Source organism: Leptospira mayottensis 200901116 (assembly GCF_000306675.2).
GTDB lineage: Bacteria > Spirochaetota > Leptospiria > Leptospirales > Leptospiraceae > Leptospira > Leptospira mayottensis.
Genome location: NZ_CP024871.1, coordinates 1,120,172 through 1,177,842, shown reverse-complemented (window position 1 = coordinate 1,177,842; position 57,671 = coordinate 1,120,172). Strand labels below are relative to the sequence as shown.

The 57,671-nt window shown below is 42.0% G+C and carries 40 protein-coding genes and 4 pseudogenes (2 of these 44 running past the window's edge); 36 read left to right on the top strand and 8 right to left on the bottom strand.

The window, feature by feature from the left end; all coding sequences use genetic code 11:
• The 10 genes from LEP1GSC190_RS05245 to LEP1GSC190_RS05195 form a co-directional block, all read left to right on the top strand.
• Positions 1 to 627: the 3' portion of a tyrosine-type recombinase/integrase gene (locus LEP1GSC190_RS05245; RefSeq protein WP_002747642.1), read on the top strand. It extends 438 nt beyond the left edge of the window; the window shows 627 of its 1,065 coding nt (coding positions 439-1,065); its start codon lies beyond the left edge, outside the window; the stop codon is at positions 625 to 627.
• Positions 628 to 826: 199 nt separating this feature from the next.
• Positions 827 to 1,648, top strand: a complete 822-nt coding sequence (locus LEP1GSC190_RS05240) for a ParA family protein (protein ID WP_002747637.1) — start codon at positions 827 to 829, stop codon at positions 1,646 to 1,648.
• Positions 1,645 to 2,955, top strand: coding sequence for a ParB N-terminal domain-containing protein (locus LEP1GSC190_RS05235; protein ID WP_002764351.1), 1,311 nt, complete (start codon positions 1,645 to 1,647; stop codon positions 2,953 to 2,955). Before LEP1GSC190_RS05240 ends, LEP1GSC190_RS05235 begins: the two co-directional genes overlap by 4 nt.
• On the top strand, positions 2,952 to 3,290 hold the full coding sequence (locus LEP1GSC190_RS05230; protein ID WP_051019821.1) for a hypothetical protein: 339 nt from the start codon (positions 2,952 to 2,954) through the stop codon (positions 3,288 to 3,290). Before LEP1GSC190_RS05235 ends, LEP1GSC190_RS05230 begins: the two co-directional genes overlap by 4 nt.
• Entirely contained in the window at positions 3,287 to 3,565 is a 279-nt protein-coding gene (locus LEP1GSC190_RS05225) for a hypothetical protein (RefSeq protein WP_173380624.1), read from the top strand. Before LEP1GSC190_RS05230 ends, LEP1GSC190_RS05225 begins: the two co-directional genes overlap by 4 nt.
• A gap of 300 nt (positions 3,566 to 3,865) precedes the next feature.
• Positions 3,866 to 4,099 (top strand): UPF0175 family protein, encoded by a 234-nt coding sequence (locus tag LEP1GSC190_RS05215; RefSeq protein WP_002747688.1) that lies wholly within the window; start codon positions 3,866 to 3,868, stop codon positions 4,097 to 4,099.
• A gap of 32 nt (positions 4,100 to 4,131) precedes the next feature.
• Positions 4,132 to 4,440, top strand: a complete 309-nt coding sequence (locus tag LEP1GSC190_RS05210) for a hypothetical protein (RefSeq protein WP_002747634.1) — start codon at positions 4,132 to 4,134, stop codon at positions 4,438 to 4,440.
• Complete coding sequence (locus tag LEP1GSC190_RS05205) at positions 4,433 to 4,645, top strand: DUF2283 domain-containing protein (protein WP_002747675.1); 213 nt, start codon at positions 4,433 to 4,435, stop codon at positions 4,643 to 4,645. The genes LEP1GSC190_RS05210 and LEP1GSC190_RS05205 overlap by 8 nt, the downstream gene beginning before the upstream one ends.
• A gap of 94 nt (positions 4,646 to 4,739) precedes the next feature.
• Positions 4,740 to 4,997: a DUF433 domain-containing protein gene (locus LEP1GSC190_RS05200; protein WP_002747662.1), complete on the top strand. Its 258-nt coding sequence runs from the start codon at positions 4,740 to 4,742 to the stop codon at positions 4,995 to 4,997.
• Positions 4,994 to 5,347 (top strand): DUF5615 family PIN-like protein, encoded by a 354-nt coding sequence (locus LEP1GSC190_RS05195; RefSeq protein WP_081586350.1) that lies wholly within the window; start codon positions 4,994 to 4,996, stop codon positions 5,345 to 5,347. Before LEP1GSC190_RS05200 ends, LEP1GSC190_RS05195 begins: the two co-directional genes overlap by 4 nt.
• 261 nt (positions 5,348 to 5,608) lie before the next feature.
• Here LEP1GSC190_RS05195 and LEP1GSC190_RS19720 read toward each other — a convergent pair whose 3' ends face one another.
• The gene (locus tag LEP1GSC190_RS19720; protein WP_126160274.1) at positions 5,609 to 5,821 is read right to left on the bottom strand and encodes a hypothetical protein; all 213 of its coding nucleotides are present in this window, start codon (positions 5,819 to 5,821) and stop codon (positions 5,609 to 5,611) included.
• Between the two features lie 1,183 nt (positions 5,822 to 7,004).
• Between LEP1GSC190_RS19720 and LEP1GSC190_RS05180 the strand changes: the two genes are divergently transcribed.
• The 4 genes from LEP1GSC190_RS05180 to LEP1GSC190_RS05165 all read left to right on the top strand — a co-directional run bounded on the left by LEP1GSC190_RS05180 (position 7,005) and on the right by LEP1GSC190_RS05165 (position 9,931).
• Positions 7,005 to 8,660, top strand: a complete 1,656-nt coding sequence (locus LEP1GSC190_RS05180; protein ID WP_237578341.1) for a hypothetical protein — start codon at positions 7,005 to 7,007, stop codon at positions 8,658 to 8,660.
• 24 nt (positions 8,661 to 8,684) lie between these two features.
• Complete coding sequence (locus tag LEP1GSC190_RS05175) at positions 8,685 to 9,257, top strand: leucine-rich repeat domain-containing protein (RefSeq protein ID WP_002747673.1); 573 nt, start codon at positions 8,685 to 8,687, stop codon at positions 9,255 to 9,257.
• Positions 9,258 to 9,431: 174 nt separating this feature from the next.
• On the top strand, positions 9,432 to 9,641 hold the full coding sequence (locus LEP1GSC190_RS05170) for a hypothetical protein (RefSeq protein ID WP_002747635.1): 210 nt from the start codon (positions 9,432 to 9,434) through the stop codon (positions 9,639 to 9,641).
• Between the two features lie 8 nt (positions 9,642 to 9,649).
• Entirely contained in the window at positions 9,650 to 9,931 is a 282-nt protein-coding gene (locus LEP1GSC190_RS05165; RefSeq protein ID WP_237578340.1) for a hypothetical protein, read from the top strand.
• Between the two features lie 401 nt (positions 9,932 to 10,332).
• Here LEP1GSC190_RS05165 and LEP1GSC190_RS20150 read toward each other — a convergent pair.
• A pseudogene (locus LEP1GSC190_RS20150) lies at positions 10,333 to 10,443 on the bottom strand (helix-turn-helix domain-containing protein); the annotation flags it as partial.
• Positions 10,444 to 10,467: 24 nt separating this feature from the next.
• Positions 10,468 to 10,848: a helix-turn-helix domain-containing protein gene (locus tag LEP1GSC190_RS05155; protein ID WP_002747681.1), complete on the bottom strand. Its 381-nt coding sequence runs from the start codon at positions 10,846 to 10,848 to the stop codon at positions 10,468 to 10,470.
• Positions 10,849 to 11,005: 157 nt separating this feature from the next.
• On the opposite strand from LEP1GSC190_RS05155, the pseudogene LEP1GSC190_RS05150 reads away from it, so the two are divergent.
• From LEP1GSC190_RS05150 to LEP1GSC190_RS05090, 12 genes and pseudogenes are all read left to right on the top strand, one after another.
• Positions 11,006 to 13,965: pseudogene (locus LEP1GSC190_RS05150) on the top strand (CHC2 zinc finger domain-containing protein).
• Positions 13,962 to 14,318, top strand: a complete 357-nt coding sequence (locus LEP1GSC190_RS05145; protein ID WP_036036974.1) for a hypothetical protein — start codon at positions 13,962 to 13,964, stop codon at positions 14,316 to 14,318. Before LEP1GSC190_RS05150 ends, LEP1GSC190_RS05145 begins: the two are co-directional and overlap by 4 nt.
• Before the next feature lie 9 nt (positions 14,319 to 14,327).
• Positions 14,328 to 15,392: a tyrosine-type recombinase/integrase gene (locus tag LEP1GSC190_RS05140; RefSeq protein WP_002747642.1), complete on the top strand. Its 1,065-nt coding sequence runs from the start codon at positions 14,328 to 14,330 to the stop codon at positions 15,390 to 15,392.
• A 199-nt stretch (positions 15,393 to 15,591) separates the two neighbouring features.
• A complete protein-coding gene (locus LEP1GSC190_RS05135; RefSeq protein ID WP_002747637.1) occupies positions 15,592 to 16,413 on the top strand; it encodes a ParA family protein in 822 nt (273 codons plus the stop codon).
• Positions 16,410 to 17,719 (top strand): annotated as a pseudogene (locus LEP1GSC190_RS05130) (ParB N-terminal domain-containing protein). Before LEP1GSC190_RS05135 ends, LEP1GSC190_RS05130 begins: the two are co-directional and overlap by 4 nt.
• Positions 17,716 to 18,054, top strand: coding sequence for a hypothetical protein (locus tag LEP1GSC190_RS05125; protein ID WP_051019821.1), 339 nt, complete (start codon positions 17,716 to 17,718; stop codon positions 18,052 to 18,054). Before LEP1GSC190_RS05130 ends, LEP1GSC190_RS05125 begins: the two are co-directional and overlap by 4 nt.
• A complete protein-coding gene (locus LEP1GSC190_RS05120; RefSeq protein WP_173380624.1) occupies positions 18,051 to 18,329 on the top strand; it encodes a hypothetical protein in 279 nt (92 codons plus the stop codon). Before LEP1GSC190_RS05125 ends, LEP1GSC190_RS05120 begins: the two co-directional genes overlap by 4 nt.
• 300 nt (positions 18,330 to 18,629) lie before the next feature.
• Positions 18,630 to 18,863, top strand: coding sequence for a UPF0175 family protein (locus LEP1GSC190_RS05110; protein ID WP_002747688.1), 234 nt, complete (start codon positions 18,630 to 18,632; stop codon positions 18,861 to 18,863).
• A gap of 32 nt (positions 18,864 to 18,895) precedes the next feature.
• Positions 18,896 to 19,204: a hypothetical protein gene (locus LEP1GSC190_RS05105; protein WP_002747634.1), complete on the top strand. Its 309-nt coding sequence runs from the start codon at positions 18,896 to 18,898 to the stop codon at positions 19,202 to 19,204.
• A complete protein-coding gene (locus LEP1GSC190_RS05100; RefSeq protein ID WP_002747675.1) occupies positions 19,197 to 19,409 on the top strand; it encodes a DUF2283 domain-containing protein in 213 nt (70 codons plus the stop codon). The genes LEP1GSC190_RS05105 and LEP1GSC190_RS05100 overlap by 8 nt, the downstream gene beginning before the upstream one ends.
• A gap of 94 nt (positions 19,410 to 19,503) precedes the next feature.
• Positions 19,504 to 19,761, top strand: coding sequence for a DUF433 domain-containing protein (locus tag LEP1GSC190_RS05095; protein ID WP_002747662.1), 258 nt, complete (start codon positions 19,504 to 19,506; stop codon positions 19,759 to 19,761).
• Entirely contained in the window at positions 19,758 to 20,111 is a 354-nt protein-coding gene (locus LEP1GSC190_RS05090) for a DUF5615 family PIN-like protein (protein WP_081586350.1), read from the top strand. Before LEP1GSC190_RS05095 ends, LEP1GSC190_RS05090 begins: the two co-directional genes overlap by 4 nt.
• 261 nt (positions 20,112 to 20,372) lie before the next feature.
• On the opposite strand, the gene LEP1GSC190_RS19715 is transcribed toward LEP1GSC190_RS05090, so the two are convergent.
• Positions 20,373 to 20,585 carry a hypothetical protein gene (locus LEP1GSC190_RS19715; RefSeq protein WP_126160274.1) on the bottom strand — a complete coding sequence of 71 codons (213 nt, stop codon included), beginning with the start codon at positions 20,583 to 20,585 and terminating at the stop codon, positions 20,373 to 20,375.
• Positions 20,586 to 21,775: 1,190 nt separating this feature from the next.
• On the opposite strand from LEP1GSC190_RS19715, the gene LEP1GSC190_RS05075 reads away from it, so the two are divergent.
• Both LEP1GSC190_RS05075 and LEP1GSC190_RS05070 read left to right on the top strand, forming a co-directional pair.
• Positions 21,776 to 23,212, top strand: a complete 1,437-nt coding sequence (locus LEP1GSC190_RS05075; protein WP_420844288.1) for a M23 family metallopeptidase — start codon at positions 21,776 to 21,778, stop codon at positions 23,210 to 23,212.
• Positions 23,213 to 23,222: 10 nt separating this feature from the next.
• On the top strand, positions 23,223 to 23,801 hold the full coding sequence (locus LEP1GSC190_RS05070; RefSeq protein ID WP_002749068.1) for a hypothetical protein: 579 nt from the start codon (positions 23,223 to 23,225) through the stop codon (positions 23,799 to 23,801).
• Between the two features lie 211 nt (positions 23,802 to 24,012).
• Here the strand turns inward: LEP1GSC190_RS05070 and LEP1GSC190_RS05065 are convergent, their stop codons facing one another.
• On the bottom strand, positions 24,013 to 25,398 hold the full coding sequence (locus LEP1GSC190_RS05065; protein ID WP_117344680.1) for a DDE-type integrase/transposase/recombinase: 1,386 nt from the start codon (positions 25,396 to 25,398) through the stop codon (positions 24,013 to 24,015).
• 1,318 nt (positions 25,399 to 26,716) lie between these two features.
• Here LEP1GSC190_RS05065 and LEP1GSC190_RS05060 point away from each other — a divergent pair.
• On the top strand, positions 26,717 to 32,305 hold the full coding sequence (locus LEP1GSC190_RS05060) for a peptidoglycan DD-metalloendopeptidase family protein (RefSeq protein ID WP_237578365.1): 5,589 nt from the start codon (positions 26,717 to 26,719) through the stop codon (positions 32,303 to 32,305).
• Positions 32,283 to 32,948 (top strand): hypothetical protein, encoded by a 666-nt coding sequence (locus LEP1GSC190_RS05055; RefSeq protein WP_002746187.1) that lies wholly within the window; start codon positions 32,283 to 32,285, stop codon positions 32,946 to 32,948. Before LEP1GSC190_RS05060 ends, LEP1GSC190_RS05055 begins: the two co-directional genes overlap by 23 nt.
• Before the next feature lie 217 nt (positions 32,949 to 33,165).
• Here the strand turns inward: LEP1GSC190_RS05055 and LEP1GSC190_RS05050 are convergent, their stop codons facing one another.
• A complete protein-coding gene (locus LEP1GSC190_RS05050; RefSeq protein WP_117344681.1) occupies positions 33,166 to 34,551 on the bottom strand; it encodes a DDE-type integrase/transposase/recombinase in 1,386 nt (461 codons plus the stop codon).
• Positions 34,552 to 34,816: 265 nt separating this feature from the next.
• Here LEP1GSC190_RS05050 and LEP1GSC190_RS05045 point away from each other — a divergent pair, with 265 nt between their 5' ends.
• The gene (locus LEP1GSC190_RS05045) at positions 34,817 to 41,905 is read left to right on the top strand and encodes a TIGR04388 family protein (protein ID WP_237578339.1); all 7,089 of its coding nucleotides are present in this window, start codon (positions 34,817 to 34,819) and stop codon (positions 41,903 to 41,905) included.
• A 3-nt stretch (positions 41,906 to 41,908) separates the two neighbouring features.
• Positions 41,909 to 42,466: a hypothetical protein gene (locus LEP1GSC190_RS05040; RefSeq protein WP_036048490.1), complete on the top strand. Its 558-nt coding sequence runs from the start codon at positions 41,909 to 41,911 to the stop codon at positions 42,464 to 42,466.
• A gap of 214 nt (positions 42,467 to 42,680) precedes the next feature.
• On the opposite strand, the gene LEP1GSC190_RS05035 is transcribed toward LEP1GSC190_RS05040, so the two are convergent.
• Entirely contained in the window at positions 42,681 to 44,066 is a 1,386-nt protein-coding gene (locus LEP1GSC190_RS05035) for a DDE-type integrase/transposase/recombinase (protein ID WP_117344680.1), read from the bottom strand.
• Positions 44,067 to 44,331: 265 nt separating this feature from the next.
• Between LEP1GSC190_RS05035 and LEP1GSC190_RS05030 the strand changes: the two genes are divergently transcribed.
• From LEP1GSC190_RS05030 to LEP1GSC190_RS20990, 3 genes and pseudogenes are all read left to right on the top strand, one after another.
• The gene (locus tag LEP1GSC190_RS05030) at positions 44,332 to 51,021 is read left to right on the top strand and encodes a hypothetical protein (protein ID WP_420844287.1); all 6,690 of its coding nucleotides are present in this window, start codon (positions 44,332 to 44,334) and stop codon (positions 51,019 to 51,021) included.
• Positions 51,021 to 51,554, top strand: a complete 534-nt coding sequence (locus tag LEP1GSC190_RS05025) for a leucine-rich repeat domain-containing protein (RefSeq protein WP_117344682.1) — start codon at positions 51,021 to 51,023, stop codon at positions 51,552 to 51,554. The genes LEP1GSC190_RS05030 and LEP1GSC190_RS05025 overlap by 1 nt, the downstream gene beginning before the upstream one ends.
• Positions 51,538 to 51,881: pseudogene (locus LEP1GSC190_RS20990) on the top strand (hypothetical protein); the annotation flags it as partial. The gene LEP1GSC190_RS05025 and the pseudogene LEP1GSC190_RS20990, both read left to right, overlap by 17 nt.
• 143 nt (positions 51,882 to 52,024) lie before the next feature.
• On the opposite strand, the gene LEP1GSC190_RS05010 reads toward LEP1GSC190_RS20990, so the two are convergent.
• Positions 52,025 to 53,410, bottom strand: a complete 1,386-nt coding sequence (locus tag LEP1GSC190_RS05010) for a DDE-type integrase/transposase/recombinase (protein WP_117344681.1) — start codon at positions 53,408 to 53,410, stop codon at positions 52,025 to 52,027.
• A 265-nt stretch (positions 53,411 to 53,675) separates the two neighbouring features.
• Here LEP1GSC190_RS05010 and LEP1GSC190_RS05005 point away from each other — a divergent pair, with 265 nt between their 5' ends.
• On the top strand, positions 53,676 to 57,671 hold the 5' portion of the coding sequence (locus LEP1GSC190_RS05005) for a TIGR04388 family protein (protein WP_237578338.1). It continues 3,180 nt past the right edge of the window; only the first 3,996 of its 7,176 coding nucleotides appear in the window; it begins with the start codon at positions 53,676 to 53,678; the stop codon falls past the right edge of the window.

Genomic DNA, 57,671 nt, shown 5'->3' with positions numbered 1-57,671 from the left:
ATGCCGGACGTGACGACGGTGTATGGATTTCGTGACAGGGTGATGCTTGAGGTAATCTATTCGACGGGGATACGGAGGATGGAACTCGGGAATTTGTATGTAAGCGATATTGACTTTGTAACAAAGACATTACTGGTTCGAGAAGGTAAAGGTAAAAAAGACAGATTGATTCCGATCAGTGAGAGGGCTCTTCATTGGATTGGGGATTATTTGGAAAGGGTGCGACCGTTACTGGTAAGGAAAGAAAAAGAGTTACATCTATTTTTAGGTAGAAGGGGCTGTAAAGTAAGCGTCAACAGCATTACAAAGAATTTTACAAGATTTAGAGACACAGCGGGAGTTAAAAAACGACAAGCGGTGCATATATTCCGGCATACGACAGCGACGGGGATGCTCGACAACGGAGCGGACATACGACACGTACAAGAAATGCTTGGACACGCGAATTTGAGCACGACCCAAATCTACACACACGTAGCGATTCGAAAGCTCAAGGAAGTGTATAACAAGACACATCCATCACTCCATACACCGGATTCAAGTTCTCTCGTGGGAGGAGCTTCCCCTAAAAAAGAGACCGGATCGAAAGACAAAGATTCAAACCAAGAAGAGTCCGACACGAGTTAGATGTCAGGGTGTTAGGGATCAGTGATTAGGTTCTTGTAACATTCCAAATCTCTAAACAACAAAACGAAAAGGACCGGTTACAGAGAGGACTTCCCTCTTTAGCGGTTTCTTTCAAAAACAAAACCAAAAACAAGATTTAAAAAAACCTGCGGAGCGATCCATGGAGAGCGACGCGCTGAGTTATTAGGAGGCCAAAGGCATGCAAATCATCACGATGGCGTCGTTAAAAGGTGGAGTAGCCAAGACAACAACAGCGATCAATCTTTCGATCCAGTTATGGAAGAAGAGAAAGAGAGTGCTGTGTATGGACTTGGATTTGAACAACAATCTAACAGACTTTTTTCTCCGGGGAGTGAAAGAAGAGGAGTTGGATACAAGGAACGTATATCATGCGCTACTCGAACAAAAAGAGATCGAGGCTTGTGTGTATGAGACCGGATTTTCCGGGATTCATATCTTACCGGCCACGATACGATTGGGAGAGATGACGAATGAATTAGGAAACGACCCGGAAGTGTTCGGATCGTTTGCGGAGAATTTAAGAAAACTCAATTATGATTATATAATCATTGATACGCCGGTGTATCTTTCTTTGGAGCTACGGTTTGCATTGTCGATAGCGGATTTAGTATTGTTTCCCGTGAGGCCGTCCAGATGGAACTATCAGGGGATGAAAACTCTACTGGGAGAAGTGGAAAATATATTCGAAGAGCATCCGGAGGCGGACGGGTTCGGAGCAAGCGTCGGCGGAGGTTCCAAACTTGCAGAGAAGAAAACCAAGACGTTACTTGTTCCTTCAATCGTCGGAAAGGGAAAGAAGGAATCGGAACGAATCGACAGACTTAAAAAGAAATACAAAGTATCGAAGACGGTCATATCTAAGTTATCGGCGATTGAGACGGCGGGAGAACTTGGAAAGCCATTGAAGGAGAACACGAAGGGATACGAGTTATTCGAGGAACTGACTCGGGAAGTCTTGGAACTTACCTGTGGCGGGAAGAAGCGCAAGGTAATCCAATGAAGAAGAGTCAGGAAGAAAAAGCCAAAGAGTGGATGGAAGAACAAGAGTCCACTCCCCGGCCCGGATCAACATTTGGGAAACAGTATATACCGAAGGGAATCACACTGAACCCGATTGTGAAGATGGTTTCACCTTCGAGTTTGAAGCCGAATCCGAGAAACGACTTTGATCCGTTAACCGAAGAAGAATATACAAATCTCAAAGAGAACATAGCACTAAACGGAATCTTGGACGCACTCACGGCCAAGAAAGACGGGACACTTGTGACGGGAGAGAATCGGTACCGAATCGCCTTGGAGTTGAAAGACCACGAAGATGAGAACGTGCGTCGTCGTGTTGAGAGTATTCCTGTCCGTTACTATATGAACGAACTTAACGCAGAAGAGGAATACGACATACTCGAAGGAGACAATTTATTTCGAAGACATCTAACAGCGGAGCAAAAAAAAGAGCGGCTAAAGAGAAGAATCCTTCGGAAATACAAAGACGATCTCTTACAAGACAATCGAGGTGGGGACCGAAAGAGCGAGTCGTCTCATTCATTAGTTGAGAATACAGAAGAAGAAACAAACGGGGAAGGATCTTCGGATTCGGAAATGTTAAGCGAAGAGGAATCAAACAATGGCCCTCATCGTTTGATCGAGGATGAAGAACAAAAGAGAAACACATCTTCTTCTCCTGAAGGACAAACGGAGCTTGGGCTATTCTTCGGTGAGGTTGGCACCTTAGAAGAGCAAGCACAGGGAACAAGACAAAAGAGTGAATCTTTGAAGACCGGACCGGACGAAAAATCAAACGATCAGGGTGATAGTTTGATCGGTCATTCCGGTAAAGATTTAGTAAATAATGAATCTTCTCTTGTTGGAAACGGTTTTGAAAAATCAAAAGATGAGGGTCATCTTTTGATCAGTAATTCTAGTAAAGATTTAGCAAAGAAAATTTCTAAGAATGAAAATATTCCATTTGGGACAGCTAAAAACTATATCACTGAAATCCGCAAAGAATTAAAAACGAAGGAGCCTAAGTCATCCAAGAGGGAAGAGAAATCTATCAAGAAAGCGGAGAAGAAGACGCCGAAACAAATCTTGCAAGCGAAGGTAAAAGAGTTTCAAAAGAAATACGGGAAGATGAGTTACGACCAGAAGGAAGCGGCTTTGGAAAGACTCTTGAATTCTCTAAGGAAAGTGAGGAAGCAACAAGCAGATCTACACAAGAAAACAATGGAGTTAGGTTCTAAGGACTCAGAGCTTGTAGAACTGATTTCAGCAGTGGGTCAAGAGAAGAGAATATGGAAGTTGAAGGTATGAAAAGCAAAAACGAGACAAAACGAGCCTTTTACCGAATTGACCCGAAAATGACGAAAGAAGAATCCCCTACTATCCCAAAGAAAACGAAATCATATCGGAGGGGATATGAAAAGACAAGTTCCGTAAAGAGGAGAGAAGAAGCCGAAACAACATTACAGAAGCTGCAAGTGTATCGAAAGAAGAACCGGACGATGATTCTTCGATTCAAAAAAGGAGAAGAAAAGGAAATCGAGATTGAAAGAAAATTTCAAGAGATCGGTCGTAAATTCTTGGAAACGGAGATCGTAGAGAAACAGGCTTTCGAAAAAAAACGGATTCGGGGGTTAATCAAATGAAGGATACCGAATGCAAAGAAGGTCGTGTGATATTGCGGTTAGTATCCAAGAATGAAAGGTTGAGGGAATTGGAACTGAGATTAGAAACGTTTTGGAATCGATTTCAAGGAATGAATATTCGGGAAAAAAGGAAGGCAGTGAAGGAACTGTTTTTGAATCTTTACAAAAGTCAGAAACAAACGAAGAAGCTGATTCAGACCTTGCTGTCACATTGTCAAAACGAGGTGGAGATTGAAAAGACACTGCGTATGATCGGTAAGAGGATGAGGGGTTAACCTTCATCCTTTTCATTTTTGAAATGGAAACCCGGATGGAGCCATTCAATTTCCTGACTTAAACTACCCTTAAATTTCCTTAAAAATCCTGAACCGGTTTCGAAAGAAGAAAGTCCCTATCCCACCCAAATTGCGGTTTAATAGAATCATTGAAAGGGAAAGAGTGATTAAGGTTTCAAGATTCGATATTCTTTCGTTAGCAAGATGAGAAAGGAAGCTTCCCTCTTTAGTAGTTACGAAAGAGGGAAAAAATGGTTGGACAATAGACTGAATTGAAGTTGAAATCAAAGAGGTAAAGAAATGGTAAAAACTTTAAGATTAGAATTACCGGACGGACTCAATTTGAACGAGCAGACGTTACAGATGCCACTTGCAGTAAAACTTTATGAAGCCGGTCAGTGTTCGTCGGGGCAGGCAGCGAAAGTAGCTGGTGTGACAAAACGTAGTTTTATTGAAACGATGGGTGCCTTTGGTGGTTCCATCTTTTCGGGTTATACAACACAAGATTATTTAAACGACATTCAGAATGCGTGATTGATTCAAGAGACAAGATGTAAGCGTAAAGAATGAAACAACTGGAAGACGTATTCAAAAGAAAGATCCGATTTACCGAAGAAAGAAGGAAACATATAGAAGAGGATCACCCTGAGATGTTAGGACAAGAAGAGAGTATTGTAGAGTGTTTATCTTCTCCTGAACAAGTGAGACAATCCCGAACGGATGTCGGTGTGGAATTATTTTACAAGTATTTTTACCAAACGTTGGTAGGTGACAAATATCTTTGTGTAGTAATCAAGAATGGAAAGGATGATTTATTTTTAATCACGGCTTATTTCACTGACAAGATAAAAGAAGGAAAGGTATTATATGGATAGGGAGATTAAGATATATTTCGACAAAGAGTCTGACTACTTAGAAGTCCTCTTTGAAAAGAAAGAAGGTTTTTTTAAAGAAACGGAAAACGATGCAGTAATGGAAAAAGTGGATGTATTGGGGAATGTAATCGGGTTTTCGATTCTTGAGGTAAGTTCCTTCCAGAAAGAACCCGTATCTGTTTTCCTTCGTAGTGGTGCCGCTTAACGTGTATTCACTGTAAAGCTTCCCTCTTTAGTAGTTACGAAAGAGGGAAAAAATGGTTGGACGAATGGATCGAATCAAGTAAGAATACAAAGAAATGAATCAAGACAAACTACTAGAAAGAATAACATTCAATCCGGAAATATTCGGAGGTAAACCCATCGTTCGAGGCCGTCGTTTGGCAGTGGAACACATACTTGGAATGCTTGCGGCAGGAGATACGGCGGAAACGATATTGCAAGGTTATCCTTGGTTGGAATCGGACGACATTCAAGCGTGTCTGGTCTATGCGTATCGAATGATCGGAAACGAGAGAATAGAGAACATCCCGCAAGAAACAAGCCAGGTTGCGTGAAAGTATTTTTGGATACTTGTGTATGGGGAGGCGTGTCAAAGGAGCTTAAAGCTTTGGGAATAGATACGGTTTGGTCGGGAGACTTTACTAAAGATCCTGGAGATGAGGAAATTCTGAAAATGGCATATGAAGAAAAGAGAATATTAATAACCTTAGACAAGGATTTTGGAGAACTTGCAGTATTTCGAAAACTTCCTCATTGTGGAATTATTCGTTTAGTCAATTTATCCAGTAAGGAACAGACGAGAGTAAGCCACTATGTATTAAAATTACACGAAAAGGAACTGTTGTCTGGAGCGATCATTACGGCGTCTGCGAACAAACTAAGACTTCGTTTACCGGGCGAATGAGAGAAGGAATGTGATACAAAATTTATATTAAAGGATGAAGAAGAAAGCTTCCCTCTTTAGCTGTGATTGTTTGGAATTCCAAAACACGAAGATCTTTCGGGTTCAAGTTAAAGAGACAAGAAGAGCCGTTCATTAGAAATCTCGGCTGAAGTAATGCACAATCTTAGAATCGATTTCACGGCACAATAATCCACAATAATGGTTGGAAGGACTTCGGTTTAACGGGAAGTAAGAGTGGAACCGGGAAAAAAACCGGGTGATTTAGAACTCTTGCCAGTAAGACAAAAAAAATACGGAAAATGGAACTTGTGCGAGTCCTAAAACGGATTCTTTGAAAAAAACGAGTTGCCTAGTATTGTAATCGGAAAGAAACTTTCCAAGCAATCGCTTTCTTGAATTCAAAGAGGAAAGCATCTCACACCCCTGCCCTAATTCATTGCGCTCCAAACGTGGAGCCTCTAAACTTAAAATCAAACGATCTTTGGACGATTCCCTCTAAAGACGACTCCGATGGAAACATCGGGGCGGAGGGGGGAGAGTAATACCCCCCGCTACCGGAATTTCAAGTATTCGAAATCAAGAATTGAAGATATTTAATTTTTTAGGATTTTTAATTATGAAAAACCTCTATTTTGTTTAACTTTCTAAAGGAATCTTTTGAAAATGAGTTTTTACGAATTTTTCCAGAGATTCAAGGTTTAAAATCTGTTATCCGGAAAGAGTTCCAAAGTAGAAAAAACACTAGCATTGACTAACATGGTTTTTAGTTTCATCGAAAACGAAAGACAAGCAATCGAAGTGGCCGCCCGAATCGAATTCGGGTAGAACTTTGATTTCACGACTAAAAGAGAAAGCGGCCGCTTGTTTGGGAAACATTTCTCTGAATTCGGGTTTTCCGAATCCCGTTTTTGCCTTCTAAGGCCTTGAGGCAATTGCCCTATCGTTAACCTAAGATTCACTTATGATCAACCTATCATTAACCTATGGTTGCCTATGATTCACTTATCATTCACCTAAGATTCACCTATCGTTAACCTGTGGCCTTCTAAAGAAAAGAAAAAGGGACTGGGAATAGTCTGGATTTGCGTTTTACTGCATTTCAAACAGGACTTGTTCGGGTCCTGTATGGGACTTGTTCGAGTCCTGTGATTTTCAAAGTGGTCCTGTTCGGGACTTGTGTGAGACCTGTTCAGGTCTTGTTCGAGTTCTAAGAGAGATTTTGAAGCAGTAGAAAGTGAGAATACAAGCTCGGATTGGAGAGTTCTTGCAGAATACGAATTGGAACCAAGAAACGAGTAAGAGTCTTGCTTGTATGTTGAAATATCTGAAGAAATCCGAAGTTTTCCGCAATTTCAAAGTTTGTTAAATTGAGATGTAGAACTTGGAAATTGAATCACCATATTTTCCGGAAAATGTGAGAGAAAACGAAAAAATCTTTCGGTTTTTTCCATTTTCTTCGGAAATCGCATGAAGAAAGCTGAATATTCAAGAAAGTGTTCTTAGGGAAATTTTCTTGTGTATTTTCAAAAACGCTTGTACCGGATTTTTTTTCGGTGTGTGAGTTTGCTAAGGGCTAAAACGCTTCGGATTGGCGAACGCTATGGAAAAATTGCAACTCCAGCAGCTTCAGGGTTAGGGCACTACACTTGGCCTCGGAGTGGGAATGGGTAAAAACGCAACAACAGGATCCTATGCCAGCACTCTCAACTTGGGAATGAGCTACAATCGCCAGGACGGATTCGGAACTAGTGCGGGACTGTCGTCTAACAACAATCATGTTCTACCCGGAATGGGAGCTACCATTAGCAGAAGTGAATATGCTGGTTGGGGCGCAGACATTTCAACTGACCAATACGGCAAAGTAGAGGGAGGCGGAGGCAGGCCGAGCTTTGGAGGTGTCAGCGGAGGACTTGCATGGAGTGAAAGAGACGGTTTTACCGCAAGCTTTAACGTAGCCGGCACAAACGCTCTCAGTTACAATTCTCAAACTGGTCTTTCGTCTAATGCCGATTTTATAGCTCAGTATTCTATGAACAATATTCTTGCTCAAGGTGTCGCTGAGACGGATGAAGAGAAGGCGTATGCGGCGGCAAAAGCAGAAGCAGATTCAAGAGCTGCGCAAAATAGGAACAATTCTGAAAATGGAGCGGCGGCTGTTAGTGCGTCAGGATATGCTACAGCAAGGAGAGAAGGAGAAGATGGTGCAACACCTCATTCCAATGGGGAACCGGCCGATCCGGTAGACCAGAGAATTGCTCAGCTCCGGAAAGAACTGAGTGAAGGGATTTCGCTGGCCCATGATAACGGAACGATGAGTGACGCGGGTAATCCGGCGTTGGCAAGTGCAGCGAGAGAACTTTCGAGTAAGACGGCGGAGTTGAATCGATTGGTGGCTTCGAAGGAAGCCGGAGGAACGACGAAACCAGCGTCTTCAGGAAGTGAATCCGGAGGTCTTCTTGATGGTATCAAGGGTTTATACACCAAAACGAAAGAATTGATATATGGCCCGGAGGCAAAACCGCGAAGTGCATATGCGGATGATCGTTCGGCGGCACAAGGAACTCGGATCGGAAACGAAACAGCGGCTTATCTCGATTACAAAGAAGGAAAGATTAGTAAGGCCGATTACGAAGGACAAGTAGCGGCAGAGAGAAAAGCATATTACGAAGCGACCCAAGGAGACAGGAACAAGATTCCAATGGGATCGGGATATACGGATGTATCAAAAGACAATTTAGGAAAGTTGACTCACTTAGAAGGTATCAAGGGAGTAACCGGTCGAATCGTAGAAGATGCAAATGGAAACGTATATTTCAGAACGAAAGCGGATGGAATGGGTTCTGCTTCGATCCCGATGGAACCGACAAAGATTACGGAAAAGCCTTGGACGGCAATTGATCCGCACAATCAGAGTAAAGATCCAGGTGCAGTTGACTTGCATGCTCCGTATGGAAGTCCGATGACTGTTATGCGATCCGATGATGGGAAGTTTAAAGTAACAGGATTAACTAATATGTCCGAAGGCGGAAATTCTCTCAGGCTTGAATACAAACTCAACGGTGTTAAAAGACAAGTAGACCTTCGTCACGGCCAAAATCAATTTCCAAGCTACGTGATTGATGCGCTGAAAGCCAACGAAAAGCCGATTTTTGATAACGGAACCGTAGTCGGTTGGACCGGGGTTACAGGACAACATGGAATTGGAAATGATGGAAAAGTAAAATATGATCCAACCGATCATTCTCATTTAAAATTTCAAAATTCGAATGGTAGTGATTGGAAAGATTGGGGACTTCCTGCGATGGGGTATTAACAATGGAGAGGAAAGGAGTAAAGTATGAAGGTTCGAAGAATAACATCTATTTTGATATTTCTAATATTGGTGGGTTGTGTGGGAAAAGCAAAAGTAAATGATCCGACGGAAGAAGCTTTGGCGTATTTGAGTACTTTGGCTCCAAAGCATAGTCAACTGACTAAAGGAAAATTGAATGAGTTAGAAGGAATTAGTTTTGCTGGGACCCCAATAACGGACGACAAGTTGAAATATCTTTTGATATTTCCAAACTTAGATAATCTTACATTAACTAAGACAAGGATTACAGATGCAGGTCTTGCTACTTTGAAAGACAGCAAGATTTGGTCATTAGACATTGATGGAACGTTAGTTACAAACAAAGCGATTCAGGTTTTGAAAGATTGGAAACATTTGAAAATTCTAAATATCTCATATACGAATATCGACGACGGAGCCGTAGAAGATATTTTAAAGTTGAATATTGGAAGTCTCACTGCTGCGGGAACGAAACTTTCTGAAAAATCAAAAGAAAGAATTAGAAAGAAAATGCAATTTGAAGATGATGAATATACAATACAATGTCCCGGTGAAACAAGTAAATGTCCGGAGTTTTGAATTACTCGCAAAACAGGGCTCCAGTGCAGAACCCACTGTCCCAGGTAGCAAACGGACTCCGGAAAACCGGAGTTTCGTATGAAACCCACTGACACCCGAAAGAACATTAGAGAAACTGCAATCGATGGAAAAACCTAAAAAACAAAAGAGTGTAAGAGTGAGTCGGGAAAGGGAATGGAAGCAAACCAAAGAAAAGAGGGATATGCAATCGGCGAAGCGGTTCGAAACAAAACGACGGGCCAAAGGATGTATGTAGAAATAGCTTGGAATCCGGAAGTGAGTTGCATTTACTTTGACTCAGAGAAGGAAAGCCTTGTGAAGGTTCAGGTGTTTCCGGAGGATTTGGAGCGGATTAAGGACATTCTTCCGTATCTTCCCAAGTAAAACAATATATGGAAAACCCGACTCAAGAGAACTCCCTACCCCGCCGCACGAGCTTTGCCTTGGGCGAAGCGGTCCGAAACAAGCGGAGTGGCCGCCGGATGTATGTGGATACAACCTGGGACGGAAAGGTCCCTTGTGTTTACTTTGACGCAGAGAATGAAAGCCTTGTGAAAGAAGAAGTTCCGTTTGAAGACTTGGAGAAAGTGAAGGAAACGGTAAGACAGATTCACGCTTCTAAATACATGAGAATTATTGAATATTACTTGGCAGATTTGCCGAACGACTTCTGATATTGAATGTTTTTAAAATCGAAAGTGCACCTGTACCAAACTTGGCCGATGGAAACGTCGGTTTTTTGTATATCGTGATGGTGTAATTGAATCTACTTTTTTCGTTTTGTGTATTTGATTGTGAGAAAGAAAATGAGTAAGACTATATTGTCAATAACGAAAGCCCAGAACCAATACGAATCCAAAGAGATACTGAAATCCATTATTTTCCTAAAACCTGTTCCATGCGTCCTTTTTTGATGAAAGCATCGATGAGGGATTTAATTACTTCCCTGTCTTTGTCGTTCATCTGATCAACAATTTCAAATTCTCTGAGTAAGGTTTGTGGAAGCAGGATTTTCGTTTACTTCTTCTAAAAGTAGATAATCGGTTGAGATTTCAAATGCTTTAGCCATCTTGATTACGGTTTCTGAATTTGGGATGGTAGATCCGTTTTCATACTTTCCGATTTTTTTACGAAAGAGAAACCTTTTAGAATTTCGAAAAGCGCGTCTGCTTTTCGTCTTTGACATCGACTAGAATTTTCATGGCCTTAATTATTTCCCGACTAACTCTTGCAGTTTCTTTTTAGTAAGGAAAGCATCGATAATTTTTTTGATTAAAGTTTTTTCCTCTTCAGGAAATTGTTCAACAGCCTGGAACATCTGTAATAAATCTTTATCAGAGAATTTTGCTTTGGCAAATTCTTCTTTAGATCCGTTTAACAGATAATCGCTAGATACTCCGAGGACTTCAGCTAGTTTGTTTACGGCTTCGGCGGAAGGCATAGAGAGACCGCGTTCATACCTACCGATATTAGTGTAATGAAGTCCGACAAGCTCCCCAATTTCCCCCTGAGAAAGATTTTTTTGAAGCCTTAACTGTCGAAATCGTTCACCGAACCCGTTTTCAGGCTCTTTTTTTCTTCCTTTGCTCATAATCAATCATAGTTGCATTTAAAAAGTAAGCTGTCGAGAAGAACTTAAAGCAGATGTGCAGGTAATAAAAAGTTAGGGCTTGACAAATGAAGCATTATTGCACATTGTAAGGCATATTTGCATTACAAAAAATTCCCCCAAAAAGGAGCCCTTCCCCATGCCATTCATCCCGAAAGAAGAGATCACGCGGTTAAAACAGGAAACGGACCTGCTTTCGTTGGTCCGCAGCTACGGAATCGAACTGAAGAACCACGGGACGAACTGGATGGGCCGCTGCCCGTTCCACGAGGACAGAACACCTTCGTTCATCGTAACACCTGCAAAGAATCTGTGGCACTGTATGGGAGCTTGCAAGACAGGAGGGAGCGCGATCGACTTCGTAATGAAGCGTGAGGGCTTGGGATTCAACGAAGCGGTAGAGAGATTACAAAGAAGAAAACCGGAAGAAGGGTTCGTGAAAGAAGGCCTAACTCGAAACGAGCGCCGACAACTCCTGGAAGGAACGACCCGCAAGATCCCGAGTACGGAAGGATTGACTGGAGAAGAGAAGGACCTGATTTTTCAAGTGATATCCTACTATCAAACGACACTACGCCAAACACCGCACGCGCTCGAATATTTGAAAGAGAGGGGCCTTGGAAGCGAGGAAGCGATCACAAAATTCAAAATCGGCTACAGCGATGGAAGCTTGAGCCTTACGTTGCCGTCGCGAGGAACACAAGTCGGATTCCGGATACGTGATTTGTATCGGGATTTCGGATATTTTGGAATCAGTAGCAACGGAACTGAACATTTCAGATCCAGAGTAGTGATCCCGATATATACCCGAACTGGAGAATTGTGCGGGATGTATGGAAGAAAGATAGAGGAAAGTAAAACGCTCAAGACACCGAATCACAAGTATTTAGCGGGAAGACATATTGGAATCTGGAATGAAGAGGATGCGTTTAGAAAGAAGGAACTTGTGCTATGCGAATCGATACTCGACGCGCTTACCTATTGGGAAAATGGAATCAGGAACGTGACATGTAGTTACGGAGTGGAAGGATATACGGAAGAACTACATCAAAGGATCTTAGAGAAGCGTATCTCAAAGATATATATCGCATATGACGGGGACACGGCGGGAGACAAGGGAGCGATGTCATTGTATGAGAGATTCAAAAAGGAAGAGGTAGAGCTGTATCGAGTCAGATTTCCCTTGAACGTGGACGCAAACGAATACGCGTTACAAAGTGAACAAAGACAAGACGCACTCTTGCAACTCCTGGAAAGAAGCGTGAAATTGACCCAAGAAAATACCACTCAAGAGCCAAAACGAAGAACCGTTGCCAAAGAAGAACCGACAGAAAGAAGCGAAGAAGAACTCACGCCCCAATACAAAGAACTGTTTCCCATTGAGATAACTCCCCGACCCCAAGAAGAACTTTTGACCGCGGAAGGACTGACCGCCTTAAACGAAAACGGAGAAGAAAACTCCCCGCCATCACAAATCCAAATCCAACCGGAAGTAAAATCTTTAAAGAAGAAGTGGAAGTAAAATTTCCAGAAAGGACGTATTTAGCAAAGGGCCTGTATCGAAACAATGCAAGCCTTGAGACGTTGAAAGTGACGCTCAAGGTGAGCCAAGAAGAAAGATATCACGTAGATAACGTGGATCTACTCAGTTACAAAGCCAGGACTTCGTATTTAGGGACGGCCACGCATGAACTCAGAGAAAAAGAGGAAACGATCAAGAAGGAACTCGGGAGACTCATCAATGTCTTGGAAGAGGTATTGAACGAAAGAGAGAAGGAAAGAAACGTAAAGACGGAAGTGGAGCTCACCCCCGAGGAAAGAGCAGAAGCGATTCAATATTTAGAGGCTCCGGAATTACTTACCAATATCCTAATAGACTTTGAAAGATGCGGCCTTGTGGGAGAGAGAGTGAATTCTCTTGTGGGGTATTTGGCGAGTATCACGAGAAGAACGGAAAACCCACTTGCAATCATCATACAGAGTTCATCGAGTGCGGGCAAATCGACACTCATGGATGCGATCCTTGACTTCGTACCGGAAGAAGAGAAAGAGAAGTATTCCGCGATGACCGGCCAATCCCTCTTCTATATGTCCTCGAAGAATTTAAAGAACAAGGTTCTAGCAATCTCGGAAGAAGAAGGAGTGGAAAGAGCGAAGTATGCTTTGAAGATACTCCAGAGTGAAAAGAAAATCAGCATCGCGAGTGCGATGAAAGACCCGACGACTGGAAGGACGGTAACGGAAGAATACAGCGTAGAAGGCCCGGTGGTCATCTTCCTCACGACAACAAACTTGGAGATTGATGAGGAGCTCGAAAACAGATGCCTCATCCTAACAGTGAACGAAGGAAGAGAACAGACAAGAACGATCCTTGAGATACAAAGAGAACTGGAGACGTTGGACGGAATCGTAAAGAGACGGGACAAAGAAAAGATTCTAACACTCCACAAGAACATACAAAGGGTCCTTCGGCCTTTAGTTGTCGTGAATCCGTATGCAAAGGAAATGAAGTTTCCGGATACAAAACTGAGAATGAGACGGGATCAAAAGAAATACCTGACCCTCATCAAGTCGATCGCCCTCCTTAATCAATACCAAAGAGAGAAAAAAATCGGACAAGGCGAGAACGGGGAGAGATTCGAATACATCGAGGTGACTAGGGAGGACATGGAGTTAGGCGGCCTGCTTGCATCTAAGATATTAGGAAGAACTCTCGAAGAACTCACCCCACAGACAAAGGAAGTATTGTATTCATTATACGCAATGGTTACAAAAGAAAGCGAGGAACAAAAGCTTACCAAGAGTGAGGTTCGTTTTACAAGACGGCAAGCGAGAGAGAGGCTTGGAATGAGTGACACAAGACTTCGGGTCCATTTGAGAAGACTGGAAGAATTGGAATACTTGATCGTACGCAGTGGAAAACAGGGGCAGATAGCGGAGTATGAGCTATTGTATGACGGAGAGGGACAAGAGGGAGAAGAGTTTACATTAGGACTTACTTTTTTAGGAGTAAGAGAGACAGGAGTAGACGACGGACTTTTCTCTTGGAGAGAACTATTAGGGCTTGCCAGAAAAGAAGAAGAGAAGGAAAGTGCATGAGCGAAGTAGAATATACAAAAGATCTGTTTTTAGAATTATATGTTTTGCAGTTTACAACTGTAGAGCAGTTAAACGTCTCAATCGGCAAGGAGACGGGAAGCCAGTATTTTGTCGCACAATTGCCACAAACTTCGCCCCCCAAAAAACCAACTTCGCCTAGCAAAAAGGCCACTTCGCTCCCCCTTCGCCTAGGCAAAACCGGGGGGTCGCCTGGGGGTAGCCGCCCCCCCATTCTCGCATTCTGTAAGGGTTTAGGTGGGGTTTGGGTTCAAAATACGAATTTAACACTTAAACAATGTATTCTAGAGAGAAAAAAAGAAAACCGCCCAGTTGCAGCTGTCGGTTGCTTGTGAAGGAATGCTATGTATTGGAGCGAGAAGTTAGAATATTTAAAGAACTCACCACCCGAAACGATATTAAACTACGGATATGAATATATCGAGTGGAAACGAACGGCGCAAGGAAATGCGATCGCGACTTTGGGAAATGTATATTTGACTATTACAAAGTTTTCAAATTGGTGCGAATTGCGAGAAGTTCGTAATGTGAAAGAAGTAACGTTATCTCTATTAGAAAGATATCGAACGTATATAACGACAATGCGTAAAGCGAATGGCAAGGAACTATCGAACAATCAGAAATACAAATACCTAAATATTGTGAAGGATTATTTCGCGTGGCTTACGAAAAAGCGTGTGTTGCTTTTGAATCCTGCGTTGGACTTAGAGATTCCTAAGTTTGTGAAACAAATCATCCCTCACAATGTATTAAGTGTGGACGAAGCAGAAAGGATCTTGTCGATGCCGGACGTGACGACGGTGTATGGATTTCGTGACAGGGTGATGCTTGAGGTAATCTATTCGACGGGGATACGGAGGATGGAACTCGGGAATTTGTATGTAAGCGATATTGACTTTGTAACAAAGACATTACTGGTTCGAGAAGGTAAAGGTAAAAAAGACAGATTGATTCCGATCAGTGAGAGGGCTCTTCATTGGATTGGGGATTATTTGGAAAGGGTGCGACCGTTACTGGTAAGGAAAGAAAAAGAGTTACATCTATTTTTAGGTAGAAGGGGCTGTAAAGTAAGCGTCAACAGCATTACAAAGAATTTTACAAGATTTAGAGACACAGCGGGAGTTAAAAAACGACAAGCGGTGCATATATTCCGGCATACGACAGCGACGGGGATGCTCGACAACGGAGCGGACATACGACACGTACAAGAAATGCTTGGACACGCGAATTTGAGCACGACCCAAATCTACACACACGTAGCGATTCGAAAGCTCAAGGAAGTGTATAACAAGACACATCCATCACTCCATACACCGGATTCAAGTTCTCTCGTGGGAGGAGCTTCCCCTAAAAAAGAGACCGGATCGAAAGACAAAGATTCAAACCAAGAAGAGTCCGACACGAGTTAGATGTCAGGGTGTTAGGGATCAGTGATTAGGTTCTTGTAACATTCCAAATCTCTAAACAACAAAACGAAAAGGACCGGTTACAGAGAGGACTTCCCTCTTTAGCGGTTTCTTTCAAAAACAAAACCAAAAACAAGATTTAAAAAAACCTGCGGAGCGATCCATGGAGAGCGACGCGCTGAGTTATTAGGAGGCCAAAGGCATGCAAATCATCACGATGGCGTCGTTAAAAGGTGGAGTAGCCAAGACAACAACAGCGATCAATCTTTCGATCCAGTTATGGAAGAAGAGAAAGAGAGTGCTGTGTATGGACTTGGATTTGAACAACAATCTAACAGACTTTTTTCTCCGGGGAGTGAAAGAAGAGGAGTTGGATACAAGGAACGTATATCATGCGCTACTCGAACAAAAAGAGATCGAGGCTTGTGTGTATGAGACCGGATTTTCCGGGATTCATATCTTACCGGCCACGATACGATTGGGAGAGATGACGAATGAATTAGGAAACGACCCGGAAGTGTTCGGATCGTTTGCGGAGAATTTAAGAAAACTCAATTATGATTATATAATCATTGATACGCCGGTGTATCTTTCTTTGGAGCTACGGTTTGCATTGTCGATAGCGGATTTAGTATTGTTTCCCGTGAGGCCGTCCAGATGGAACTATCAGGGGATGAAAACTCTACTGGGAGAAGTGGAAAATATATTCGAAGAGCATCCGGAGGCGGACGGGTTCGGAGCAAGCGTCGGCGGAGGTTCCAAACTTGCAGAGAAGAAAACCAAGACGTTACTTGTTCCTTCAATCGTCGGAAAGGGAAAGAAGGAATCGGAACGAATCGACAGACTTAAAAAGAAATACAAAGTATCGAAGACGGTCATATCTAAGTTATCGGCGATTGAGACGGCGGGAGAACTTGGAAAGCCATTGAAGGAGAACACGAAGGGATACGAGTTATTCGAGGAACTGACTCGGGAAGTCTTGGAACTTACCTGTGGCGGGAAGAAGCGCAAGGTAATCCAATGAAGAAGAGTCAGGAAGAAAAAGCCAAAGAGTGGATGGAAGAACAAGAGTCCACTCCCCGGCCCGGATCAACATTTGGGAAACAGTATATACCGAAGGGAATCACACTGAACCCGATTGTGAAGATGGTTTCACCTTCGAGTTTGAAGCCGAATCCGAGAAACGACTTTGATCCGTTAACCGAAGAAGAATATACAAATCTCAAAGAGAACATAGCACTAAACGGAATCTTGGACGCACTCACGGCCAAGAAAGACGGGACACTTGTGACGGGAGAGAATCGGTACCGAATCGCCTTGGAGTTGAAAGACCACGAAGATGAGAACGTGCGTCGTCGTGTTGAGAGTATTCCTGTCCGTTACTATATGAACGAACTTAACGCAGAAGAGGAATACGACATACTCGAAGGAGACAATTTATTTCGAAGACATCTAACAGCGGAGCAAAAAAAGAGCGGCTAAAGAGAAGAATCCTTCGGAAATACAAAGACGATCTCTTACAAGACAATCGAGGTGGGGACCGAAAGAGCGAGTCGTCTCATTCATTAGTTGAGAATACAGAAGAAGAAACAAACGGGGAAGGATCTTCGGATTCGGAAATGTTAAGCGAAGAGGAATCAAACAATGGCCCTCATCGTTTGATCGAGGATGAAGAACAAAAGAGAAACACATCTTCTTCTCCTGAAGGACAAACGGAGCTTGGGCTATTCTTCGGTGAGGTTGGCACCTTAGAAGAGCAAGCACAGGGAACAAGACAAAAGAGTGAATCTTTGAAGACCGGACCGGACGAAAAATCAAACGATCAGGGTGATAGTTTGATCGGTCATTCCGGTAAAGATTTAGTAAATAATGAATCTTCTCTTGTTGGAAACGGTTTTGAAAAATCAAAAGATGAGGGTCATCTTTTGATCAGTAATTCTAGTAAAGATTTAGCAAAGAAAATTTCTAAGAATGAAAATATTCCATTTGGGACAGCTAAAAACTATATCACTGAAATCCGCAAAGAATTAAAAACGAAGGAGCCTAAGTCATCCAAGAGGGAAGAGAAATCTATCAAGAAAGCGGAGAAGAAGACGCCGAAACAAATCTTGCAAGCGAAGGTAAAAGAGTTTCAAAAGAAATACGGGAAGATGAGTTACGACCAGAAGGAAGCGGCTTTGGAAAGACTCTTGAATTCTCTAAGGAAAGTGAGGAAGCAACAAGCAGATCTACACAAGAAAACAATGGAGTTAGGTTCTAAGGACTCAGAGCTTGTAGAACTGATTTCAGCAGTGGGTCAAGAGAAGAGAATATGGAAGTTGAAGGTATGAAAAGCAAAAACGAGACAAAACGAGCCTTTTACCGAATTGACCCGAAAATGACGAAAGAAGAATCCCCTACTATCCCAAAGAAAACGAAATCATATCGGAGGGGATATGAAAAGACAAGTTCCGTAAAGAGGAGAGAAGAAGCCGAAACAACATTACAGAAGCTGCAAGTGTATCGAAAGAAGAACCGGACGATGATTCTTCGATTCAAAAAAGGAGAAGAAAAGGAAATCGAGATTGAAAGAAAATTTCAAGAGATCGGTCGTAAATTCTTGGAAACGGAGATCGTAGAGAAACAGGCTTTCGAAAAAAAACGGATTCGGGGGTTAATCAAATGAAGGATACCGAATGCAAAGAAGGTCGTGTGATATTGCGGTTAGTATCCAAGAATGAAAGGTTGAGGGAATTGGAACTGAGATTAGAAACGTTTTGGAATCGATTTCAAGGAATGAATATTCGGGAAAAAAGGAAGGCAGTGAAGGAACTGTTTTTGAATCTTTACAAAAGTCAGAAACAAACGAAGAAGCTGATTCAGACCTTGCTGTCACATTGTCAAAACGAGGTGGAGATTGAAAAGACACTGCGTATGATCGGTAAGAGGATGAGGGGTTAACCTTCATCCTTTTCATTTTTGAAATGGAAACCCGGATGGAGCCATTCAATTTCCTGACTTAAACTACCCTTAAATTTCCTTAAAAATCCTGAACCGGTTTCGAAAGAAGAAAGTCCCTATCCCACCCAAATTGCGGTTTAATAGAATCATTGAAAGGGAAAGAGTGATTAAGGTTTCAAGATTCGATATTCTTTCGTTAGCAAGATGAGAAAGGAAGCTTCCCTCTTTAGTAGTTACGAAAGAGGGAAAAAATGGTTGGACAATAGACTGAATTGAAGTTGAAATCAAAGAGGTAAAGAAATGGTAAAAACTTTAAGATTAGAATTACCGGACGGACTCAATTTGAACGAGCAGACGTTACAGATGCCACTTGCAGTAAAACTTTATGAAGCCGGTCAGTGTTCGTCGGGGCAGGCAGCGAAAGTAGCTGGTGTGACAAAACGTAGTTTTATTGAAACGATGGGTGCCTTTGGTGGTTCCATCTTTTCGGGTTATACAACACAAGATTATTTAAACGACATTCAGAATGCGTGATTGATTCAAGAGACAAGATGTAAGCGTAAAGAATGAAACAACTGGAAGACGTATTCAAAAGAAAGATCCGATTTACCGAAGAAAGAAGGAAACATATAGAAGAGGATCACCCTGAGATGTTAGGACAAGAAGAGAGTATTGTAGAGTGTTTATCTTCTCCTGAACAAGTGAGACAATCCCGAACGGATGTCGGTGTGGAATTATTTTACAAGTATTTTTACCAAACGTTGGTAGGTGACAAATATCTTTGTGTAGTAATCAAGAATGGAAAGGATGATTTATTTTTAATCACGGCTTATTTCACTGACAAGATAAAAGAAGGAAAGGTATTATATGGATAGGGAGATTAAGATATATTTCGACAAAGAGTCTGACTACTTAGAAGTCCTCTTTGAAAAGAAAGAAGGTTTTTTTAAAGAAACGGAAAACGATGCAGTAATGGAAAAAGTGGATGTATTGGGGAATGTAATCGGGTTTTCGATTCTTGAGGTAAGTTCCTTCCAGAAAGAACCCGTATCTGTTTTCCTTCGTAGTGGTGCCGCTTAACGTGTATTCACTGTAAAGCTTCCCTCTTTAGTAGTTACGAAAGAGGGAAAAAATGGTTGGACGAATGGATCGAATCAAGTAAGAATACAAAGAAATGAATCAAGACAAACTACTAGAAAGAATAACATTCAATCCGGAAATATTCGGAGGTAAACCCATCGTTCGAGGCCGTCGTTTGGCAGTGGAACACATACTTGGAATGCTTGCGGCAGGAGATACGGCGGAAACGATATTGCAAGGTTATCCTTGGTTGGAATCGGACGACATTCAAGCGTGTCTGGTCTATGCGTATCGAATGATCGGAAACGAGAGAATAGAGAACATCCCGCAAGAAACAAGCCAGGTTGCGTGAAAGTATTTTTGGATACTTGTGTATGGGGAGGCGTGTCAAAGGAGCTTAAAGCTTTGGGAATAGATACGGTTTGGTCGGGAGACTTTACTAAAGATCCTGGAGATGAGGAAATTCTGAAAATGGCATATGAAGAAAAGAGAATATTAATAACCTTAGACAAGGATTTTGGAGAACTTGCAGTATTTCGAAAACTTCCTCATTGTGGAATTATTCGTTTAGTCAATTTATCCAGTAAGGAACAGACGAGAGTAAGCCACTATGTATTAAAATTACACGAAAAGGAACTGTTGTCTGGAGCGATCATTACGGCGTCTGCGAACAAACTAAGACTTCGTTTACCGGGCGAATGAGAGAAGGAATGTGATACAAAATTTATATTAAAGGATGAAGAAGAAAGCTTCCCTCTTTAGCTGTGATTGTTTGGAATTCCAAAACACGAAGATCTTTCGGGTTCAAGTTAAAGAGACAAGAAGAGCCGTTCATTAGAAATCTCGGCTGAAGTAATGCACAATCTTAGAATCGATTTCACGGCACAATAATCCACAATAATGGTTGGAAGGACTTCGGTTTAACGGGAAGTAAGAGTGGAACCGGGAAAAAAACCGGGTGATTTAGAACTCTTGCCAGTAAGACAAAAAAAATACGGAAAATGGAACTTGTGCGAGTCCTAAAACGGATTCTTTGAAAAAAACGAGTTGCCTAGTATTGTAATCGGAAAGAAACTTTCCAAGCAATCGCTTTCTTGAATTCAAAGAGGAAAGCATCTCACACCCCTGCCCTAATTCATTGCGCTCCAAACGTGGAGCCTCTAAACTTAAAATCAAACGATCTTTGGACGATTCCCTCTAAAGACGACTCCGATGGAAACATCGGGGCGGAGGGGGGAGAGTAATACCCCCCCGCTACCGGAATTTCAAGTATTCGAAATCAAGAATTGAAGATATTTAATTTTTTAGGATTTTTAATTATGAAAAACCTCTATTTTGTTTAACTTTCTAAAGGAATCTTTTGAAAATGAGTTTTTACGAATTTTTCCAGAGATTCAAGGTTTAAAATCTGTTATCCGGAAAGAGTTCCAAAGTAGAAAAAACACTAGCATTGACTAACATGGTTTTTAGTTTCATCGAAAACGAAAGACAAGCAATCGAAGTGGCCGCCCGAATCGAATTCGGGTAGAACTTTGATTTCACGACTAAAAGAGAAAGCGGCCGCTTGTTTGGGAAACATTTCTCTGAATTCGGGTTTTCCGAATCCCGTTTTTGCCTTCTAAGGCCTTGAGGCAATTGCCCTATCGTTAACCTAAGATTCACTTATGATCAACCTATCATTAACCTATGGTTGCCTATGATTCACTTATCATTCACCTAAGATTCACCTATCGTTAACCTGTGGCCTTCTAAAGAAAAGAAAAAGGGACTGGGAATAGTCTGGATTTGCGTTTTACTGCATTTCAAACAGGACTTGTTCGGGTCCTGTATGGGACTTGTTCGAGTCCTGTGATTTTCAAAGTGGTCCTGTTCGGGACTTGTGTGAGACCTGTTCAGGTCTTGTTCGAGTTCTAAGAGAGATTTTGAAGCAGTAGAAAGTGAGAATACAAGCTCGGATTGGAGAGTTCTTGCAGAATACGAATTGGAACCAAGAAACGAGTAAGAGTCTTGCTTGTATGTTGAAATATCTGAAGAAATCCGAAGTTTTCCGCAATTTCAAAGTTTGTTAAATTGAGATGTAGAACTTGGAAATTGAATCACCATATTTTCCGGAAAATGTGAGAGAAAACGAAAAAATCTTTCGGTTTTTTCCATTTTCTTCGGAAATCGCATGAAGAAAGCTGAATATTCAAGAAAGTGTTCTTAGGGAAATTTTCTTGTGTATTTTCAAAAACGCTTGTACCGGATTTTTTTTCGGTGTGTGAGTTTGCTAAGGGCTAAAACGCTTCGGATTGGCGAACGCTATGGAAAAATTGCAACTCCAGCAGCTTCAGGGTTAGGGCACTACACTTGGCCTCGGACTCGGAATGGGTAAAAACGGAACCACAGGATCGTATGCCAGCACTCTCAACTTGGGAATGAGCTACAACAGACAAGACGGCTTTGGCACTAGCGTGGGAATTTCAAGAAACAACAACGTGGTTCTTCCGGGAGTTGGTGCTACACTTTCTCGTTCGGAGTTTGGAGGATGGGGAGCGGATGTATCTACGGACCAATACGGTTCGTATGAAGGTAAAGGCGGTAAATACGGCGGAGTCAGTGGAGGACTTTCTTGGAACGAACACACGGGTGTTACACTCAGCTTAAACTCGGGGGGAACCAATGCATTCAACTACAATGCTCAGAGCGGTTTAACCAGTAACAGTAACTTTCTTGCCGAGTCTGCAATGAACAACGCTCTCGCTCAAGGTGTAGCCGATACCGATGAAGAGAAAGCATACAAAGCGGCGAAAGCAGAAGCAGATTCAAGAGCTGCTCAAAATAGAAACAATCAAGAAAATGGAGCGGCGGCGGCGAGTGCGATTGGATATGCGACTCAGAGAAGAGATGAAGATGGAGCACCAGCACACGGAGCCCCATCGTCGCATGACACAGGACAAACGTTAACTTCATCGGGATCGTTTGGGCCCGATGGAGAATCAACAACAGGAGGAAGACGTCCATTATCCACAGAAGATAAGGCAGCATTTTGGGACAACTGGAAAGGAGAAACTCGCGCTCAAACCGATGCAAGCATTGCAGAGTTAAGAAGAATGGGCTATGATACCGCGGAGATCGAAGGTAAAGTCCAAGCTTATCGTAATAACCAGGATTCAAAAACTGCAAACTCGAATTCAACAACACCTACTACACATCAAAGCCAAGGCACTGGGTTGTATGGTGGAGTAGTTCAGAATATTCTAAACTCTGCAGTCAGTGGGGCGAGTAGTTTGTGGGACAAGATTGCGGGGGGTGGTTCGAAGCCTGTTACAAACTTAAATTCGTTAGCAGAAAATAGCTATAACTATAAGCCTTCAAGAGATTTAAACTCCGTTTCAAAGCCTTTGGCTGATGGAGCAATAATTCCAGGAAAAGGGTATAATGTTACTTCAGAGTTTGGAAGTAGGCCCGACCCATTTAATCCGACTGGTCCAACGAAAAATCATCGGGGAATTGATATTGCAATGCCCATGGGAACACCAGTATTTGCAACTGCGCCTGGAAAGGTTATCTTTTCCGGGACACAAAATAATGGTTCAAAGGAAGTTCATATAGATCACGGTGGTGGCCTTGTCTCAATTTTTAAACACAACTCTGAGTTACTAGTTCAAAATAATCATCAGGTAGTGCAAGGAGAGTTAATCACTAGATCAGGAAATACCGGGCCATCTACGGGTCCCCATTTACATTATGAATTAAAACTTAATGGGGTTGTTCAGAATCCTGCTAATTTTAATATACGTGATTGGGCTACAAATCAATGAGGAGATATTAATGAAGAATAATTCAAAATTTGAAGTAGGAAAACTAATTTACCTATGTGTACAAAAATGTTTATTAATTTCCATCTTAGTGCAAGCATGTATGCCAATTTACGGTGTAGATTTTAGTACATTTAAGATTCATCTTAGAGGTTTAGGTCCAATACATATTAATGATACATTGTTTCAGATAGAGAAAAAATTATCTGCTAAGTTAGTAGGTGGTAAAGAGAATGATTACAATGGACAAGAATGTCATTTCTACACTGTACCTGGGCTTTCTGGTATTTCTTTAATGTTTATAGGAAAAACTAAAGATCTAAGATTGAGTAGGATTTATATTTCGAATTCGACTTTTCAAACCTTGTCTGGGATAAAAATTAATTCTGATATGACATCAATTCTTTCCACTTATAAAAATAATATTAAACGGGAGAAAGAACATTATACAGGTGATACAATGTTAGTTTTTGAACCTAAAGATTTTTATGATAAAGATTTCCGCATGATTTTTTTAACTAACAATAAAAAGGTAACAGGAATTAGCGTTGGTAGGATTCCAGAAATATTTGCTGTTGAGGGTTGTGATTAGGTTCTCTTGTGCACTACCGATCCACAGCAAAACAGGGATCCGGGGATGGAACACAAAGAGATAGCCCGGAGCACATTCCGAGTGCAAACTGGACTAAACGGTTCACAAAAGTGAACCGGCATGAAAGTTGCAGGGATGATGTGAAGAGAGACATCACATTATAAAAGTGTAAATGATGATTGGGTTAATTACCGGATTTGAAACCTGTATTCTAACAAACTCCACAGGATGTAACTTTATTAAGGAGGTATCTTTGTTTTTTAGCGTCTTTCGATTGTTGGTTTAGCAAATTAGAATCAATGGATTTACCGCGAAAGATTTCGGAAGGAGTGAGTAGATAACGGCCGGCTCTGTTGGGCCGTTGATCGTTGTAGATGGGAATCCATTCGGACAATTTTTGAATCAAAGATTGTCTATTAGGAATATCTAAATGATGAAGGCACTGATACTTTGTGATTTTGTGGATTGCCTCTATGGGACTATTAGAAAATGAAACGTCTTTACCTGCGGTAATTTTGTTGATTGGAAGCTTGTAATCAAAAATGATTCTGTCGAGAGCGCCTTGATTTTCGGGCCCCCCGTCGGTCATCAAATGAACGAAAGAAGATTCTTTAGAAAGATTGAGATTGATTAAAGGAAAAAGATCGGGCAAGGTCAATTTGGAAAAAGAGGTTTGATACTTGGAAATGGCTTCCTCGACTAACGAAGCACAGATGTCGCTGTCGACTTGGGCAGCGACTCTAAACGCTAAAATCATCTTAGAGAAGTTATCAATCAAGATGTAAATATGAGATTTGACGTTGTCTTTGGTGACAAACTGAGTGATATCGCAATGCCAAACTTCATTGGGACGGTAGGTTTTAAAACCTTCTTTCTTTAGCTTCTTAAACTTGTTTGAAAAGAGTTCGGGACGAATCACTCTTGCCCATTTGTAAAAGGAAGATAAGCTGCAATGCAGAATGTCGTTTTTTCTAGCGCATCCCCAAATGGAAGAAAGAGGCCAAAACAAAGTAGCTTTTTCCAAAAGAAGATTTTTTAAAGAATCGATTTCCTTGACTGAAATCTGACCGACAAACCGCTTGTGGCAGAGTTTTTCCCAGGAACTACTACATCGGAACCGCACTTGGAAAAACCAGCTGTGAAAAGTGGACTTTGAGATATGAAACTTCCTTAATGTTCTTTCGAATCCAAGGTCGTCCCTTACTCTTTGAATGGTACGGACGATTTTTTCTTTAACTTGAATTGAGTTTTTCATCTTTTTCGGAAGAGATTTGATCTGAAGAAGACATAGTTTGATTTTTGCAAGAGCGATGATCCCTTTTTGAAGGGTAAGAGAGTTTTCCAAGCGTATGGAAAGGTAGTTAGCTTCTCTTTGAAGATTCGGCTCCATCCCGTTAAACCGAAACCCGTAGATATGACGAAAGGAATCTGGATCTTTGTTTTTTAGAGAGTGAACGGTGGATTTCGGTAACCCTTTGAGCTGCTCGGAAGTAATAACGCCGTTAGCGACATTGAATTTCCAGAATGTATCGTATGAATTCCTGTTTTTTTTAGGGATTGTAGGAAGTATGACTGATGAATGGGTCGCTGTCTGCATGTTATCTGTGAATACATCGTAATATTTTCATCACAATATGAATCTTTTTTTGCTGAACGCCTAATTTTTGTTATTTGTCAGTGATATGATAATTGACACAAATCACAAATTTTTTCAATCTTGTTCGAGTCTTTAGAGGACGGAAACGGGGGAAAAGTTGCATCACGGGTTTGGAATTCAGCTTTTGAGTTTTAAAGACCAAACATCGAACTACGAAGCGAAAGCGATCGCAGCAGAAATCCTGCGACGCAACATGAATTGAAGGATGAAACTGGAATATACGGAAATGCTAACATGTTGCGATGCAGATTGGAGCGAAGAGCGCGGTTTTTCTTCGCGGAAGCGAAGAAAAATTCGCCCCACTGTCCCCAGTTTTCCGTGCTCAGTCGTCAGTTCTCCGAATCGTTTTTCCTTTAAAACAAAGATCGTAAGTTTAATCACGATCTTTTCGTTTCATATATCCTTTGTCATACCTCTGACCGTTTTCAGTTTTTTGTCCTCCAGTTCTCTGGACGCTCAAAGTGTGCCGACGCTTGGATCGACAAAACAATTTGCAAACGACGAATTAAAACCTTACGTGGACGCGGCAAAAGCCGGAGCCACGGATTCGGGAACGTTTTTAAATTCGGTGAACAACGGAGAACAAGTTTTAGAAGCCGCTTGGGAAACGGGAGTCAACGCGGAGATAGAAGCCATCGTGGGTGGAGTGAATAACTCGGACACGGTGAATAACGTAAACGTTTACAAAGACGCTGTAAGAGCTCAGTTGGAATTGCAGAAACAACAGGCAAAGAACCAATGGATCGCGGACGTAAACGCGTACATACAAGCAGAGTTACAAATCTTTTTAGCGACATTATCCCAAAACACATCGAACAACGTAACATCGACGAACACAAATGCGGTGAATACGATCAATCCGACTGTGCAAACTGTAACCACTACTCCTGCCGCCCAAGCAACAAACCCCGCACAAGCGGCACAGAGTTATTACCAAGGAACCCAGCTCTGGGATTCTAAATGGCAGGATTTACTTAACAAACAAAACACCTGGGAACAGAATTCCTTAAATGCGATCCAGAATGGAATCCTGCAATGGAATCAATCGATTACAGGACTCGAAAATGATAAATTAAGTTATTTGAATGGAATCGAACAAACAAAAGCCCAGTGGTTGGCGAACAAACAATTGATTGCAAACGCTCAAAGCCAAATGAGAAACGCGCTTCAATCCACAATTACAAATATACGTTCTCAAGAAAATCAATTGAAAACAAATGCATCGAGTGATCCGAGTTTGACATCCGTGTTTGGGGACATGGACGAATTGTTGGAAGATCTACAGGATGCTCTGAATTCTAACGCATCCCTCGGCACGTTAGCGCAAACACTGGGAAATTTTTTCCAAAGTCAGATTTCAAACGCAACCGCAAAAGCCGACTACTGGAATATTACCAAATGGCAAGAGACGTATGCGACACAGACGGTTGCGTATTCTCAGATCGTGGGGAACTCTTCCATAAGCTGTACGAATTATGAAGGATCAGGATGTAACAACGTAGCCAGTGGGAATCGATCGATCGTATACAACAGTAATGGAAGTGTATATGGATGGAGAGCGAGCAGCGGTTCTTTGGTCTATCAATCGGATGAAACCGGCACGGTGGGCCAAGGTTCATATGGTTCGTCCGCATATATTGAAAACTCACATTACCAAATCAGTTGTCAAGCATGGGATTTCGGCGGAACTTGTGTCGGTGGATTTGGAGGTTACGAGTCCAACGGTGTCTATTGTGGTGACAGATTCGAATTCTGCGGATATACCCGAGACACAGTTATCGACCAAAACTATACAGTATTTGCAAGCGGGACGTTCAACCAACAACAGATAACAAACAACAATAATATTCGAAATGCAATATTCGGAAGTTATAACACTGCATTTGGACAATCCTCCCAAGCTGGGAACGCGGTGGCCGGATCGGGTGTGGCTCTTGAAACCAAAGTATATTTGGGAGGAAGCGCTTTAAATAGTTCCAACTGGTATGGATCGTTGGGATTGAATAACCAAGTTCAAATACAAACGAAATACAAATACATAGACTCTGCGATGCAAGCAAACCAGAACTTTTGGACGAGTATGAAAACTCAGTTTACAAATATTGCATCTACGTTTTTGTCACTCGTCAATCCGTTGAAAGACTGGGAAGAAAGATCGCAAACATACGAAGAAGAATACCAAGCAAAACTATTAGAACTGGAACAAACGAAACAATCTACAATTTCCAACTATGATAATCAGATTAATCTCATGAAGGCGGCAAGAGGAGCCTGGGTCACAGAAGTTTACGGTTACCAAATGGCAGGAATTGCAGGAAGCGCGGATAACGCAAATAGCCAATACAGAAGCGGACAAGAGAATTGGGATAATACGATATCAATCTTCCAACAATCGGAACTCAACTGGTATTTATCTGCAAAAGATATATTACAACAAGCGGTAACTGCAACTGACGGAGAAACACAATTCCAAACAAACGCAATTCCGCAAGCAAACCAACTACAAACACAAATTACAAACTCAGAAACAAATACAACCGGGCTTTACAACGCGGCCACCGGACTTTACCAAACGTATCAATATGCAGCGGCAGGAAACGTAATGCAACAAGCATTAACGAATCAACAAAACCAAACAAGTTGGAACGGACAAGGAGCCAACCTCTCTCAAACAATCGCAGATTCTTTTGGAAGAAGCGAAGCCTACAAAACAGCAGAACTCAGCGCAAGTAATCGAATCAATGCACTGGCACAAACGATTTACGGAAACGGGGCATATATCGTAGACAATACAGAGTTGCAAACACTCCAAACCCAAATTACAACGAGCGGACAAAACCAAACGTTTTGGCAAAATGAAATCAATGGAACCAACGGAGGATTTAACTTTAACGGTCGCAACAACACAAGCCAAGCAAAAGAAACCTTGTATACGAACATGATCGCAGACATTGCAGTCGCAACAACGTTACAAGCAGAAGTAGTCGACGAAGAGATCACATATCTAAAAACAGCAAACGAATACTTTGAGAAATCCGAAAGATATCAAGAGTTAGCAGACAAAGCAAGAAGCGAAGCAAAATTCGATGAAGCAGCACTTTACACTGGTTATGCGGTGAGAGAAAAAAACAACGCTTTAGGATATTTAAAAAAGAAATACTATTCGTTAGGCGAAGAAATTACGAGTGAAATAGACAACCGAGGATTGACATATACCAAAAATTCTTTCCTGAGTTACAGAGATAACCTACTCAACAAAAACTTTCAAAATAGCACACAAATCAACAAACAAATCCAAGAAGGAAAAAACGCTGTAGCAGGAATTATTTCCGAAGGAGAAAGTTACAACCAAATCCAAGGAATGATCCAAACAGCGACCAACTTAAACAAACAAGGAGAAGAAAACAAACAAAGAGTAGAGAAACTACTCTTAGAATCAAAAGAATTAGCAAACCGTAATATCGGAGAAGGACTCTTGGATGGACTCCAAGAAATGATCGCAAGCATACAAAGCACACTCCCACAAGAGATATCTAACAACGGAGTGAGCCAATACATACAAGCACAAGAGAAAGAGCTGGAAGAAAAACAAAAAAAGGCAGATGAACTACTTGCCCACATGAATTCACTTGTGACAAACCAAAACGATTTGAATGCATTACAAACCCTACTCCAAGGAAGCAGCCAAGCAATCAACCTAGCAGCAAACAGCGCGGTATCTAAATACTTAGACGACTACGCAAAGAAACTTCAAAAAGACAACGAAGAAAGAAGTAACCAACTTCAAAAGACGTTACTCGAAGCTCTGACGAACGGAGAAGATTACAAATATCTCAGAGACGCAGGATATTCTTTCCGAACGGATGGAGAAGGAATATCCGCTTACAGACAGATCTACAGCGGAGAAATCGAAATCGACGGCAGTGCGATGAAGAGCACGAGTTATTCTCCCGATTTAGAATATCAATATATTAGAATAGACACAAAATTCAATCCAGGAAACTTGAGCGTGGATATGATGAATCCAAACGCGACAAGGTTCAACGCAGAAATGGTACTGGGAGTTAAAAACTACATCGACAATCTCCAAAAGAACGTAGAGACGATGTTTGCTCAGTTCAGCGACAAAACAAACGAGATCAAAGAAGAATACGCACAGAATCAAGAAATCCGAGACTACAAAAAGGAACTCTACAAAGAAAATCGGGATACAACGGTAGCCTCCTTTCAAGCTTTACCAGGCGACTTGAAAGGCATGTTCGAAGGAGAAATGGGAGGACTCAAAAATTATCACGAACAAGGATCGAAATACAACTTCGGAACAGAAAGTTTCAAAGGCCAAAGCGGAGATATGAAGAAGATCGGCAAAGCGATGTATGAAGGAGCAAACATTGACGACACAGTTTTTGGAGGAAGCAGAGAACTCAAAGGCTCGGTGAGCGTCAAAGGCATACCTGTAGAAATTAGCTACGGAATGCAGTATTTGATCGTAACATCCGGATTTGATATATCGAATTTAGGCTACAACTTCAACTTGAAGTTAGTGGGAACTCAAAACGCAGAGAGTCAACTCTCGAACGTAAATCAAAAATATGCCGTCTACTCCGAAGACATTCAAAATAGAATCGAGAAACAAGCAAAGGCGAATGACGCGGATAAGGAAAGCAAGGGATTTCTATTTACAATTTTGAATGGAATGAACGGCGGATCCGGAAGCATGGGACAAAGATTTACCCAAGCGGTGAAGTCGGAAGCACAAAGCCGCATAACGGGAGCCGTGGCCGAAGCAACTGGATTACCTGCAAGTCTCGTAGGGGCACTTGTCGGTGGAAGTAGCATGAAAGACGCAGTGAAAGCGTATGTCAAAGACGAGACCGTAAACGCAATTTCGAAAGCAACCGGATTACCTACATGGCTTATCTCCAATCAGATGGAGAAGATGAACAAACCGAAAGAACAATGGTATCAAAGCCAAGAGTTCCAAATGGTGACAACAGTGGTAGCAGTAGCGGCAGCGCCCTTCACCGGCGGAGCTTCTCTGATGGTCGCTATGGCAGTGGGTGCAGGCCTGGGTGCCGCCACAGGAGCTGCAAGCGGAGGATTAAAAGGTGCGCTCGTCGGTGCTGTGGGTGGAGCTGCAGGAGCTGCTGTCAAAAGTTTTACAGGAGGAGCGGTTAACGTAGGCCTCAGCTACTCCGCAGAGAACGGATTTGGTGCAAGCGTAGGAGTCGGATATGGACCTGCCACAGTGAGCGTCGGCATCTCAGAACGAGGTGGAACATCGGTGGATGTCGGTTTAACAAAAGGCGGATTCAATGCAGGACTAAACTACAACAGTAAAACAGGAAGCGTAAGTGGAAGCACAGGATTTACTTCTCAAAGTGGAACGGGCTTAGCACTCAGTTACAACGAAGGAGACGGATTTGGTGCAAGCCTTAGTAAAAGTTTTAGTAATGGAGTCAATGGCGGAATCAGTTGGAGCGAGAAAGGTGGTGTCGGTGGAAACATCGGATACGAAGCTCCTGGAGACAAAAACAAACCGAAAGATTCACTTGCAAATCAAATGAAAGGAGCCGGTGGAACTTTAAGTTTCAATCAAAGAGATGGAGTATCAGCAGCGCTTAACGCATCGGGAGGAGTGAACGCAGGAAACTGGAGTGAGTCAGGTGGATTCCAGGCAAACACAAACTTTTTAGCCGACAAGTGGAAAGCCGATTTTATATCAGGAAAAGCGAAAGAAGACGCAGATGCGCAAGAAGCATCCAGAGGCGCTCAAAATAGGAACAATCAAGAATCTGGTGCAGCGGCGATCGCAGGGGCTGGGGTCACTTTCGGAGGTCGCAAAGAAGAAGGCGGCGTAACCTTACAGCACGGTGGTGGAGCCGGTGAACCGAACACAGGTTTAGGATCGGCTGGAGCATATGGCTCGCCAGGCCTTCACGACACCGTGCAGACAATTACAGTGTCCGGCGGGACTGTGGAAGGAAATGGAGGACGCAAGTTGAGTGCGGCTGATGTTGCGGAATTCAAAGCAGATTTCAGAAACGAAAGTAGAGCGCAGACCGATGCAAGCATCGCGGCATTGAAGAAGGCTGGTTACGACACAAACGGTATTGAGAAGTTTGTAACGGATTTTCGTAACGGAAAAGCGGCGAATACTGCGAACCAAACCGCAACAGCAACAGCAACAGTGCATCCGACTACTCAACAAAGCACCGGATTTTTTACAAATGCACTTAATTCAGTAGTGGGTGGAGCAACGGGATTGTGGAATCGGGCGACGGGGGGTTCTAAGCAATCAAATAGCAATGGTAATGGTAATGGACATGAAATTGTTCGTATTGGGGAAAACGGTTTGGCTGAGTATGCCAATGGAGCAAGAACTTCAATTGCATTTAATGAAAAAACGGACGGTCCATTCTCTCAACCTCGTACCGGCGAAGTACATGGAGCAGTAGATCTTATGACTCCAATTGGAACGAAAGTGTCTGCGTTAGAGGATGGTGTAGTTACAATTTCAAGAAATAAACCTGATGATTACTTGCGCTATCCATTGAAAGCCGGAGAAACTACAACACTTGGAGGAGCGTCTATTTCAATACGCCATACCAATGCGAATGGTGAAACCGTTTATAGCTACTATGCTCACAATTCAAAAGTATTAGTCGAAAATAATCAGAAAGTTTATAAAGGTCAGGTTATTGCTTTATCTGGTCAATCCGGTAATACTCCTGGCGGACCTCACATCCATCAAGAAGTGAGTAAATATGTAGACGGTAAAAGAGTAAAAATGGATCCTTTAGAGTTTTCATGGGAGAAGTTTAATGCAAATAAAAATGAAAATTAAATCACTGATAGCTATTTCATTATTGCTCGTAGTTTGTTCATGTAAAACTAAAGAGAGTTCAGCCCTCAATGATATACCGGATGAAGTTCCTTTATATCAAGCTTTACAAGCAGATTCTAAGAGAATTGGAATTCTAAAACTCGGAGAAAAATATGAAATTCAAAAAGAAGAAAGTATTTTATTCACTGATGAGATTGGAGGCTATTCAGAAAGTTTCAAATGGGTGCTTATCAAAAAAACTACAGGTGAAGTTGGATGGTCATTAAGAAATATTTTAAATCCTAATGGTAAATTAGAACAAAATGATCCTATCGGTAGGTGGGTTTCTTTGGGTTCTAAATTTCCACAAGATTTAGTTAGATTTCTTAATCTTGAAATTTCAAAATCTGAAGTTTTGGTGAACCCTTATGCCGGCGTCGGTTATTTAAAATATGAAGATCCTAAGTTTGAATGTTCTAATGGAATATGCTCGATTTTTGCAAATGGTAAATTGATTCTTAAATTTAGCTTCCTGAAGACAAATGCTATTAAAATTATCTTCTCTGCTAAGGTTGTTGGGGATGGAGTTTCGCCTGATGTTCAAGTTAAAGAGAGTGATATGTATCACATATTGGAAGAAGGTTCGATTCTTTACAGATTGTAGCTTACGCTGTAGTCCACTCTCGCACAAACTAACACCCTCTAACGATGCACGAGCAAACGCAAAATACTCTTCCCGAGCACATTCCGAGTGCAAACTGGACTAAACGGTTCACAAAAGTGAACCGGCATGAAAGTTGCAGGGATGATGTGAAGAGAGACATCACATTATAAAAGTGTAAATGATGATTGGGTTAATTACCGGATTTGAAACCTGTATTCTAACAAACTCCACAGGATGTAACTTTATTAAGGAGGTATCTTTGTTTTTTAGCGTCTTTCGATTGTTGGTTTAGCAAATTAGAATCAATGGATTTACCGCGAAAGATTTCGGAAGGAGTGAGTAGATAACGGCCGGCTCTGTTGGGCCGTTGATCGTTGTAGATGGGAATCCATTCGGACAATTTTTGAATCAAAGATTGTCTATTAGGAATATCTAAATGATGAAGGCACTGATACTTTGTGATTTTGTGGATTGCCTCGATGGGACTGTTAGAAAATGAAACGTCTTTACCTGCGGTAATTTTGTTGATTGGAAGCTCGTAATCAAAAATGATTCTGTCGAGAGAGCCTTGATTTTCGGGCCCCCCGTCGGTCATCAAATGAACGAAAGAAGATTCTTTAGAAAGATTGAGATTGATTAAAGGAAAAAGATCGGGCAAGGTCAATTTGGAAAAAGAGGTTTGATACTTGGAAATGGCTTCCTCGACTAACGAAGCACAGATGTCGCTGTCGACTTGGGGAGCGACTCTAAACGCTAAAATCATCTTAGAGAAGTTATCAATCAAGATGTAAATATGAGATTTGACGTTGTCTTTGGTGACAAACTGAGTGATATCGCAATGCCAAACTTCATTGGGACGGTAGGTTTTAAAACCTTCTTTCTTTAGCTTCTTAAACTTGTTCGAAAAGAGTTCGGGACGAATCACTCTCGCCCATTTGTAAAAGGAAGATAAGCTGCAATGCAGAATGTCGTTTTTTCTAGCGTATCCCCAAATGGAAGAAAGAGGCCAAAACAAAGTAGCTTTTTCCAAAAGAAGATTTTTTAAAGAATCGATTTCCTTGACTGAAATCTGACCGACAAACCGCTTGTGGCAGAGTTTTTCCCAGGAACTACTACATCGGAACCGCACTTGGAAAAACCAGCTGTGAAAAGTGGACTTTGAGATATGAAACTTCCTTAATGTTCTTTCGAATCCAAGGTCGTCCCTTACTCTTTGAATGGTACGGACGATTTTTTCTTTAACTTGAATTGAGTTTTTCATCTTTTTCGGAAGAGATTTGATCTGAAGAAGACATAGTTTGATTTTTGCAAGAGCGATGATCCCTTTTTGAAGGGTAAGAGAGTTTTCCAAGCGTATGGAAAGGTAGTTAGCTTCTCTTTGAAGATTCGGCTCCATCCCGTTAAACCGAAACCCGTAGATATGACGAAAGGAATCTGGATCTTTGTTTTTTAGAGAGTGAACGGTGGATTTCGGTAACCCTTTGAGCTGCTCGGAAGTAATAACGCCGTTAGCGACATTGAATTTCCAGAATGTATCGTATGAATTCCTGTTTTTTTTAGGGATTGTAGGAAGTATGACTGATGAATGGGTCGCTGTCTGCATGTTATCTGTGAATACATCGTAATATTTTCATCACAATATGAATCTTTTTTTGCTGAACGCCTAATTTTTGTTATTTGTCAGTGATATGATAATTGACACAAATCACAAATTTTTTCAATCTTGTTCGAGTCTTTAGAGGACGGAAACGGGGGAAAAGTTGCATCACGGGTTTGGAATTCAGCTTTTGAGTTTTAAAGACCAAACATCGAACTACGAAGCGAAAGCGATCGCAGCAGAAATCCTGCGACGCAACATGAATTGAAGGATGAAACTGGAATATACGGAAATGCTAACATGTTGCGATGCAGATTGGAGCGAAGAGCGCGGTTTTTCTTCGCGGAAGCGAAGAAAAATTCGCCCCACTGTCCCCAGTTTTCCGTGCTCAGTCGTCAGTTCTCCGAATCGTTTTTCCTTTAAAACAAAGATCGTCAGTTTAATCACGATCTTTTCGTTTCATATATCCTTTGTCATACCTCTGACCGTTTTCAGTTTTTTGTCCTCCAGTTCTCTGGACGCTCAAAGTGTGCCGACACTCGGATCGACAAAACAATTTGCAAACGACGAATTAAAACCTTACGTGGACGCGGCAAAAGCCGGAGCCACGGATTCGGGAACGTTTTTAAATTCGGTGAACAACGGAGAACAAGTTTTAGAAGCCGCTTGGGAAACGGGAGTCAACGCGGAGATAGAATCGATCGTGGGTGGAGTGAATAACTCGGACACGGTGAATAACGTAAACGTTTACAAAGACGCTGTAAGAGCACAACTGGAACTGCAGAAACAACAGGCAAAGAACCAATGGATCGCAGACGTAAACGCATACATACAAGCAGAGTTACAAATCTTTTTAGCGACATTATCTCAAAACACATCGAACAACGTAACATCGACGAACACAAATGCGGTGAATACGATCAATCCGACCGTACAAACTGTAACCACTACTCCTGCCGCCCAAGCAACAAACCCCGCACAAGCGGCACAGAGTTATTACCAAGGAACCCAGCTCTGGGATTCTAAATGGCAGGATTTACTTAACAAACAAAACACCTGGGAACAGAATTCCTTAAATGCGATCCAGAATGGAATCCTGCAATGGAATCAATCAATTACAGGACTCGAAAATGATAAATTAAGTTATTTGAATGGAATCGAACAAACAAAAGCCCAGTGGTTGGCAAACAAACAATTGATTGCAAACGCTCAAAGCCAAATGAGAAACGCGCTTCAATCCACAATTACAAATATACGTTCTCAAGAAAATCAATTGAAAACAAATGCATCAAGTGATCCGAGTTTGACGTCCGTGTTTGGGGACATGGACGAATTGTTGGAAGATCTACAGGAGGCTCTGAATTCTAACGCATCCCTCGGCACGTTAGCGCAAACACTAGGAAATTTTTTCCAAAGTCAGATAACAAACGCAACCGCAAAAGCCGACTACTGGAATATAACCAAATGGCAGGAGACGTATGCGACTCAAGTCCTAGAGTTTAAAAAAGAAGTGGCAACCGCAAGCTTAAGTTGTAGTGGAAGTAGTTCTTGTAACAACCTGTCTACCGGACCACGAGCGATCACGTATGGAAACGACGGAAACGTATATGGTTGGGGTGCGACTAACGGAGGTTTTCAAAACGGAGTTTTGGTAAGCACTTTTGATCCATATACGGTAATGAATCCGAATTACGCGGAACTCAATCAACAATACCAAAGTTGCCAGACTCAGGCGTCCGGATCTCCATTCGGATGGATAACTTGGATATCCTATCCATGTTCAAATTTTGGATGGAACGGAGAGAATGCACCGGTTCAATCCTATACTGTAGTCCCCAACAACAGCACGGGATACTACAGCGCAGGACATTACGAAGCGACGTGTAACGGATCGGATGTAGGAGGAACTTGCCTTGGAGGAACCGGCCACTACGCGTTAGACTTAACTGATTGTACCGGAGCTCCGTTTGGAGTAATGTGCGGCTATAGCAGACAATGGCATACGGACGACAGTTATTCCACCTCGGTAACGGAAAGTTTTAGCCAGGCACAAAAAGATCAAATAGCGACAAACACAAAAATACGAAACGCGGTCTATGGAAATTACAACACTGCGTTTGGATTGTCTTCCCAAGCGGGGAATGCAGTTTCAAATTCAAGCGTTGCGCTTGAAACAAAAGTGTGGTTAGGCGGAAGCGCTTTAAATAACTCGAATTGGTACAATTCTCTTGGATTGATCGAACAAGTACAGGTTCAAACCAAATACAAATACATAGACTCTGCGATGCAAGCAAACCAGAACTTTTGGACGAGTATGAAAACACAGTTTACAAATATTGCATCCACGTTTTTGTCACTCGTCAATCCGTTGAAAGACTGGGAAGAAAGATCGCAAACATACGAAGAAGAATACCAAGCAAAACTATTAGAACTGGAACAAACGAAACAATCTACAATTTCCAACTATGATAATCAGATTAATCTCATGAAGGCGGCAAGAGGAGCCTGGGTCACAGAAGTTTACGGTTACCAAATGGCAGGAATTGCAGGAAGCGCAGATAACGCAAATAGCCAATTTAGAACGGGACAAGAAAACTGGGACGACACAATATCAATCTTCCAACAAGCAGAGTTAAATTGGTATTTATCCGCAAAAGATATATTGCAACAAGCGGTAACTGCAACTGACGGAGAAACACAATTCCAAACAAACGCAACCTCACAAGCAAACCAACTACAAACACAAATTACAAACTCGGAGACAAATACAACCGGGCTTTACAACGCAGCAACAGGTTTGTATCAAACGTATCAATATGCAGCGGCAGGAAACGTAATGCAACAAGCAATTACAAACCTGCAAAACCAAACAAGTTGGAACGGACAAGGAGCCAACCTCTCTCAAACAATCGCAGATTCTTTTGGAAGAAGCGAAGCCTACAAAACAGCAGAACTCAGCGCAAGTAATCGAATCAATGCATTAGCACAAACGATTTACGGAAACGGGGCATATATCGTAGACAATACAGAGTTAAATCAGATTCAAAATCAAATTACAACGAGCGGACAAAACCAAACGTTTTGGCAAAATGAAATCAATGGAACCAACGGAGGATTTAACTTTAACGGAAGAAGAGCGACAAGTATATCTACAACAACAGAATACACAAATATACGAAACGATATCTCTGTAGCGACAACACTACAAGCAGAAGTAGTAGACGAAGAGAGAGGCTATCTAAAAACCGCAAACGAATACTTTGAAAAATCAGAGAAGTATCAAGAGTTAGCAGACAAAGCAAGAAGCGAAGCCAAGTTCGATGAAGCAGCGCTTTACACTGGTTATGCGGTGAGAGAAAAAAACAACGCTTTAGGATATTTAAAAAAGAAATACTATTCGTTAGGCGAAGAAATTACGAGTGAAATAGACAACCGAGGATTGACATATACCAAAAATTCTTTCCTGAGTTACAGAGATAACCTACTCAACAAAAACTTTCAGAATACAACTCAAATCAACAAACAAATCCAAGAAGGAAAGAACGCCGTGGCGGGGATTATATCCGAAGGAGAAAGTTACAACCAAATCCAAGGAATGATACAAACCGCTTCCAACTTAAACAAACAAGGAGAAGAAAACAAAGAACGAGTGGAACGGTTGCTACTCGAATCCAAAGAATTAGCAAACCGTAATATCGGAGAAGGACTCTTGGATGGATTGCAAGAAATGATCGCAAGTATCCAAAGTTCGTTACCACAAGAAGTGAGTAACAATGGAGTCGCTCAATACATCCAAGCACAAGAGAAAGAATTGGAAGAAAAACAAAAAAAGGCAGATGAACTACTTTCTCACATGAATTTACTTGTGACGAATAACAATGATTTGGCGGCATTGCAAACATTGTTACAAGGAAGTAGCCAAGCAATCAACTTGGCGGCAAACAGCGCAGTGTCAAAATACTTAGACGACTACGCAAAAAAACTACAAAAAGATAACGAAGAAAGAAGTGCAAATCTCCAAAAGACACTTTTAGAAGCGCTGACCAACGGAGACGAATACAAATATCTTAGAGAAGCAGGATACGGATTTAGAGTGGATGGAGAAGGAATCAGCGCGTATCGACAGATCTACAGCGGAGAAATCGAAATCGACGGCAGTGCGATGAAGAGCACGAGTTATTCTCCCGATTTAGAATATCAATATATACGAATGGAGACGAAGTTTAATCCTGGAAACCTGAGCGTGGATATGATGAATCCAAACGCGACAAGGTTCAACGCAGAAATGGTACTGGGAGTTAAAAACTACATCGACAATCTACAAAAGAACGTGGAGACGATGTTTGCTCAGTTTAGCAACAAGACAAACGAGATCAAAGAAGAATACGCAGAGAATCAGGAGATCGAAAGTTATCAAAAGAAATTGTATGAGGCAAGTAAAGAGAATTACTTAGCAGCCTTCCAAGCTTTACCAGGCGAATTGAAAAACATGTTCGAAGGAGAAATGGGAGGCTTAAAAGGTTATCACGAACAAGGATCGAAATACAACTTCGGAACAGAAAGTTTCAAAGGCCAAAGCGGAGATATGAAGAAGATCGGCAAAGCGATGTATGAAGGAGCTTCGATCGACGACACAGTTTTTGGAGGAAGCAGAGAATTAAAAGGCTCGGTGAGCGTCAAAGGGATTCCTGTGGAAGTAAGCTACGGAATGCAATACTTGATCGTCACATCCGGATTTGATATTTCAAATTTAGGATACAACTTCAAGTTGAAGGGAGTGGGAACCAATTACGTCGACAATCAACTCTCAAACGTAAACCGAAAATATACCGTCTACTCCGAAGACATTCAAAATAGAATCGAAAAACAAGCAAAGGCGAATGACGCGGAGAAGGAAAGCAAGGGATTTCTGTTTAACGTATTAAGCGGAATGAGCGGAGGACAAAAACCTCATGAAGCCATTAAATCCGAAGTTCAAAGCCGCATAACGGGAGCAGTTGCGGAAGCAACTGGATTACCTGCGAGTTTTGTGGGAGCCCTTGTCGGCGGTTCCAACATGAAACAAGCGATGAAAGCATACGAGAAGAGCGTGACCACGGAAGCGATATCGCAAGCAACCGGAATTCCCGCTTGGTATTTAAACCAAAAGATTTCTGAGAAAGAAGCGACACACGCGATGACGACGAGCTTTTCGTACAACATGGGTCGGGGTCTTGGCACGATGGCGGCTGTTGCAATAGCGACAGTTGCGGTAGGTCCAGTCGGTGTCATCGCTCTTGCGGCAAATCCAGATGTGACGAAAAAAGTGAACAAGTTCTCGGATCATCTGGGTAAACAAGCGTATGAAAACCGCGAAACGATCGATACAGTAATAACGGTTGCTGCTTCTGCGACGGCAATCATAACAGGTGGAGCGAGTTTAGTAGCGCTTGCAGCTTACAAAACGATACAGGGCGCGACGGAAGGCGGCGTGTTGGGTGCGCTCGCTGGAGCAGCGACGATTGGGAATGCTCCTCTTTCGATTGCAACTGGAGGTCTTGTAAGCTATGACCTAAGCTACTCGAGAGAGAAAGGATTTGGAGCAAGCGTCGGCGGTGGCATGAAGCTGATGGAAGGCCTTGGAGTTGGAGCCACACTCAGTTACAACGAACAAACAGGATTCGGCGGATCCGCGGGTTTGCAAGCGGGAACAAGCGCACTTAGCTTTAACGCGGGAATAAGTTATTCCGAACAAGGAGGAATTTCAGCTAACGCTGGCCTCGGACTCGGAATGGGTAAAAACGGAACCACAGGATCGTATGCCAGCACTCTCAACTTGGGAATGAGCTACAACAGACAAGACGGCTTTGGCACTAGCGTGGGAATTTCAAGAAACAACAACGTGGTTCTTCCGGGAGTTGGTGCTACACTTTCTCGTTCGGAGTTTGGAGGATGGGGAGCGGATGTATCTACGGACCAATACGGTTCGTATGAAGGTAAAGGCGGTAAATACGGCGGAGTCAGTGGAGGACTTTCTTGGAACGAACACACTGGCCTTACACTCAGCTTAAACTCGGGGGGAACCAATGCATTCAACTACAATGCTCAGAGCGGTTTAACCAGTAACAGTAACTTTCTTGCCGAGTCTGCAATGAACAACGGTCTTTCTCAAGGGGTGGCTGAGACTCCCGAAGAAAAAGCATATGCGGCAGCGAAAGCAGAAGCGGATTCCAGAGCTGCTCAGAATAGGAACAATTCTGAACAAGGAAAATCTGCGTTAGACGCGGTTGGATATGCTACGCAGAGAAGAGAAGAAGACTACTCTCAAAACCACGGTGACATTGACAACGATGGAAAAAACAAAGGATCTGGAATTGATCCAACCAAGTTGGAAATCAACCAATACGAGCGTTTTCAAAACAGAGATGGTGCCGCTGAGAACTTGAGCAAGAAAATAGATGAAACGTATAGCGCGAACCAAGGTAAGGACAAAAAGCTGCACAAAGAGTTTACCTCAGAAATCGATTTGAGGAGAAGTAAGATTTCTGAGAACGAGGCGAATATGAGTTTGGGCGACAAGATGAAGTTGGACAAACTCAAAGATCAAAAAGCGGCCTTAGATGCGGAATACAAAGCTATCAATTCTGGGGGAGGGAAAAACGACAAATACAATGAAATACTTTTGCTAAAAATCGAAGCAGTGAATCATCAAATGAATGATATGAAGGCGGGAGACGCATTTAAATACAAAGGGGAGAATGCGGACAATCGGACTGAACTGATGGGAAGAATGATTGAGCTGAAAGAGAAAGAAGCGTATGGAACATTGACTCCTAACGAGAAAAAAGATCTTGCTAAGGTAACGAGTGGTCTGGAAGATTATCGCCGATATGGCCAAGTTAGAGATCTGATTTTGAACAACAAGATTTCGAGTTATGATTTAGGTTCGTCTACGACGGCGGCGATTTGTTTTGTGAATTCGCATTCCAACTATCTCGGAGCGGATACTAAAACAAATTATTTCTCCCAGGCTCAGTTAGGGAATATCGGTATGACAAACAGTGATTACAGGGGAATGAAGGCTCCTTCTTTGGGTGTGGGAAGTCACTGGAGTGGAACTCTCAATACGTTGAAAAATCCGGCGAGCGGTGAAGTCCATGTGACGCGATCCCAGGTTGACATTTTGAACCGAAGCAAGGCAAACAATGCGATCGTGTTTACAGACACGACAGGCGACGGAAATGCAAATCACTGGCAGAATGTGGCGAGGGGTGAGGATGGTAAATGGTATGACATCAATAATAACCGCCGAACTAAAGATGATTTAAAACAAATGGATTTCAGTAAAGTATATCAAATCAAATACAATGACAATTGGTGAAACATGAAAAAGAAAATAGCGTTAGTAAGTATGTTGTTCTTTGTTTTCTTCTGCAAGGAAGAAAACAAAGAAGTCCCCAAACAAGAAAATTCCGTCCAGGAAGAGAAGGTGCAGGATATGAAGACTGAAAATATATTCAACTGGGTATTTGCGATGGACGGCTTAAATACTTTTAAAGAATCAATGGGCATCATATCTAAATTTGATGAGTATTGTTTGAAAATTGATCCTAATGTTAATTTTTTTGAACTTGGGATTGCGGAAGGTAAAGTTTACAAAGGCAAAGTTAAAGAACGAGATTTAGAAAGTGTAACGATTGAAATCAATGGTAAAACTCGCAAATATTTTATTGTGCAATATACATCAATAACTAAGGTCGAGACTTATGCATTGATGACGGAAAACTACTCAAAGAAAGAATCAGATGGGAAATGGAATATGGACAGTGCCGAAGGGAAGGTTGCTTCTTCTCAAACGATTTCCGAATGCATTTCTGATATTAAACTAAACTACGAACTACAGTATCACGAAGAAGATCACGGGGTGCAGAAAAAGAAGTAAAGCTTTTGTTCTGTTGCAGATCCACACCAAAAACAAAACAGGGCTCCGGGGATGGAACCAAGGAGATAGCCGAGCACATTCCGAGTGCAAACTGGACTAAACGGTTCACAAAAGTGAACCGGCATGAAAGTTGCAGGGATGATGTGAAGAGAGACATCACATTATAAAAGTGTAAATGATGATTGGGTTAATTACCGGATTTGAAACCTGTATTCTAACAAACTCCACAGGATGTAACTTTATTAAGGAGGTATCTTTGTTTTTTAGCGTCTTTCGATTGTTGGTTTAGCAAATTAGAATCAATGGATTTACCGCGAAAGATTTCGGAAGGAGTGAGTAGATAACGGCCGGCTCTGTTGGGCCGTTGATCGTTGTAGATGGGAATCCATTCGGACAATTTTTGAATCAAAGATTGTCTATTAGGAATATCTAAATGATGAAGGCACTGATACTTTGTGATTTTGTGGATTGCCTCTATGGGACTATTAGAAAATGAAACGTCTTTACCTGCGGTAATTTTGTTGATTGGAAGCTTGTAATCAAAAATGATTCTGTCGAGAGCGCCTTGATTTTCGGGCCCCCCGTCGGTCATCAAATGAACGAAAGAAGATTCTTTAGAAAGATTGAGATTGATTAAAGGAAAAAGATCGGGCAAGGTCAATTTGGAAAAAGAGGTTTGATACTTGGAAATGGCTTCCTCGACTAACGAAGCACAGATGTCGCTGTCGACTTGGGCAGCGACTCTAAACGCTAAAATCATCTTAGAGAAGTTATCAATCAAGATGTAAATATGAGATTTGACGTTGTCTTTGGTGACAAACTGAGTGATATCGCAATGCCAAACTTCATTGGGACGGTAGGTTTTAAAACCTTCTTTCTTTAGCTTCTTAAACTTGTTTGAAAAGAGTTCGGGACGAATCACTCTTGCCCATTTGTAAAAGGAAGATAAGCTGCAATGCAGAATGTCGTTTTTTCTAGCGCATCCCCAAATGGAAGAAAGAGGCCAAAACAAAGTAGCTTTTTCCAAAAGAAGATTTTTTAAAGAATCGATTTCCTTGACTGAAATCTGACCGACAAACCGCTTGTGGCAGAGTTTTTCCCAGGAACTACTACATCGGAACCGCACTTGGAAAAACCAGCTGTGAAAAGTGGACTTTGAGATATGAAACTTCCTTAATGTTCTTTCGAATCCAAGGTCGTCCCTTACTCTTTGAATGGTACGGACGATTTTTTCTTTAACTTGAATTGAGTTTTTCATCTTTTTCGGAAGAGATTTGATCTGAAGAAGACATAGTTTGATTTTTGCAAGAGCGATGATCCCTTTTTGAAGGGTAAGAGAGTTTTCCAAGCGTATGGAAAGGTAGTTAGCTTCTCTTTGAAGATTCGGCTCCATCCCGTTAAACCGAAACCCGTAGATATGACGAAAGGAATCTGGATCTTTGTTTTTTAGAGAGTGAACGGTGGATTTCGGTAACCCTTTGAGCTGCTCGGAAGTAATAACGCCGTTAGCGACATTGAATTTCCAGAATGTATCGTATGAATTCCTGTTTTTTTTAGGGATTGTAGGAAGTATGACTGATGAATGGGTCGCTGTCTGCATGTTATCTGTGAATACATCGTAATATTTTCATCACAATATGAATCTTTTTTTGCTGAACGCCTAATTTTTGTTATTTGTCAGTGATATGATAATTGACACAAATCACAAATTTTTTCAATCTTGTTCGAGTCTTTAGAGGACGGAAACGGGGGAAAAGTTGCATCACGGGTTTGGAATTCAGCTTTTGAGTTTTAAAGACCAAACATCGAACTACGAAGCGAAAGCGATCGCAGCAGAAATCCTGCGACGCAACATGAATTGAAGGATGAAACTGGAATATACGGAAATGCTAACATGTTGCGATGCAGATTGGAGCGAAGAGCGCGGTTTTTCTTCGCGGAAGCGAAGAAAAATTCGCCCCACTGTCCCCAGTTTTCCGTGCTCAGTCGTCAGTTCTCCGAATCGTTTTTCCTTTAAAACAAAGATCGTAAGTTTAATCACGATCTTTTCGTTTCATATATCCTTTGTCATACCTCTGACCGTTTTCAGTTTTTTGTCCTCCAGTTCTCTGGACGCTCAAAGTGTGCCGACGCTTGGATCGACAAAACAATTTGCAAACGACGAATTAAAACCTTACGTGGACGCGGCAAAAGCCGGAGCCACGGATTCGGGAACGTTTTTAAATTCGGTGAACAACGGAGAACAAGTTTTAGAAGCCGCTTGGGAAACGGGAGTCAACGCGGAGATAGAAGCCATCGTGGGTGGAGTGAATAACTCGGACACGGTGAATAACGTAAACGTTTACAAAGACGCTGTAAGAGCTCAGTTGGAATTGCAGAAACAACAGGCAAAGAACCAATGGATCGCGGACGTAAACGCGTACATACAAGCAGAGTTACAAATCTTTTTAGCGACATTATCCCAAAACACATCGAACAACGTAACATCGACGAACACAAATGCGGTGAATACGATCAATCCGACTGTGCAAACTGTAACCACTACTCCTGCCGCCCAAGCAACAAACCCCGCACAAGCGGCACAGAGTTATTACCAAGGAACCCAGCTCTGGGATTCTAAATGGCAGGATTTACTTAACAAACAAAACACCTGGGAACAGAATTCCTTAAATGCGATCCAGAATGGAATCCTGCAATGGAATCAATCGATTACAGGACTCGAAAATGATAAATTAAGTTATTTGAATGGAATCGAACAAACAAAAGCCCAGTGGTTGGCGAACAAACAATTGATTGCAAACGCTCAAAGCCAAATGAGAAACGCGCTTCAATCCACAATTACAAATATACGTTCTCAAGAAAATCAATTGAAAACAAATGCATCGAGTGATCCGAGTTTGACATCCGTGTTTGGGGACATGGACGAATTGTTGGAAGATCTACAGGATGCTCTGAATTCTAACGCATCCCTCGGCACGTTAGCGCAAACACTGGGAAATTTTTTCCAAAGTCAGATTTCAAACGCAACCGCAAAAGCCGACTACTGGAATATTACCAAATGGCAAGAGACGTATGCGACACAGACGGTTGCGTATTCTCAGATCGTGGGGAACTCTTCCATAAGCTGTACGAATTATGAAGGATCAGGATGTAACAACGTAGCCAGTGGGAATCGATCGATCGTATACAACAGTAATGGAAGTGTATATGGATGGAGAGCGAGCAGCGGTTCTTTGGTCTATCAATCGGATGAAACCGGCACGGTGGGCCAAGGTTCATATGGTTCGTCCGCATATATTGAAAACTCACATTACCAAATCAGTTGTCAAGCATGGGATTTCGGCGGAACTTGTGTCGGTGGATTTGGAGGTTACGAGTCCAACGGTGTCTATTGTGGTGACAGATTCGAATTCTGCGGATATACCCGAGACACAGTTATCGACCAAAACTATACAGTATTTGCAAGCGGGACGTTCAACCAACAACAGATAACAAACAACAATAATATTCGAAATGCAATATTCGGAAGTTATAACACTGCATTTGGACAATCCTCCCAAGCTGGGAACGCGGTGGCCGGATCGGGTGTGGCTCTTGAAACCAAAGTATATTTGGGAGGAAGCGCTTTAAATAGTTCCAACTGGTATGGATCGTTGGGATTGAATAACCAAGTTCAAATACAAACGAAATACAAATACATAGACTCTGCGATGCAAGCAAACCAGAACTTTTGGACGAGTATGAAAACTCAGTTTACAAATATTGCATCTACGTTTTTGTCACTCGTCAATCCGTTGAAAGACTGGGAAGAAAGATCGCAAACATACGAAGAAGAATACCAAGCAAAACTATTAGAACTGGAACAAACGAAACAATCTACAATTTCCAACTATGATAATCAGATTAATCTCATGAAGGCGGCAAGAGGAGCCTGGGTCACAGAAGTTTACGGTTACCAAATGGCAGGAATTGCAGGAAGCGCGGATAACGCAAATAGCCAATACAGAAGCGGACAAGAGAATTGGGATAATACGATATCAATCTTCCAACAATCGGAACTCAACTGGTATTTATCTGCAAAAGATATATTACAACAAGCGGTAACTGCAACTGACGGAGAAACACAATTCCAAACAAACGCAATTCCGCAAGCAAACCAACTACAAACACAAATTACAAACTCAGAAACAAATACAACCGGGCTTTACAACGCGGCCACCGGACTTTACCAAACGTATCAATATGCAGCGGCAGGAAACGTAATGCAACAAGCATTAACGAATCAACAAAACCAAACAAGTTGGAACGGACAAGGAGCCAACCTCTCTCAAACAATCGCAGATTCTTTTGGAAGAAGCGAAGCCTACAAAACAGCAGAACTCAGCGCAAGTAATCGAATCAATGCACTGGCACAAACGATTTACGGAAACGGGGCATATATCGTAGACAATACAGAGTTGCAAACACTCCAAACCCAAATTACAACGAGCGGACAAAACCAAACGTTTTGGCAAAATGAAATCAATGGAACCAACGGAGGATTTAACTTTAACGGTCGCAACAACACAAGCCAAGCAAAAGAAACCTTGTATACGAACATGATCGCAGACATTGCAGTCGCAACAACGTTACAAGCAGAAGTAGTCGACGAAGAGATCACATATCTAAAAACAGCAAACGAATACTTTGAGAAATCCGAAAGATATCAAGAGTTAGCAGACAAAGCAAGAAGCGAAGCAAAATTCGATGAAGCAGCACTTTACACTGGTTATGCGGTGAGAGAAAAAAACAACGCTTTAGGATATTTAAAAAAGAAATACTATTCGTTAGGCGAAGAAATTACGAGTGAAATAGACAACCGAGGATTGACATATACCAAAAATTCTTTCCTGAGTTACAGAGATAACCTACTCAACAAAAACTTTCAAAATAGCACACAAATCAACAAACAAATCCAAGAAGGAAAAAACGCTGTAGCAGGAATTATTTCCGAAGGAGAAAGTTACAACCAAATCCAAGGAATGATCCAAACAGCGACCAACTTAAACAAACAAGGAGAAGAAAACAAACAAAGAGTAGAGAAACTACTCTTAGAATCAAAAGAATTAGCAAACCGTAATATCGGAGAAGGACTCTTGGATGGACTCCAAGAAATGATCGCAAGCATACAAAGCACACTCCCACAAGAGATATCTAACAACGGAGTGAGCCAATACATACAAGCACAAGAGAAAGAGCTGGAAGAAAAACAAAAAAAGGCAGATGAACTACTTGCCCACATGAATTCACTTGTGACAAACCAAAACGATTTGAATGCATTACAAACCCTACTCCAAGGAAGCAGCCAAGCAATCAACCTAGCAGCAAACAGCGCGGTATCTAAATACTTAGACGACTACGCAAAGAAACTTCAAAAAGACAACGAAGAAAGAAGTAACCAACTTCAAAAGACGTTACTCGAAGCTCTGACGAACGGAGAAGATTACAAATATCTCAGAGACGCAGGATATTCTTTCCGAACGGATGGAGAAGGAATATCCGCTTACAGACAGATCTACAGCGGAGAAATCGAAATCGACGGCAGTGCGATGAAGAGCACGAGTTATTCTCCCGATTTAGAATATCAATATATTAGAATAGACACAAAATTCAATCCAGGAAACTTGAGCGTGGATATGATGAATCCAAACGCGACAAGGTTCAACGCAGAAATGGTACTGGGAGTTAAAAACTACATCGACAATCTCCAAAAGAACGTAGAGACGATGTTTGCTCAGTTCAGCGACAAAACAAACGAGATCAAAGAAGAATACGCACAGAATCAAGAAATCCGAGACTACAAAAAGGAACTCTACAAAGAAAATCGGGATACAACGGTAGCCTCCTTTCAAGCTTTACCAGGCGACTTGAAAGGCATGTTCGAAGGAGAAATGGGAGGACTCAAAAATTATCACGAACAAGGATCGAAATACAACTTCGGAACAGAAAGTTTCAAAGGCCAAAGCGGAGATATGAAGAAGATCGGCAAAGCGATGTATGAAGGAGCAAACATTGACGACACAGTTTTTGGAGGAAGCAGAGAACTCAAAGGCTCGGTGAGCGTCAAAGGCATACCTGTAGAAATTAGCTACGGAATGCAGTATTTGATCGTAACATCCGGATTTGATATATCGAATTTAGGCTACAACTTCAACTTGAAGTTAGTGGGAACTCAAAACGCAGAGAGTCAACTCTCGAACGTAAATCAAAAATATGCCGTCTACTCCGAAGACATTCAAAATAGAATCGAGAAACAAGCAAAGGCGAATGACGCGGATAAGGAAAGCAAGGGATTTCTATTTACAATTTTGAATGGAATGAACGGCGGATCCGGAAGCATGGGACAAAGATTTACCCAAGCGGTGAAGTCGGAAGCACAAAGCCGCATAACGGGAGCCGTGGCCGAAGCAACTGGATTACCTGCAAGTCTCGTAGGGGCACTTGTCGGTGGAAGTAGCATGAAAGACGCAGTGAAAGCGTATGTCAAAGACGAGACCGTAAACGCAATTTCGAAAGCAACCGGATTACCTACATGGCTTATCTCCAATCAGATGGAGAAGATGAACAAACCGAAAGAACAATGGTATCAAAGCCAAGAGTTCCAAATGGTGACAACAGTGGTAGCAGTAGCGGCAGCGCCCTTCACCGGCGGAGCTTCTCTGATGGTCGCTATGGCAGTGGGTGCAGGCCTGGGTGCCGCCACAGGAGCTGCAAGCGGAGGATTAAAAGGTGCGCTCGTCGGTGCTGTGGGTGGAGCTGCAGGAGCTGCTGTCAAAAGTTTTACAGGAGGAGCGGTTAACGTAGGCCTCAGCTACTCCGCAGAGAACGGATTTGGTGCAAGCGTAGGAGTCGGATATGGACCTGCCACAGTGAGCGTCGGCATCTCAGAACGAGGTGGAACATCGGTGGATGTCGGTTTAACAAAAGGCGGATTCAATGCAGGACTAAACTACAACAGTAAAACAGGAAGCGTAAGTGGAAGCACAGGATTTACTTCTCAAAGTGGAACGGGCTTAGCACTCAGTTACAACGAAGGAGACGGATTTGGTGCAAGCCTTAGTAAAAGTTTTAGTAATGGAGTCAATGGCGGAATCAGTTGGAGCGAGAAAGGTGGTGTCGGTGGAAACATCGGATACGAAGCTCCTGGAGACAAAAACAAACCGAAAGATTCACTTGCAAATCAAATGAAAGGAGCCGGTGGAACTTTAAGTTTCAATCAAAGAGATGGAGTATCAGCAGCGCTTAACGCATCGGGAGGAGTGAACGCAGGAAACTGGAGTGAGTCAGGTGGATTCCAGGCAAACACAAACTTTTTAGCCGACAAGTGGAAAGCCGATTTTATATCAGGAAAAGCGAAAGAAGACGCAGATGCGCAAGAAGCATCCAGAGGCGCTCAAAATAGGAACAATCAAGAATCTGGTGCAGCGGCGATCGCAGGTATGGGCGTTGAAACTCAAAGAAGAGAAGAGGATGGAATCCTGGATCACATTCTGGGCAAGGCGGCTGAGACGTTAGGCGGCGGTCTGGATTGGGTAGGAAACAAGATCGATGGAGCAATCGACAGCGTTGTCGGAGTTGCCTCAAGTGCTTGGGATGGTGCTAAGAACGCGTTTGGATTTGGAAAAGGCGAATCGTTGAGTATGAAACCACTTCATCATGAGAATGCGGGAGATGGTGCTGCATATGGTGCGTCGGACTCAACCGAAAGCGCCTCCGATCGTCACTTGCGAGTTGGTGAAGATGCAATATCAAATCACTTAGACAAACAAAGAAGTGAAAAGCCTTATTTGCAAAAAGGCGAAGTCGATGTAAGTATGCATCCTGATTATCACAAAAAGCTAATCAACATGGAATTGGAATCTGGAGTAAGCGGAGGAAATTTAATCCGAAATGAAAAAACCGGCAAACTGTATTACAGAACGGAAGCAACTGGTGCTGATAGCAAATTGATTCCAACCAATCCGAATGAAAGAGTGAGGTCTCCTTGGACTCAAACAGAACTGCATACGGATAGCCTCAATGGAATAACATCAGGAGATTATCACGCACCGAAAGGATCCGCTCAATCGGTTTGGGGTCCGGAAGGCGGGACGTTTAAGATTACGCGTATAAAAACAATGGAGTTAGGCGGAAATGAAATTACAACTCGAACTGTGATTAACGGAAAAGAAATTGTAGAATATCACAGACATGTAATGAATCAAATGCCGGACGTAGCGTATGATGCTCTCAAAAAAGGAACTTCATTGCCGTATGGAACACCGATCGGATATACAGGAATTACAGGAAACATGGCCGTATCGATTAACAACGACAAGAATAGTCCGAGGTATGGAATGTTGTCAGCACCGGCATACCATATGCACACAAAAGTAGACAACGCGGAAACACACACCGGGTTTATTCAAGGTGTGACGTTTGGTCCAGAGGTGAGACAATCTCAAGGATTGCCCGCTTTTGACTATACAAGTCATTACAAGAAGAAAGCATTAGATTTATTAACTGGAGGAAATTGATGAAAACGAAGTTGATGGCGATTTTAATTTTAGGATTGGCGGGAACTATGGGAATTTTTGCGGAAAAAAGTCTGAAAGAAAAAGCATACGAGTATTACAGTTCCATCAGTCCTGAATTCAAAAAATACAATTTAGATATGAAACCTGAAAAGATTGAAAGTTTAGGAATGAAGGAAATGACGGATGAAGGAATGCAATATCTTGTTGTATTCCCAAATTTAGAAACGCTAACCTTAGATGATTCCAAAATCACAGATGAAGGATTGAAACAAATTTCCACACTCCCAAAGTTAGACGATCTAAGTTTAGGACGAAATAAAATTACGAACAAAGGGATTGAATATATTTCTAAAAGTAAAACGATTACTAAATTATTTTTAAACAACATTCAAGAAATCGACGACGGTTGTATTCCTCATTTGTTGAAAATGAAACAACTGACAACGTTGGAGTTATCTTTGACGAATATTTCTGAACAAGGATTGAAAAAGCTGAGAAAGGGATTGCCGAAGGCTGGTGTTACAACTCAGTGATTCCAAGGCAAAACAGGGTTCCGGGGATGGAACCAAGGAGATAGCCCGGCGAAGGGGTAGCGGAATACCGAGCTTGGAAATACAATTAGACATTTGTAAATTAGAAAGACAGCAAGCTCGGTATGAAGCGAGGGGAAAGCCTTCCCCTTCAGTCTTCTGCCCTCTGAATGTGGAACATCGGTGGATGTCGGTTTAACAAAAGGCGGATTCAATGCAGGACTCAGCTACAACAGTAAAACAGGAAGTGTAAGTGGAAACGCGGGATTTACTTCTCAAAGTGGAACGGGCTTAGCACTCAGTTACAACGAAGGAGACGGATTTGGTGCAGAGCACATTCCGAGTGCAAACTGGACTAAACGGTTCACAAAAGTGAACCGGCATGAAAGTTGCAGGGATGATGTGAAGAGAGACATCACATTATAAAAGTGTAAATGATGATTGGGTTAATTACCGGATTTGAAACCTGTATTCTAACAAACTCCACAGGATGTAACTTTATTAAGGAGGTATCTTTGTTTTTTAGCGTCTTTCGATTGTTGGTTTAGCAAATTAGAATCAATGGATTTACCGCGAAAGATTTCGGAAGGAGTGAGTAGATAACGGCCGGCTCTGTTGGGCCGTTGATCGTTGTAGATGGGAATCCATTCGGACAATTTTTGAATCAAAGATTGTCTATTAGGAATATCTAAATGATGAAGGCACTGATACTTTGTGATTTTGTGGATTGCCTCGATGGGACTGTTAGAAAATGAAACGTCTTTACCTGCGGTAATTTTGTTGATTGGAAGCTCGTAATCAAAAATGATTCTGTCGAGAGAGCCTTGATTTTCGGGCCCCCCGTCGGTCATCAAATGAACGAAAGAAGATTCTTTAGAAAGATTGAGATTGATTAAAGGAAAAAGATCGGGCAAGGTCAATTTGGAAAAAGAGGTTTGATACTTGGAAATGGCTTCCTCGACTAACGAAGCACAGATGTCGCTGTCGACTTGGGGAGCGACTCTAAACGCTAAAATCATCTTAGAGAAGTTATCAATCAAGATGTAAATATGAGATTTGACGTTGTCTTTGGTGACAAACTGAGTGATATCGCAATGCCAAACTTCATTGGGACGGTAGGTTTTAAAACCTTCTTTCTTTAGCTTCTTAAACTTGTTCGAAAAGAGTTCGGGACGAATCACTCTCGCCCATTTGTAAAAGGAAGATAAGCTGCAATGCAGAATGTCGTTTTTTCTAGCGTATCCCCAAATGGAAGAAAGAGGCCAAAACAAAGTAGCTTTTTCCAAAAGAAGATTTTTTAAAGAATCGATTTCCTTGACTGAAATCTGACCGACAAACCGCTTGTGGCAGAGTTTTTCCCAGGAACTACTACATCGGAACCGCACTTGGAAAAACCAGCTGTGAAAAGTGGACTTTGAGATATGAAACTTCCTTAATGTTCTTTCGAATCCAAGGTCGTCCCTTACTCTTTGAATGGTACGGACGATTTTTTCTTTAACTTGAATTGAGTTTTTCATCTTTTTCGGAAGAGATTTGATCTGAAGAAGACATAGTTTGATTTTTGCAAGAGCGATGATCCCTTTTTGAAGGGTAAGAGAGTTTTCCAAGCGTATGGAAAGGTAGTTAGCTTCTCTTTGAAGATTCGGCTCCATCCCGTTAAACCGAAACCCGTAGATATGACGAAAGGAATCTGGATCTTTGTTTTTTAGAGAGTGAACGGTGGATTTCGGTAACCCTTTGAGCTGCTCGGAAGTAATAACGCCGTTAGCGACATTGAATTTCCAGAATGTATCGTATGAATTCCTGTTTTTTTTAGGGATTGTAGGAAGTATGACTGATGAATGGGTCGCTGTCTGCATGTTATCTGTGAATACATCGTAATATTTTCATCACAATATGAATCTTTTTTTGCTGAACGCCTAATTTTTGTTATTTGTCAGTGATATGATAATTGACACAAATCACAAATTTTTTCAATCTTGTTCGAGTCTTTAGAGGACGGAAACGGGGGAAAAGTTGCATCACGGGTTTGGAATTCAGCTTTTGAGTTTTAAAGACCAAACATCGAACTACGAAGCGAAAGCGATCGCAGCAGAAATCCTGCGACGCAACATGAATTGAAGGATGAAACTGGAATATACGGAAATGCTAACATGTTGCGATGCAGATTGGAGCGAAGAGCGCGGTTTTTCTTCGCGGAAGCGAAGAAAAATTCGCCCCACTGTCCCCAGTTTTCCGTGCTCAGTCGTCAGTTCTCCGAATCGTTTTTCCTTTAAAACAAAGATCGTCAGTTTAATCACGATCTTTTCGTTTCATATATCCTTTGTCATACCTCTGACCGTTTTCAGTTTTTTGTCCTCCAGTTCTCTGGACGCTCAAAGTGTGCCGACACTCGGATCGACAAAACAATTTGCAAACGACGAATTAAAACCTTACGTGGACGCGGCAAAAGCCGGAGCCACGGATTCGGGAACGTTTTTAAATTCGGTGAACAACGGAGAACAAGTTTTAGAAGCCGCTTGGGAAACGGGAGTCAACGCGGAGATAGAATCGATCGTGGGTGGAGTGAATAACTCGGACACGGTGAATAACGTAAACGTTTACAAAGACGCTGTAAGAGCACAACTGGAACTGCAGAAACAACAGGCAAAGAACCAATGGATCGCAGACGTAAACGCATACATACAAGCAGAGTTACAAATCTTTTTAGCGACATTATCTCAAAACACATCGAACAACGTAACATCGACGAACACAAATGCGGTGAATACGATCAATCCGACCGTACAAACTGTAACCACTACTCCTGCCGCCCAAGCAACAAACCCCGCACAAGCGGCACAGAGTTATTACCAAGGAACCCAGCTCTGGGATTCTAAATGGCAGGATTTACTTAACAAACAAAACACCTGGGAACAGAATTCCTTAAATGCGATCCAGAATGGAATCCTGCAATGGAATCAATCAATTACAGGACTCGAAAATGATAAATTAAGTTATTTGAATGGAATCGAACAAACAAAAGCCCAGTGGTTGGCAAACAAACAATTGATTGCAAACGCTCAAAGCCAAATGAGAAACGCGCTTCAATCCACAATTACAAATATACGTTCTCAAGAAAATCAATTGAAAACAAATGCATCAAGTGATCCGAGTTTGACGTCCGTGTTTGGGGACATGGACGAATTGTTGGAAGATCTACAGGAGGCTCTGAATTCTAACGCATCCCTCGGCACGTTAGCGCAAACACTAGGAAATTTTTTCCAAAGTCAGATAACAAACGCAACCGCAAAAGCCGACTACTGGAATATAACCAAATGGCAGGAGACGTATGCGACTCAAGTCCTAGAGTTTAAAAAAGAAGTGGCAACCGCAAGCTTAAGTTGTAGTGGAAGTAGTTCTTGTAACAACCTGTCTACCGGACCACGAGCGATCACGTATGGAAACGACGGAAACGTATATGGTTGGGGTGCGACTAACGGAGGTTTTCAAAACGGAGTTTTGGTAAGCACTTTTGATCCATATACGGTAATGAATCCGAATTACGCGGAACTCAATCAACAATACCAAAGTTGCCAGACTCAGGCGTCCGGATCTCCATTCGGATGGATAACTTGGATATCCTATCCATGTTCAAATTTTGGATGGAACGGAGAGAATGCACCGGTTCAATCCTATACTGTAGTCCCCAACAACAGCACGGGATACTACAGCGCAGGACATTACGAAGCGACGTGTAACGGATCGGATGTAGGAGGAACTTGCCTTGGAGGAACCGGCCACTACGCGTTAGACTTAACTGATTGTACCGGAGCTCCGTTTGGAGTAATGTGCGGCTATAGCAGACAATGGCATACGGACGACAGTTATTCCACCTCGGTAACGGAAAGTTTTAGCCAGGCACAAAAAGATCAAATAGCGACAAACACAAAAATACGAAACGCGGTCTATGGAAATTACAACACTGCGTTTGGATTGTCTTCCCAAGCGGGGAATGCAGTTTCAAATTCAAGCGTTGCGCTTGAAACAAAAGTGTGGTTAGGCGGAAGCGCTTTAAATAACTCGAATTGGTACAATTCTCTTGGATTGATCGAACAAGTACAGGTTCAAACCAAATACAAATACATAGACTCTGCGATGCAAGCAAACCAGAACTTTTGGACGAGTATGAAAACACAGTTTACAAATATTGCATCCACGTTTTTGTCACTCGTCAATCCGTTGAAAGACTGGGAAGAAAGATCGCAAACATACGAAGAAGAATACCAAGCAAAACTATTAGAACTGGAACAAACGAAACAATCTACAATTTCCAACTATGATAATCAGATTAATCTCATGAAGGCGGCAAGAGGAGCCTGGGTCACAGAAGTTTACGGTTACCAAATGGCAGGAATTGCAGGAAGCGCGGATAACGCAAATAGCCAATACAGAACGGGACAAGAAAACTGGGACGACACAATATCAATCTTTCAACAAGCAGAGTTAAATTGGTATTTATCCGCAAAAGATATATTACAACAAGCGGTAACTGCAACTGACGGAGAAACACAATTCCAAACAAACGCAACCTCACAAGCAAACCAACTACAAACACAAATTACAAACTCAGAAACAAATACAACCGGGCTTTACAACGCGGCAACAGGTTTGTATCAAACGTATCAATATGCAGCGGCAGGAAACGTAATGCAACAAGCAATTACAAACCTGCAAAACCAAACAAGTTGGAACGGACAAGGAGCCAACCTCTCTCAAACAATCGCGGATTCTTTTGGAAGAAGCGAAGCCTACAAAACAGCAGAACTCAGCGCAAGTAATCGAATCAATGCACTGGCACAAACGATTTACGGAAACGGGGCATATATCGTAGACAATACAGAGTTGCAAACACTCCAAACCCAAATTACAACGAGCGGACAAAACCAAACGTTTTGGCAAAATGAAATCAATGGAACCAACGGAGGATTTAACTTTAACGGTCGCAACAACACAAGCCAAGCAAAAGAAACCTTGTATACGAACATGATCGCAGACATTGCAGTCGCAACAACGTTACAAGCAGAAGTAGTCGACGAAGAGATCACATATCTAAAAACAGCAAACGAATACTTTGAGAAATCCGAAAGATATCAAGAGTTAGCAGACAAAGCAAGAAGCGAAGCAAAATTCGATGAAGCAGCACTTTACACTGGTTATGCGGTGAGAGAAAAAAACAACGCTTTAGGATATTTAAAAAAGAAATACTATTCGTTAGGAGAAGAAATTACGAGTGAAATAGACAACCGAGGATTGACATATACCAAAAATTCTTTCCTAAGTTACAGAGATAACCTACTCAACAAAAACTTTCAAAATAGCACGCAAATCAACAAACAAATCCAAGAAGGAAAAAACGCTGTAGCAGGAATTATTTCCGAAGGAGAAAGTTACAACCAAATCCAAGGAATGATCCAAACAGCGACAAACCTAAACAAACAAGGAGAAGAGAACAAACAAAGAGTAGAACGGTTGCTACTCGAATCCAAAGAATTAGCAAACCGTAATATCGGAGAAGGACTCTTGGATGGACTCCAAGAAATGATCGCAAGCATACAAAGCACACTCCCACAAGAAGTAAGCGCAAACGGAGTGAGCCAATACATACAAGCACAAGAGAAAGAGCTGGAAGAAAAACAAAAAAAGGCAGACGAACTACTTGCCCACATGAATTCACTTGTGACAAACCAAAACGATTTGAATGCATTACAAACCCTACTCCAAGGAAGCAGCCAGGCAATCAACTTGGCAGCAAACAGCGCAGTGTCCAAATACTTAGACGACTACGCAAAGAAACTTCAAAAAGACAATGAAGAAAGAAGCTCAAATCTTCAAAAGACACTCCTCGAAGCTCTGACGAACGGAGAAGATTACAAATATCTCCGAGACGCAGGATATTCTTTCCGAACGGATGGAGAAGGAATATCCGCGTATCGACAGATCTACAGCGGAGAAATTGAAATCGACGGCAGTGCGATGAAGAGCACGAGTTATTCTCCCGATTTAGAATATCAATATATTAGAATAGACACAAAATTCAATCCAGGAAACTTGAGCGTGGATATGATGAATCCAAACGCG

Excerpts from the sequence above, each read along its gene's own strand:
- LEP1GSC190_RS05240 (WP_002747637.1), top strand. The coding sequence starts at position 827 with ATGCAAATCATCACGATGGCGTCGTTAAAAGGTGGAGTAGCCAAGACA.
- LEP1GSC190_RS05235 (WP_002764351.1), top strand. The coding sequence starts at position 1,645 with ATGAAGAAGAGTCAGGAAGAAAAAGCCAAAGAGTGGATGGAAGAACAA.
- LEP1GSC190_RS05230 (WP_051019821.1), top strand. The coding sequence starts at position 2,952 with ATGAAAAGCAAAAACGAGACAAAACGAGCCTTTTACCGAATTGACCCG.
- LEP1GSC190_RS05225 (WP_173380624.1), top strand. The coding sequence starts at position 3,287 with ATGAAGGATACCGAATGCAAAGAAGGTCGTGTGATATTGCGGTTAGTA.
- LEP1GSC190_RS05215 (WP_002747688.1), top strand. The coding sequence starts at position 3,866 with ATGGTAAAAACTTTAAGATTAGAATTACCGGACGGACTCAATTTGAAC.
- LEP1GSC190_RS05210 (WP_002747634.1), top strand. The coding sequence starts at position 4,132 with ATGAAACAACTGGAAGACGTATTCAAAAGAAAGATCCGATTTACCGAA.
- LEP1GSC190_RS05205 (WP_002747675.1), top strand. The coding sequence starts at position 4,433 with ATGGATAGGGAGATTAAGATATATTTCGACAAAGAGTCTGACTACTTA.
- LEP1GSC190_RS05200 (WP_002747662.1), top strand. The coding sequence starts at position 4,740 with ATGAATCAAGACAAACTACTAGAAAGAATAACATTCAATCCGGAAATA.
- LEP1GSC190_RS05175 (WP_002747673.1), top strand. The coding sequence starts at position 8,685 with ATGAAGGTTCGAAGAATAACATCTATTTTGATATTTCTAATATTGGTG.
- LEP1GSC190_RS05170 (WP_002747635.1), top strand. The coding sequence starts at position 9,432 with ATGGAAGCAAACCAAAGAAAAGAGGGATATGCAATCGGCGAAGCGGTT.
- LEP1GSC190_RS05165 (WP_237578340.1), top strand. The coding sequence starts at position 9,650 with ATGGAAAACCCGACTCAAGAGAACTCCCTACCCCGCCGCACGAGCTTT.
- LEP1GSC190_RS05155 (WP_002747681.1), bottom strand. The coding sequence starts at position 10,848 with ATGAGCAAAGGAAGAAAAAAAGAGCCTGAAAACGGGTTCGGTGAACGA.
- LEP1GSC190_RS05145 (WP_036036974.1), top strand. The coding sequence starts at position 13,962 with ATGAGCGAAGTAGAATATACAAAAGATCTGTTTTTAGAATTATATGTT.
- LEP1GSC190_RS05140 (WP_002747642.1), top strand. The coding sequence starts at position 14,328 with ATGTATTGGAGCGAGAAGTTAGAATATTTAAAGAACTCACCACCCGAA.
- LEP1GSC190_RS05135 (WP_002747637.1), top strand. The coding sequence starts at position 15,592 with ATGCAAATCATCACGATGGCGTCGTTAAAAGGTGGAGTAGCCAAGACA.
- LEP1GSC190_RS05125 (WP_051019821.1), top strand. The coding sequence starts at position 17,716 with ATGAAAAGCAAAAACGAGACAAAACGAGCCTTTTACCGAATTGACCCG.
- LEP1GSC190_RS05120 (WP_173380624.1), top strand. The coding sequence starts at position 18,051 with ATGAAGGATACCGAATGCAAAGAAGGTCGTGTGATATTGCGGTTAGTA.
- LEP1GSC190_RS05110 (WP_002747688.1), top strand. The coding sequence starts at position 18,630 with ATGGTAAAAACTTTAAGATTAGAATTACCGGACGGACTCAATTTGAAC.
- LEP1GSC190_RS05105 (WP_002747634.1), top strand. The coding sequence starts at position 18,896 with ATGAAACAACTGGAAGACGTATTCAAAAGAAAGATCCGATTTACCGAA.
- LEP1GSC190_RS05100 (WP_002747675.1), top strand. The coding sequence starts at position 19,197 with ATGGATAGGGAGATTAAGATATATTTCGACAAAGAGTCTGACTACTTA.
- LEP1GSC190_RS05095 (WP_002747662.1), top strand. The coding sequence starts at position 19,504 with ATGAATCAAGACAAACTACTAGAAAGAATAACATTCAATCCGGAAATA.
- LEP1GSC190_RS05075 (WP_420844288.1), top strand. The coding sequence starts at position 21,776 with ATGGGTAAAAACGGAACCACAGGATCGTATGCCAGCACTCTCAACTTG.
- LEP1GSC190_RS05070 (WP_002749068.1), top strand. The coding sequence starts at position 23,223 with ATGAAGAATAATTCAAAATTTGAAGTAGGAAAACTAATTTACCTATGT.
- LEP1GSC190_RS05065 (WP_117344680.1), bottom strand. The coding sequence starts at position 25,398 with ATGCAGACAGCGACCCATTCATCAGTCATACTTCCTACAATCCCTAAA.
- LEP1GSC190_RS05060 (WP_237578365.1), top strand. The coding sequence starts at position 26,717 with ATGGACGAATTGTTGGAAGATCTACAGGATGCTCTGAATTCTAACGCA.
- LEP1GSC190_RS05055 (WP_002746187.1), top strand. The coding sequence starts at position 32,283 with ATGCAAATAAAAATGAAAATTAAATCACTGATAGCTATTTCATTATTG.
- LEP1GSC190_RS05050 (WP_117344681.1), bottom strand. The coding sequence starts at position 34,551 with ATGCAGACAGCGACCCATTCATCAGTCATACTTCCTACAATCCCTAAA.
- LEP1GSC190_RS05045 (WP_237578339.1), top strand. The coding sequence starts at position 34,817 with ATGAAACTGGAATATACGGAAATGCTAACATGTTGCGATGCAGATTGG.
- LEP1GSC190_RS05040 (WP_036048490.1), top strand. The coding sequence starts at position 41,909 with ATGAAAAAGAAAATAGCGTTAGTAAGTATGTTGTTCTTTGTTTTCTTC.
- LEP1GSC190_RS05035 (WP_117344680.1), bottom strand. The coding sequence starts at position 44,066 with ATGCAGACAGCGACCCATTCATCAGTCATACTTCCTACAATCCCTAAA.
- LEP1GSC190_RS05030 (WP_420844287.1), top strand. The coding sequence starts at position 44,332 with ATGAAACTGGAATATACGGAAATGCTAACATGTTGCGATGCAGATTGG.
- LEP1GSC190_RS05025 (WP_117344682.1), top strand. The coding sequence starts at position 51,021 with ATGAAAACGAAGTTGATGGCGATTTTAATTTTAGGATTGGCGGGAACT.
- LEP1GSC190_RS05010 (WP_117344681.1), bottom strand. The coding sequence starts at position 53,410 with ATGCAGACAGCGACCCATTCATCAGTCATACTTCCTACAATCCCTAAA.